This window comes from Salinarchaeum laminariae, from assembly GCF_023204835.1.
Classification (GTDB): domain Archaea; phylum Halobacteriota; class Halobacteria; order Halobacteriales; family Salinarchaeaceae; genus Salinarchaeum; species Salinarchaeum laminariae.
This window is the reverse complement of the sequence record NZ_CP096270.1, coordinates 1,480,233-1,533,532: the sequence shown is the minus strand read 5'-3', so window position 1 is coordinate 1,533,532 and position 53,300 is coordinate 1,480,233. Positions and strand designations below refer to the sequence as shown.

Annotated in this window: 62 protein-coding genes, 2 tRNA genes and 1 other RNA gene (2 of these 65 cut by a window edge); 22 read left to right on the top strand and 43 right to left on the bottom strand. The window is 66.9% G+C overall.

Annotated features, from left to right (window positions below):
• The 5 genes from MXF70_RS07095 to MXF70_RS07075 form a co-directional block, all read right to left on the bottom strand.
• Positions 1–1,305, bottom strand: the 5' portion of a protein-coding gene (locus tag MXF70_RS07095; RefSeq protein ID WP_248518300.1) for an ATP-NAD kinase family protein. 33 nt of this gene lie to the left of the window's left edge; 1,305 of the gene's 1,338 nt are visible here — the first part of the coding sequence; it begins with the start codon at positions 1,303–1,305; the stop codon falls past the left edge of the window.
• A 232-nt stretch (positions 1,306–1,537) separates the two neighbouring features.
• The gene (locus MXF70_RS07090; RefSeq protein ID WP_248518299.1) at positions 1,538–2,416 is read right to left on the bottom strand and encodes an NAD-dependent epimerase/dehydratase family protein; all 879 of its coding nucleotides are present in this window, start codon (positions 2,414–2,416) and stop codon (positions 1,538–1,540) included.
• 93 nt (positions 2,417–2,509) lie between these two features.
• Complete coding sequence (locus MXF70_RS07085; protein ID WP_248518298.1) at positions 2,510–2,959, bottom strand: universal stress protein; 450 nt, start codon at positions 2,957–2,959, stop codon at positions 2,510–2,512.
• 168 nt (positions 2,960–3,127) lie between these two features.
• Positions 3,128–4,780 carry a thermosome subunit beta gene (thsB, locus tag MXF70_RS07080; RefSeq protein ID WP_248518297.1) on the bottom strand — a complete coding sequence of 551 codons (1,653 nt, stop codon included), beginning with the start codon at positions 4,778–4,780 and terminating at the stop codon, positions 3,128–3,130.
• Positions 4,781–5,074: 294 nt separating this feature from the next.
• Positions 5,075–5,806, bottom strand: a complete 732-nt coding sequence (locus tag MXF70_RS07075) for an SOS response-associated peptidase (RefSeq protein ID WP_248518296.1) — start codon at positions 5,804–5,806, stop codon at positions 5,075–5,077.
• A 311-nt stretch (positions 5,807–6,117) separates the two neighbouring features.
• Between MXF70_RS07075 and MXF70_RS07070 the strand changes: the two genes are divergently transcribed.
• The 3 genes from MXF70_RS07070 (at position 6,118) to MXF70_RS07060 (ending at position 10,269) form a co-directional block, all read left to right on the top strand.
• Entirely contained in the window at positions 6,118–6,867 is a 750-nt protein-coding gene (locus MXF70_RS07070; protein WP_248518295.1) for a sugar phosphate isomerase/epimerase family protein, read from the top strand.
• Positions 6,868–7,104: 237 nt separating this feature from the next.
• The gene (locus MXF70_RS07065) at positions 7,105–8,256 is read left to right on the top strand and encodes a DUF373 family protein (protein ID WP_375140833.1); all 1,152 of its coding nucleotides are present in this window, start codon (positions 7,105–7,107) and stop codon (positions 8,254–8,256) included.
• 180 nt (positions 8,257–8,436) lie between these two features.
• On the top strand, positions 8,437–10,269 hold the full coding sequence (locus tag MXF70_RS07060) for an acetyl-CoA carboxylase biotin carboxylase subunit (protein WP_248518293.1): 1,833 nt from the start codon (positions 8,437–8,439) through the stop codon (positions 10,267–10,269).
• 101 nt (positions 10,270–10,370) lie between these two features.
• Here the strand turns inward: MXF70_RS07060 and MXF70_RS07055 are convergent, their stop codons facing one another.
• Together MXF70_RS07055 and MXF70_RS07050 are read right to left on the bottom strand one after the other, a co-directional pair.
• The gene (locus tag MXF70_RS07055) at positions 10,371–10,865 is read right to left on the bottom strand and encodes a JAB/MPN domain protein-containing protein (RefSeq protein ID WP_248518292.1); all 495 of its coding nucleotides are present in this window, start codon (positions 10,863–10,865) and stop codon (positions 10,371–10,373) included.
• A gap of 22 nt (positions 10,866–10,887) precedes the next feature.
• Positions 10,888–11,598, bottom strand: a complete 711-nt coding sequence (locus MXF70_RS07050) for an MBL fold metallo-hydrolase (protein ID WP_248518291.1) — start codon at positions 11,596–11,598, stop codon at positions 10,888–10,890.
• Between the two features lie 374 nt (positions 11,599–11,972).
• On the opposite strand from MXF70_RS07050, the gene MXF70_RS07045 reads away from it, so the two are divergent.
• Positions 11,973–12,680, top strand: a complete 708-nt coding sequence (locus MXF70_RS07045; RefSeq protein WP_248518290.1) for an HD domain-containing protein — start codon at positions 11,973–11,975, stop codon at positions 12,678–12,680.
• Positions 12,681–12,740: 60 nt separating this feature from the next.
• Here the strand turns inward: MXF70_RS07045 and MXF70_RS07040 are convergent, their stop codons facing one another.
• From MXF70_RS07040 to MXF70_RS07025, 4 genes are all read right to left on the bottom strand, one after another.
• Positions 12,741–13,142, bottom strand: a complete 402-nt coding sequence (locus tag MXF70_RS07040; protein ID WP_248518289.1) for a type II toxin-antitoxin system VapC family toxin — start codon at positions 13,140–13,142, stop codon at positions 12,741–12,743.
• Positions 13,139–13,417 carry an AbrB/MazE/SpoVT family DNA-binding domain-containing protein gene (locus MXF70_RS07035; RefSeq protein ID WP_248518288.1) on the bottom strand — a complete coding sequence of 93 codons (279 nt, stop codon included), beginning with the start codon at positions 13,415–13,417 and terminating at the stop codon, positions 13,139–13,141. The genes MXF70_RS07040 and MXF70_RS07035 overlap by 4 nt, the downstream gene beginning before the upstream one ends.
• 64 nt (positions 13,418–13,481) lie before the next feature.
• A complete protein-coding gene (aglM, locus tag MXF70_RS07030) occupies positions 13,482–14,801 on the bottom strand; it encodes a UDP-glucose 6-dehydrogenase AglM (protein WP_248518287.1) in 1,320 nt (439 codons plus the stop codon).
• 296 nt (positions 14,802–15,097) lie between these two features.
• Entirely contained in the window at positions 15,098–15,304 is a 207-nt protein-coding gene (locus MXF70_RS07025) for a cold-shock protein (RefSeq protein WP_248518286.1), read from the bottom strand.
• A gap of 217 nt (positions 15,305–15,521) precedes the next feature.
• On the opposite strand from MXF70_RS07025, the gene MXF70_RS07020 reads away from it, so the two are divergent.
• The gene (locus MXF70_RS07020) at positions 15,522–15,791 is read left to right on the top strand and encodes a DUF7571 family protein (RefSeq protein ID WP_248518285.1); all 270 of its coding nucleotides are present in this window, start codon (positions 15,522–15,524) and stop codon (positions 15,789–15,791) included.
• A gap of 79 nt (positions 15,792–15,870) precedes the next feature.
• Here the strand turns inward: MXF70_RS07020 and MXF70_RS07015 are convergent, their stop codons facing one another.
• Together MXF70_RS07015 and MXF70_RS07010 are read right to left on the bottom strand one after the other, a co-directional pair.
• Positions 15,871–17,433, bottom strand: coding sequence for a class I adenylate-forming enzyme family protein (locus MXF70_RS07015; protein ID WP_248518284.1), 1,563 nt, complete (start codon positions 17,431–17,433; stop codon positions 15,871–15,873).
• 59 nt (positions 17,434–17,492) lie between these two features.
• A complete protein-coding gene (locus MXF70_RS07010) occupies positions 17,493–17,891 on the bottom strand; it encodes a secondary thiamine-phosphate synthase enzyme YjbQ (protein ID WP_248518283.1) in 399 nt (132 codons plus the stop codon).
• Between the two features lie 276 nt (positions 17,892–18,167).
• Here MXF70_RS07010 and sdhC point away from each other — a divergent pair, with 276 nt between their 5' ends.
• From sdhC to MXF70_RS06990, 4 genes are read left to right on the top strand one after another with little or no spacing between them, the layout of a single operon-like run.
• Positions 18,168–18,575 carry a succinate dehydrogenase, cytochrome b556 subunit gene (gene sdhC / locus MXF70_RS07005; protein WP_248518282.1) on the top strand — a complete coding sequence of 136 codons (408 nt, stop codon included), beginning with the start codon at positions 18,168–18,170 and terminating at the stop codon, positions 18,573–18,575.
• Positions 18,576–18,947, top strand: a complete 372-nt coding sequence (locus MXF70_RS07000; protein WP_248518281.1) for a succinate dehydrogenase hydrophobic membrane anchor subunit — start codon at positions 18,576–18,578, stop codon at positions 18,945–18,947.
• On the top strand, positions 18,944–19,822 hold the full coding sequence (locus MXF70_RS06995) for a succinate dehydrogenase/fumarate reductase iron-sulfur subunit (RefSeq protein ID WP_248518280.1): 879 nt from the start codon (positions 18,944–18,946) through the stop codon (positions 19,820–19,822). The genes MXF70_RS07000 and MXF70_RS06995 overlap by 4 nt, the downstream gene beginning before the upstream one ends.
• Before the next feature lie 4 nt (positions 19,823–19,826).
• On the top strand, positions 19,827–21,665 hold the full coding sequence (locus MXF70_RS06990; RefSeq protein ID WP_248518279.1) for an FAD-binding protein: 1,839 nt from the start codon (positions 19,827–19,829) through the stop codon (positions 21,663–21,665).
• 81 nt (positions 21,666–21,746) lie between these two features.
• Here MXF70_RS06990 and MXF70_RS06985 read toward each other — a convergent pair whose 3' ends face one another.
• On the bottom strand, positions 21,747–23,138 hold the full coding sequence (locus tag MXF70_RS06985) for a PAS domain S-box protein (RefSeq protein WP_248518278.1): 1,392 nt from the start codon (positions 23,136–23,138) through the stop codon (positions 21,747–21,749).
• Between the two features lie 332 nt (positions 23,139–23,470).
• Between MXF70_RS06985 and MXF70_RS06980 the strand changes: the two genes are divergently transcribed.
• The gene (locus MXF70_RS06980; RefSeq protein WP_248518277.1) at positions 23,471–24,796 is read left to right on the top strand and encodes a DNA double-strand break repair nuclease NurA; all 1,326 of its coding nucleotides are present in this window, start codon (positions 23,471–23,473) and stop codon (positions 24,794–24,796) included.
• 1 nt (position 24,797) lies between these two features.
• Here MXF70_RS06980 and MXF70_RS06975 read toward each other — a convergent pair whose 3' ends face one another.
• The 5 genes from MXF70_RS06975 to MXF70_RS06955 all read right to left on the bottom strand — a co-directional run bounded on the left by MXF70_RS06975 (position 24,798) and on the right by MXF70_RS06955 (position 28,170).
• The gene (locus MXF70_RS06975) at positions 24,798–25,448 is read right to left on the bottom strand and encodes a riboflavin synthase (RefSeq protein WP_248518276.1); all 651 of its coding nucleotides are present in this window, start codon (positions 25,446–25,448) and stop codon (positions 24,798–24,800) included.
• Between the two features lie 118 nt (positions 25,449–25,566).
• The gene (locus MXF70_RS06970) at positions 25,567–25,923 is read right to left on the bottom strand and encodes a DUF7113 family protein (RefSeq protein WP_248518275.1); all 357 of its coding nucleotides are present in this window, start codon (positions 25,921–25,923) and stop codon (positions 25,567–25,569) included.
• 271 nt (positions 25,924–26,194) lie between these two features.
• Positions 26,195–26,629, bottom strand: a complete 435-nt coding sequence (locus MXF70_RS06965) for a bis(5'-nucleosyl)-tetraphosphatase (RefSeq protein WP_248518274.1) — start codon at positions 26,627–26,629, stop codon at positions 26,195–26,197.
• 122 nt (positions 26,630–26,751) lie between these two features.
• The gene (locus MXF70_RS06960; RefSeq protein WP_248518273.1) at positions 26,752–26,943 is read right to left on the bottom strand and encodes a hypothetical protein; all 192 of its coding nucleotides are present in this window, start codon (positions 26,941–26,943) and stop codon (positions 26,752–26,754) included.
• A 57-nt stretch (positions 26,944–27,000) separates the two neighbouring features.
• Positions 27,001–28,170: an MFS transporter gene (locus MXF70_RS06955; RefSeq protein WP_248518272.1), complete on the bottom strand. Its 1,170-nt coding sequence runs from the start codon at positions 28,168–28,170 to the stop codon at positions 27,001–27,003.
• Positions 28,171–28,497: 327 nt separating this feature from the next.
• Between MXF70_RS06955 and MXF70_RS06950 the strand changes: the two genes are divergently transcribed.
• A complete protein-coding gene (locus tag MXF70_RS06950) occupies positions 28,498–28,800 on the top strand; it encodes a DUF5789 family protein (protein ID WP_248518271.1) in 303 nt (100 codons plus the stop codon).
• Positions 28,801–28,911: 111 nt separating this feature from the next.
• Positions 28,912–29,502, top strand: coding sequence for a CPBP family intramembrane glutamic endopeptidase (locus MXF70_RS06945; protein ID WP_248518368.1), 591 nt, complete (start codon positions 28,912–28,914; stop codon positions 29,500–29,502).
• Positions 29,503–29,695: 193 nt separating this feature from the next.
• Here the strand turns inward: MXF70_RS06945 and rpsB are convergent, their stop codons facing one another.
• The 15 genes from rpsB to MXF70_RS06870 form a co-directional block, all read right to left on the bottom strand.
• Positions 29,696–30,463, bottom strand: a complete 768-nt coding sequence (rpsB, locus tag MXF70_RS06940) for a 30S ribosomal protein S2 (protein ID WP_248518270.1) — start codon at positions 30,461–30,463, stop codon at positions 29,696–29,698.
• Complete coding sequence (gene eno, locus MXF70_RS06935) at positions 30,460–31,662, bottom strand: phosphopyruvate hydratase (protein ID WP_248518269.1); 1,203 nt, start codon at positions 31,660–31,662, stop codon at positions 30,460–30,462. The genes rpsB and eno overlap by 4 nt, the downstream gene beginning before the upstream one ends.
• Positions 31,663–31,842, bottom strand: coding sequence for a DNA-directed RNA polymerase subunit K (locus MXF70_RS06930; protein ID WP_248518268.1), 180 nt, complete (start codon positions 31,840–31,842; stop codon positions 31,663–31,665).
• Positions 31,839–32,039 (bottom strand): DNA-directed RNA polymerase subunit N, encoded by a 201-nt coding sequence (locus MXF70_RS06925; protein WP_248518267.1) that lies wholly within the window; start codon positions 32,037–32,039, stop codon positions 31,839–31,841. Before MXF70_RS06925 ends, MXF70_RS06930 begins: the two co-directional genes overlap by 4 nt.
• Before the next feature lie 7 nt (positions 32,040–32,046).
• Positions 32,047–32,442 (bottom strand): 30S ribosomal protein S9, encoded by a 396-nt coding sequence (locus MXF70_RS06920; protein ID WP_248518266.1) that lies wholly within the window; start codon positions 32,440–32,442, stop codon positions 32,047–32,049.
• Positions 32,436–32,873: a 50S ribosomal protein L13 gene (locus MXF70_RS06915; RefSeq protein WP_248518265.1), complete on the bottom strand. Its 438-nt coding sequence runs from the start codon at positions 32,871–32,873 to the stop codon at positions 32,436–32,438. The genes MXF70_RS06920 and MXF70_RS06915 overlap by 7 nt, the downstream gene beginning before the upstream one ends.
• Entirely contained in the window at positions 32,870–33,220 is a 351-nt protein-coding gene (locus MXF70_RS06910; RefSeq protein ID WP_248518264.1) for a 50S ribosomal protein L18e, read from the bottom strand. Before MXF70_RS06910 ends, MXF70_RS06915 begins: the two co-directional genes overlap by 4 nt.
• A gap of 27 nt (positions 33,221–33,247) precedes the next feature.
• Positions 33,248–33,332, bottom strand: a tRNA-Leu gene (locus MXF70_RS06905).
• Positions 33,333–33,493: 161 nt separating this feature from the next.
• The gene (locus tag MXF70_RS06900; RefSeq protein WP_248518263.1) at positions 33,494–34,276 is read right to left on the bottom strand and encodes a DNA-directed RNA polymerase subunit D; all 783 of its coding nucleotides are present in this window, start codon (positions 34,274–34,276) and stop codon (positions 33,494–33,496) included.
• 3 nt (positions 34,277–34,279) lie between these two features.
• A complete protein-coding gene (locus MXF70_RS06895; RefSeq protein WP_020445891.1) occupies positions 34,280–34,669 on the bottom strand; it encodes a 30S ribosomal protein S11 in 390 nt (129 codons plus the stop codon).
• On the bottom strand, positions 34,669–35,193 hold the full coding sequence (locus tag MXF70_RS06890) for a 30S ribosomal protein S4 (protein WP_248518262.1): 525 nt from the start codon (positions 35,191–35,193) through the stop codon (positions 34,669–34,671). Before MXF70_RS06890 ends, MXF70_RS06895 begins: the two co-directional genes overlap by 1 nt.
• Positions 35,194–35,730, bottom strand: coding sequence for a 30S ribosomal protein S13 (locus MXF70_RS06885; protein ID WP_248518261.1), 537 nt, complete (start codon positions 35,728–35,730; stop codon positions 35,194–35,196).
• 157 nt (positions 35,731–35,887) lie between these two features.
• Positions 35,888–35,971, bottom strand: a tRNA-Ser gene (locus tag MXF70_RS06880).
• A gap of 218 nt (positions 35,972–36,189) precedes the next feature.
• Positions 36,190–37,248 (bottom strand): GTP 3',8-cyclase MoaA, encoded by a 1,059-nt coding sequence (gene moaA / locus MXF70_RS06875; RefSeq protein WP_248518260.1) that lies wholly within the window; start codon positions 37,246–37,248, stop codon positions 36,190–36,192.
• Between the two features lie 101 nt (positions 37,249–37,349).
• A complete protein-coding gene (locus MXF70_RS06870) occupies positions 37,350–37,943 on the bottom strand; it encodes a GNAT family N-acetyltransferase (RefSeq protein WP_248518259.1) in 594 nt (197 codons plus the stop codon).
• A 172-nt stretch (positions 37,944–38,115) separates the two neighbouring features.
• Here MXF70_RS06870 and MXF70_RS06865 point away from each other — a divergent pair, with 172 nt between their 5' ends.
• Both MXF70_RS06865 and MXF70_RS06860 read left to right on the top strand, forming a co-directional pair.
• Positions 38,116–39,156: a zinc-binding dehydrogenase gene (locus MXF70_RS06865; protein ID WP_248518258.1), complete on the top strand. Its 1,041-nt coding sequence runs from the start codon at positions 38,116–38,118 to the stop codon at positions 39,154–39,156.
• A gap of 74 nt (positions 39,157–39,230) precedes the next feature.
• Positions 39,231–39,527, top strand: coding sequence for a DUF7977 family protein (locus MXF70_RS06860; protein ID WP_248518257.1), 297 nt, complete (start codon positions 39,231–39,233; stop codon positions 39,525–39,527).
• 61 nt (positions 39,528–39,588) lie between these two features.
• Here MXF70_RS06860 and MXF70_RS06855 read toward each other — a convergent pair whose 3' ends face one another.
• The 3 genes from MXF70_RS06855 to MXF70_RS06845 all read right to left on the bottom strand — a co-directional run bounded on the left by MXF70_RS06855 (position 39,589) and on the right by MXF70_RS06845 (position 41,834).
• On the bottom strand, positions 39,589–39,951 hold the full coding sequence (locus tag MXF70_RS06855; protein WP_248518256.1) for a DUF7853 family protein: 363 nt from the start codon (positions 39,949–39,951) through the stop codon (positions 39,589–39,591).
• Between the two features lie 251 nt (positions 39,952–40,202).
• Positions 40,203–40,823 (bottom strand): NUDIX hydrolase, encoded by a 621-nt coding sequence (locus MXF70_RS06850; RefSeq protein WP_248518255.1) that lies wholly within the window; start codon positions 40,821–40,823, stop codon positions 40,203–40,205.
• A 66-nt stretch (positions 40,824–40,889) separates the two neighbouring features.
• Complete coding sequence (locus MXF70_RS06845; RefSeq protein ID WP_248518254.1) at positions 40,890–41,834, bottom strand: diacylglycerol/lipid kinase family protein; 945 nt, start codon at positions 41,832–41,834, stop codon at positions 40,890–40,892.
• Between the two features lie 52 nt (positions 41,835–41,886).
• Between MXF70_RS06845 and MXF70_RS06840 the strand changes: the two genes are divergently transcribed.
• Positions 41,887–42,702, top strand: coding sequence for a PHP domain-containing protein (locus MXF70_RS06840; RefSeq protein ID WP_248518253.1), 816 nt, complete (start codon positions 41,887–41,889; stop codon positions 42,700–42,702).
• Positions 42,703–42,839: 137 nt separating this feature from the next.
• Here MXF70_RS06840 and MXF70_RS06835 read toward each other — a convergent pair whose 3' ends face one another.
• Positions 42,840–43,253, bottom strand: coding sequence for an Lrp/AsnC family transcriptional regulator (locus MXF70_RS06835; protein ID WP_248518252.1), 414 nt, complete (start codon positions 43,251–43,253; stop codon positions 42,840–42,842).
• Between the two features lie 105 nt (positions 43,254–43,358).
• On the opposite strand from MXF70_RS06835, the gene carA reads away from it, so the two are divergent.
• The gene (gene carA, locus MXF70_RS06830; RefSeq protein WP_248518251.1) at positions 43,359–44,432 is read left to right on the top strand and encodes a glutamine-hydrolyzing carbamoyl-phosphate synthase small subunit; all 1,074 of its coding nucleotides are present in this window, start codon (positions 43,359–43,361) and stop codon (positions 44,430–44,432) included.
• A gap of 169 nt (positions 44,433–44,601) precedes the next feature.
• Positions 44,602–45,324 (top strand): glutamine amidotransferase, encoded by a 723-nt coding sequence (locus tag MXF70_RS06825; RefSeq protein ID WP_248518250.1) that lies wholly within the window; start codon positions 44,602–44,604, stop codon positions 45,322–45,324.
• 32 nt (positions 45,325–45,356) lie between these two features.
• Here the strand turns inward: MXF70_RS06825 and MXF70_RS06820 are convergent, their stop codons facing one another.
• Positions 45,357–45,749 carry a DUF5798 family protein gene (locus MXF70_RS06820; protein WP_248518249.1) on the bottom strand — a complete coding sequence of 131 codons (393 nt, stop codon included), beginning with the start codon at positions 45,747–45,749 and terminating at the stop codon, positions 45,357–45,359.
• Between the two features lie 143 nt (positions 45,750–45,892).
• On the opposite strand from MXF70_RS06820, the gene MXF70_RS06815 reads away from it, so the two are divergent.
• From MXF70_RS06815 to MXF70_RS06800, 4 genes are all read left to right on the top strand, one after another.
• Entirely contained in the window at positions 45,893–46,309 is a 417-nt protein-coding gene (locus tag MXF70_RS06815; protein WP_248518248.1) for a DUF7548 family protein, read from the top strand.
• Between the two features lie 136 nt (positions 46,310–46,445).
• Positions 46,446–46,757, top strand: an RNA gene (gene ffs / locus MXF70_RS06810) — signal recognition particle sRNA.
• A gap of 601 nt (positions 46,758–47,358) precedes the next feature.
• The gene (gene hisC, locus MXF70_RS06805; protein ID WP_248518247.1) at positions 47,359–48,489 is read left to right on the top strand and encodes a histidinol-phosphate transaminase; all 1,131 of its coding nucleotides are present in this window, start codon (positions 47,359–47,361) and stop codon (positions 48,487–48,489) included.
• Positions 48,486–49,034 carry an adenylate kinase family protein gene (locus MXF70_RS06800; RefSeq protein ID WP_248518246.1) on the top strand — a complete coding sequence of 183 codons (549 nt, stop codon included), beginning with the start codon at positions 48,486–48,488 and terminating at the stop codon, positions 49,032–49,034. Before hisC ends, MXF70_RS06800 begins: the two co-directional genes overlap by 4 nt.
• Before the next feature lie 69 nt (positions 49,035–49,103).
• Here the strand turns inward: MXF70_RS06800 and MXF70_RS06795 are convergent, their stop codons facing one another.
• The 4 genes from MXF70_RS06795 to MXF70_RS06780 form a co-directional block, all read right to left on the bottom strand.
• A complete protein-coding gene (locus MXF70_RS06795; protein WP_248518245.1) occupies positions 49,104–49,733 on the bottom strand; it encodes a fibrillarin-like rRNA/tRNA 2'-O-methyltransferase in 630 nt (209 codons plus the stop codon).
• Entirely contained in the window at positions 49,730–50,647 is a 918-nt protein-coding gene (locus MXF70_RS06790; RefSeq protein ID WP_248518244.1) for an NOP5/NOP56 family protein, read from the bottom strand. Before MXF70_RS06790 ends, MXF70_RS06795 begins: the two co-directional genes overlap by 4 nt.
• A 70-nt stretch (positions 50,648–50,717) precedes the next feature.
• Positions 50,718–51,446, bottom strand: coding sequence for a universal stress protein (locus MXF70_RS06785; protein ID WP_248518243.1), 729 nt, complete (start codon positions 51,444–51,446; stop codon positions 50,718–50,720).
• 3 nt (positions 51,447–51,449) lie between these two features.
• On the bottom strand, positions 51,450–52,892 hold the full coding sequence (locus tag MXF70_RS06780; RefSeq protein ID WP_248518242.1) for an APC family permease: 1,443 nt from the start codon (positions 52,890–52,892) through the stop codon (positions 51,450–51,452).
• 200 nt (positions 52,893–53,092) lie between these two features.
• On the opposite strand from MXF70_RS06780, the gene MXF70_RS06775 reads away from it, so the two are divergent.
• Positions 53,093–53,300 carry the 5' portion of an Lrp/AsnC family transcriptional regulator gene (locus MXF70_RS06775; protein ID WP_248518241.1) on the top strand. Its footprint extends 278 nt past the window's final position, so 208 of the gene's 486 nt are visible here — the first part of the coding sequence; it begins with the start codon at positions 53,093–53,095; its stop codon lies off the right edge, out of view.

The following is a 53,300-nucleotide window of genomic DNA, read 5'->3' as shown; positions in this document are numbered from 1 at the left end:
GCCGACGCGGACCTTGCGCCAGCCCCGAAGGTCCTCGTCGAGCTCCGCGTCGTCCGTGTCGACGCGCAACACGCCGACGCCGTCGAGCTTCCGGCGCGAGCCGACGACCGCCAGCTCCGCGGCGCGGATCACCTCCGGGGCGATCTGCTGGTTCCCCCGCCCGAAGAGGAACCCCTGACCGCCGATCGGCGAGACGACTACGACCACGTCCGTTTCGTCGCCAGGAGTGGGGGTAGGATCGGATCCGACGTCGTCGGAATCGCTCTCGGTCGGGCTGTCGAACGGGCCGTCGATCGGGTCGCCGAACGATCTGTCGTACGAGCCGTCGATCGTCGCCGCTCTGATCTCGCTGGCGCTGCCGTCTCGAACGAGAAGTTCGCCCTGCGGCGGTTTATCAGTGGACGGCGGGCGCTCGAAGGAGTCCGGCGCTCGCCAGACGTCGACGCCGAGGGGCGATCCGTCGATGTCCAGTGCGTCCTCGATCGCCCCAATGGTGCTTCCGGGGCCGAACACGTAGGCCGTCCCGGGCCGGAGATCCGCAAGGACCCCCTCGACGAGACCCTCGACGCTACCGCCGCCGAGCTGTTTGCTCGCCTGGACGCCATCCGCCACTGGCACCGGCCGCACCGCGCGGAGTTCGGTCTCGACGGCACCCTCGCGGTAGGCGTCCTCGTCGATGTCGTTGATCTCCCGGTCCTCGACGCGTTCGAACGTGGCGGCGATCCGACCGGCCTCCCGCGGCGTCACCGCGAAGACGGAGGAGTAGACCTTGACGCCGGCCGGGACGCCGAGCATCGGGATTTCGGTGGTCTCCGTCGCTTCGGCTGCGTCGGCGGGTGCCGTCGTCTCGTCGGCGTCGGCGGGTGCCGTCGTCTCATCGGCGTCGGCGGGTGCTGCTGCGTCGCCGGCGTCGTCGAGTGCCACCGCGACGTCGACGGCCGTTCCGTCACCGCCGACGAACAACACGAGGTCCACGCCGCGATCGGCGAAGGCGCTCACGATCGCCCGCGTGTCCGCAGCAGTGGTCGTCGCGGGTGCTCGCGTGCGCTCGGGATCGACGTCGCCGACGATCTCCGGTTCGAAGCCGGCCGCGGTGGCTGCCTCGGCGCCCATCCGTCCCGGCCCAGCGAGAACGGTCGCATCGGGAAGTCGCTCCGCGAAGGCCGCCATCGCCTCGGCGGCTCGATCCGGCGCTCGGGGCGTTGCGCCGCGGTCGCGGGCTGCCTCGACCTTCCCGTCGGTCCCCTTGAGACCGACGCGTCCGCCCATGCCAGCGACGGGGTTGACGACGAGGCCGAGGCGCATGGGCGTCGTTGGCAGTCACGCCACAAAGCACGTCCGGACCTCGCCCATCCGGAATCCTTAGGCCACGCCCGGCAGAAGCAGGGTGCATGAATCCGACGCTCCCGCTCGCAGCCGACCTGCCGACGACCGAGACGGCACTCGTCGTGCTCGGCCTCTCGATCGTCGTCACAGTCCTCTGGCTGCTCGCGTTCTACCGGTAGAACCGGGCGACAGCGCCGCGTTCGCCAGCCCGTCAGCGTCGCCAGCTCCAGGCGGGCTCCCAGTCCAGCAGCGCCTCGGCTTTCGCCGTCGTCACGAACGCATCGCTCCCGGTGAGCGACTGGCGAAGTTCGACGTCGTCGAAGAATGCCTCGACGAGTCGCTCGCTGTCGGTACGAACGCAGGTGTCGCCGGCGACCGCCCAGAACCGCTCGTGGCCGCCGAGGTCGGCCTCGATCGCCCGGCGCGCGATCGACGCCGCGTCGTCGAGATGGAGGTAGCTGAAGAGGACGTCCCGCGTCGTGCTCGAGCGCTCGCCACGCATCTCGTCGGGATCGCTCGGCCATGCCTCGAACGCCTCGCGCAGCGTCTCGCCGTCGGCGACCCACGGGTAGCGCAGCGACGCGATTGTCGGGCCGTCAGGACGCCGCGCCACGCCGTCGGCCGTGACCTCCATCGCGTGCTTGGCGACGGCGTAGGGATCCCGCGGCGTGAGCGGATGATCCTCGTCGACGGGTAGATACTCGACCTCGATCGGTGCGTCCTGAAACGCCGCCCCCATGGCGTTGATACTCGAGGGCAAGACGACTCTGTCGATGCCGAGAGCGTCCGCAGCCTCGAGGACGTGGTAGGCCGTCTGGACGTTGCTCCGGTAGGTCTCGTGACCGGGATGTCGGCTCGGGCTCGGGATCGTCCCCATGTGAACCACGGCGTCGGCGTCGGTCTGTGCGAGCGAGGCGTAGACCGCACCAGCGTCGAGGAGATCCACCGACTGGTAGCGATCGGAGATGTCCTCGCGGCGGCCCCCACGGGCGAGGTTGACGGTTTCGAAGTCGTGATCGGAGAGCTCGGCGAGGATCGCCTCGCCAATGGTTCCGTTCCCACCGGTGACGGCGACCCGTTCGACTACCATGCCCGAAACTCGGTCAGGCTGGGGTTATAGCTGGTGGGCACCGCAGCGGATTGCCGGCTCTGGGCGGAGGTTCTCCGCGAGCGGGCAGCGATCTCAGTCCTCGCGCACGACCGTCACCGGCACCGGCGAACGCTCGATCAGGCCGCGAGCGACGCTCCCCAGCATCTGCCGGTGCCGGTCGCTGACGGTTCGGTGGCCAACGACGACGCCGTCGACGTTCTCTCGGTCAGCAACGAACTCCGCGATCGCCTCGACCGGATCGCCGTACAGCAACGCCTCCTCGACCGTGACCGACACTGCCTCCCGGGCCTCGGACAGAACCGTCTCGCCGCGATCCTCGGCGTCCTCGATCGCCTCGATCACGAGGGACTGCTCGCCCTCGGAGCGGCTCGAGATCGGCCCCTCGCCGGGGCGCTGATAGACCCCTGGATCGACCGCGTGGACGACGGTCAGCGAACCGCCCGTCGCCGTCACGAGATCGGCAGCGTGGGCGAGCGCTCGGTCGCTCTGTTCGGAGCCGTCGACGCAGACGACGAACTGCATGTGAACAGCTAGCACTCGAACGGAGAAGACGGTTCTGGAGGTATCGGGAGCGCAGAAACGGAATGAGATCCGCAAACGATCGCAGCGGTCGGGTGAGTTTCCTGCGGTGCGGTCAAGCGGCCGCGAGCGCAGTACGGGTCGGCGACGAAAGTCGGTCGTTGACCGATTTCACATCGCGCCGCCCATGCCACCCATACCGCCCATGCCGCCCATGCCGCCGGGGCCACCCTCCTCTTCTTCGCCTTCCGTCGAGAGGTCGCCGGCAGAGATGATGTCGTCGATCTTCAGCACGAGGTTCGCGGACTCGGTCGCAGCGGAGACGGCCTGCTGCTTGGCGTGAGCCGGCTCCGCGACGCCTGCGTCGAACGTGTCGACGACGTCGCCGGAGAAGACGTTCAGGCCGGCACGGACGTCGCCGTCGTCGTGTGCTGCGCGGAGGTCGACCAGCGTGTCGATCGGGTCGAGCCCGGAGTTCTCCGCGAGTACGCGCGGAACGAGTTCGAGACTGTCGGCGAACGCCTCCACGGCGAGTTGCTCACGGCCGGAGACGCTGTCGGCGTAATCTCGGAGTCGGCGTGCAACCTCGACCTCGGTCGCACCGCCGCCCGCGAGGACGCGGCCGTCGGAGACCGTCTGGGCGACGACCTCGAGGGCGTCGGAGACGCCGCGCTCGAGCTCGTCGACGACGTGGTCGGTGGAGCCACGCAGGAGGAGCGTGACGCCGTGGGAGTCGCCGGAGCCCGTGACGTGGAACGCCTCGTCTTGCTCGTCTCGGACGACGTCGCCGTGGCCGAGCGAGTCGGCGGTGGCGTCGTCGAGGTCGGAGACGATGGACGCGCCGAGCACTTCACGCAGGAACTCCATGTCGGACTTCTTGACGCGGCGGACCGCGAGGATGCCCTGCTTCGCGAGGTAGTGCTGAGCGAGGTCGTCGATGCCCTTCTGACAGAGCAGGACGTCCGCACCGGTGTCGGCGATCTGATCGACCATCTCCTTGAGCTGCTCCTCCTCGCGGTCGAGGAACTGCTGGAGCTTGTCGGGGTCGGAGACGTTGACGGAGGTGTCGACGTCGGTCTCCTCGACCTCCAGCGCGGAGTCGAGCAGAAGAACGTCGGCGTCCTCGGCAGCCGTCGGCATGTTGTCGTGGACGGGGTCCTTGTCGACGATTGCGCCCTCGAGAAGCGCTGACTCGTTGGCAGCGGCGCCGGTCTGGGTCTCGGTCTTGAGGAACTCGAGGTCGACGACGTTCTCGCCGTCGTCGGCTTCGATCGTGACGGCCTGGACGGCGCGGACGATGAGGTCCGCGAGATGCTCCTTGTTGAGCTCTGCGCCCTTGCCGGTCATCGACGTCTCGGCGACCTTGCGCAGGAGGTCCTCGTCGTCGGGGTCGACCTCCTGTGCGACGTCGTCGATCTCCTCGCGTGCCTGCTCGCTCGCGAGGTGGAATCCTTTGATGATCGCGGTCGGGTGGATGTCCTGCTCGAGGAGATCCTCGGCGGACTGGAGCAGTTCACCCGCGATCGCGACGGCCGTCGTCGTGCCGTCGCCGGCCTCGTCCTCCTGGGTCTCTGCGACCTCGACGATCATCTCGGCCGTCGGGTTGTCGATGTCCATCTCCTGCAGGATGGTGACGCCGTCGTTGGTGACGGTGACGTCGCCCATCGAGGAGACGAGCATCTTGTCCATTCCTTTCGGACCGAGTGTGGAACGGACGGCCTCCGCGACGCCCTGGGCTGCGGAGATGTTGTAGTTCTGCGCGTCCTCGTCCTTGACGCGCTGGGAATCTTCCGACATGACGATCATCGGCTGTCCCTGTTGCATACGCTGACTCATAGACGGTCGAAAGTGAGGTAGTGCTTCTATATAAATGTGACTATCAGAAGCGTCTCGAGTTGGTGGCGGCCACCAGCGATGAACCGACGTAAATCGCCTGCAGAGAGCCCGTTCGGAAACCGTATACGGGTCTGTTGATCACTCACACGATCGGAGCGAACGACCGCGGCAACACAGATTTAAATACCATCTGGAGCGATCGATCCGGGTGAGACCGACACAATCGAGTCTGCCTGACCTCAGTGCAGCCGATCTACCCCGCCTCGACCAAGTTTCGTCTGCTCAGCTTCCCATCGGCTCGACCAGCGCCGGCTCGTCGTTGCCAGGATCGTTGACGGCGGTCGAGACGCGATAGGCGCGGAAGCCGGGCGCCTCGAACGGACGGAGTAGCTCCGCGCGCCGTTCTTCGTCGTCTGCATCGAGCCACTCGCGCTCGCGATCCGGCGGGAAGATCACGGGCATCCGGTCGTGAATCTCGGCGACCGGGCCGGCTGCCGCCGTCGTCAGGATCGCCACCGTCTCGCGGACCTCCGTCGGGGGCTCGTCCCGCCCGTCAGAGCCGGCAGGCTCCTCCCCCGAGACCCCGAAATCGTCGAGCCCGGTCTGTCGCCGTGGCCCCTCCCATCGCTCCCAGATCCCGGCCATCGCGAACAGCCGGTCGTCGCCGAACGCGACGCGGTAGGGCTGGCGACTGCCGCGGTCCCCGGTCCACTCGTAGAAGCCGTCGGCCGGCACGAGACAGCGTCTGCGACGAACCGCCGAACGGAAGGCTGGTTTCTCCTCGATCGTCTCCGCGCGAGCGTTGATATACCCGTGCTCGGTCGCGTCGTCCGCCCACTCGGGAAGCAGCCCCCACGTGCGGAACTGGATCCGCCCGGGATCGTCGTCGCCGATGAGGGGGACCGGCTGGCTCGGCGAGACGTTGTAGCGAGGGCTGTACTCGGCGGGAACGCTCACCGAGAAGCGCTCGCCGAGGTCGTCCGCGCCGGCGAAGAGCGTGAAACGGCCACACATGACTGGACGTTCGGTTCGGACGGACAAAAATGGCGAGGGAGCACCGCGAAACACTGGAAACGACGTGAGCACCATCTGGAGGCTGCCGACGGGTTTGGTCGTTTGAGGGAGGTCGTTTGAGGGACGCCCACGCGCGCCAGCCACGCCCACGAAACTCAGTCTCGGACACGAGATCAGTTCTCGGACAAGAAATAGGTCACGCGCGTACGCACGCGAATCGGCCCACGCGATCGGCCGGTACCACCTGCCAGTTCACCCCCGGCGCTCGCCCCTGCCAGAACCCTTTTGCGCGCGCTCTGTGATCCGAATTCATGGAAACGCGTACGATCGGGGTCCAGAGCGTGGTGTTCGGGGACCGCTCGCTCTCGGACGTTATGGGGGAGCTCGGCGACGCCGACGTCGACGTACTGGAACTCTGGGGGGAGCATCTCTCGCCGCACGATCACGGAGCGACCGTCGCTGCCAGCGTCGCGGCGCTGAAAGCCGCGATGGTCGACGTTCGGGGGTACGGCGTCGTCGACCTCGAGGAGGCTGAAGAGGCCCGAGACCACTTCGCGTTCGCGGAGCGACTCGACGCCGACTACGTCACGGTGAACTACCCGCCGATGCGCGACGACGTCACGGCGGAGCTCCTCGAACTCGCCGAGGAGTTCGAAATCGACGTCGCGATTCACAACTACTCCTCGGTCCACCACGACGACACGTCGCGCGTCTTCTCCTCGCTCGCGGAGGTCCAGGACACGCTGGAGCGCAACCAGCACCACCGGCTCGGCGCCTGCGTCGACACCGGCCACTTCCTCGTCGAGGACGTGGATCCCGCCGACGTCATCGAGACGCTCGGCGATCGAATCGTCACGGTACACCTGAAGGACACCAGCGCGGCTGCGATCGAAGACGTGCCGGGCGCCGGCGAGCTCGAGCTGGCAACGGTTCTCGGCCTCCTCGACGACCACGCCGATCCCGACGTACCACTGATCGTCGAGTACGAACTGGATCCCGAGGACGCCGTCGCGGATCTACAGAACGCAGTGTCGAACGTTCAGCAGGCGATGTCGCAGTAGCGGTGGAACGGCGACAGTGGGTCGGATCGACTGCTCGACAATGGCGGTGGCGATCCGGATGGGATGCTCGGCGATGCCGGTGTTCCGCACCGACTGCTCGGTGACGGCGGCGGTCCGACTGCCCTGCGCAGTGACGGCGCTCGGCGCGAAAATCACCACGAGAGTTTTAATGCAGCGCGACCGACCTCTGACCGTACCGTGACTACCCTGGTTGTCTGCCTCGATCGGGTGGACGACGTGGGAGCCACTACGGGAATCGAGACCCCCGTCGCGGGCTGGGAGGCCGTCCAGGCGCTCGTGACCGACGTCGGTCTCGCGGATCCCGAGGACGCGAGCGTGAACTCCATTCTGGAGGCCCTCCGGATCACGCGCGACCTGCGAGACGACGGCGAGGACGCGGTCGTCGCGGTCGTCTCCGGGACCGCCGAATCGATGGTCACCGCGGACCGAACGGTCGCCAGACAGCTCGACGGTCTCGTCGCCGACTACGACCCCGACTCGGCGATCGTCGTCACCGACAGCGCCGAGGACGAGCGGCTCGTGCCGCTCGTCGAGAGCCGCGTTCCGGTCGACTCCGTCGATCGCGTGGTCGTTCGACAGGCCAGGGACCTCGAATCGACCTACTACCTGATGAAACAGTTCCTCGCCGACGAGGAGCTGCGCCAGACCACGCTCGTCCCGCTCGGGACGGCCTTGCTGGTGTTCCCGGTGCTGGCGCTGTTCGCCGGGCCGGCCGTCGCCGCAGCGACGATCGCGACGGTGATCGGCCTCTTCTTGCTCTACAAGGGGTTGGGCATCGACGCGTTGCTGGCACGAGCCACCCGCCAGGCGCAGGACGCACTCTACTCCGGCCAGGTCTCCGTCGTCACCTACGTCGTCGCCGGGGGACTGACGCTCGTCGGCCTCTTCGCCGGGGCGCTCGGAGTCTCCGGACAGGCAGACACCGAGGGTGTGCTGGTACCCACGATGGAGTTCTGTTACACCGCCGTCCCGTGGGTCACGATGGCCGCACTGACCGCCTCGACCGGCCGACTGCTCGATGAGGTCCTCCGCGACGAAGGGATTCGGACGTCCTACCTCAACCTCCCGTTCGTCGCGGTCGCCGTCGGGCTCGTCGTCCGCGGGTTCTCGGCCTACTTCCTCGAGGAGGCCGGGACGCTCGCATCGATGGAGATACCGCGGATCGAGCTCGGCGTGTTGACCATCGAGCCGTTCGCACTCGAGTCCGGCCAGCGCCTCGCCGCGTTCGTGGTCGCGGGCGTGCTCGTCAGCCTGATCGGCGTCCGCATCGCGACGTACGTCGGTGGGAGCGACGGCGTCGGCGTGGATCTCGACCCGACGGATGCGGAGGGGGCGACCGAACCCGAGAGCGAGGGCGAGACGAGCTAGGGACTGGAACCAGTTCGCAGCTGCTCGATCAAGGTGGAGCCACAGGAAGCGACGACACCGCTCGAACCGATCAGCGCCGTCGAACGGCCCACAGCTGCTCGAACCGATCGCAGCTACCGATCGTTCACGGTCTTTCGTTCAACCGATAGAATCAGGTGAGTGCCTCCAGAACCGACTGCCATGTTCCGGAAGGTGCTGGTCGCGAACCGTGGCGAAATAGCGGTTCGGGTGATGCGGGCCTGCGAGGAGCTGAACGTCTCTACAGTCGCAATCTACAGCGAGGCGGACAAGGATGCTGGCCACGTGCGGTACGCCGACGAGGCCTACAACGTCGGCCCGGCGACGGCCAGCGAATCGTACCTCGATCACGACGCGGTGATCGAGGCGGCGCGAAAGGCCGACGCCGACGCGATCCACCCCGGCTACGGGTTCCTCGCGGAGAACGCGACGTTCGCCAGAAAAGTCGAAGAGGCCGATGGGCTCACGTGGGTCGGTCCCAACGGTGACGCGATGGAGAGCCTCGGCGAGAAGACGAAAGCCCGGACGATCATGAACGACGCCGACGTCCCGATCGTTCCGGGGACGAAAGAGCCCGTCACCGAGGTCGACGAAGTGCTCGAGTTCGGCGAGGAGCACGGCTATCCGATCGCGATCAAGGCCGAGGGCGGTGGCGGCGGGATGGGCATGCAGATCGTCGAGAACGAAGAGGAAGCCGAAGAGCAACTCAAGACGGCCAAGCGCGAGGGCGAGGCGTACTTCGACAACGACTCGGTCTATCTCGAGCGCTACCTCGAGACGCCGCGCCACGTCGAGATCCAGATCCTCGCCGACGAGCACGGCAACGTTCGCCACCTCGGCGAACGTGACTGCTCGCTCCAGCGCCGCCATCAGAAGGTCATCGAGGAGGGGCCCTCCCCGGCGCTCTCCGACGAACTCCGCGAGCAGATCGGTGAGTCCGCCCGACGGGGCGTCGACGCCGCCGACTACACGAACGCGGGTACGGTCGAGTTCCTCGTCGAGGAGGATCCCGACCGCGATCCCGACGACCTCCTGGGGCCGGACACGAACTTCTACTTCCTCGAAGTCAACACGCGAATCCAGGTCGAACACACCGTCACGGAGGAGCTGACCGGCATCGACATCGTGAAATGGCAGCTCCGGGTCGCCGACGGCCAGGAGATCGGATTCGAGCAGGAGAGCGTCGAGCTGTCGGGCCACGCGATGGAGTTCAGGATCAACGCCGAGAACGCGGCAATGGAGTTCCAGCCGGTCGGTGGCGGTCACCTCTCGACGTACGACCCACCCGGCGGCATCGGCGTCCGGATGGACGACGCGCTCCGGCAGGGCGACGACCTCGCCGGCGACTACGACTCGATGATCGCGAAGCTGATCGTCCACGGATCCGACCGCGAGGAGTGCATCTCGCGATCGCTCCGCGCCCTCCGCGAGTACGAGATCGAGGGCATCACCACGATCATTCCCTTCCACCGTCTGATGATGGCCGACGAGGCGTTCATCGACGGCACGCACACGACGAAATATCTCGACGAGGAGCTGGACCACGCCCGCATCGAGGAGGCCCAGCGTCAGTGGGGTCCCGAAGAGGACGCCGGCGACGCCGCCACCGACGAAGAGACCGTCACCCGAGAGTTCACGGTCGAGGTCAACGGCAAACGGTTCGAAGTCAACCTCGAAGAGGAGGGCGCACCGCCGATCGCTGCCGGTGCGGTCGACGCCAGTGGCGGCGAGCGACCCGATCACGTCGGCCAGGACGACGGTGGAAGCAGCGGCGTCGGCGACGGAGAGAGCATCTCCGCCGAGATGCAGGGCACGATTCTGGAGGTCAGCGTCGACGAGGGCGACGAGGTCGCCTCCGGTGACGTCGTCTGCGTCCTCGAGGCCATGAAGATGGAAAACGACGTCGTGGCGGACACCGGCGGCACCGTCAGCGAGGTCCGGATCGCGGAGGGCGACAGCGTCGACATGGGCGACGTGCTCATCGTGTTGGAGTGAGCGATCGACGACGGCCCGGACGTGTGCTGTAGTTGCCTCTCGAAGTTGGCAGTACGTATCTCTCGAAGCTTGCAGTAGTTATCCCAGGAAGTTTGCAGTAGTTACCCCTCGAACGGTCGCTCCGGCGGTGCTGCCGCGACGATTTGGCAGTCGAGTCGATGGCCGCTCCGATCGAAGGCGGCGACGTCGTCGCGCGTCCACGGCGGAACCGCCACCACCACGACTTCGTGGAGGTCGTCAGCCTTCGAGACGGAGAGCTCTCCTAGCGGATGCGAGACGAACCGGCCCTGGGCCTGTCCGTGCGGGACGGAGACGTCGACGCCGAACACCGCGTCGACCGACCGGCTCGTGGAGGGGAAGTAGAGGTCAGTGAACACCGGCGTCTCGGGATCGAGATCGTCGACGGCCGTAGCGCCCGCCGGCAGTGTGTCGTCGGTCGCGTCGAGATCGGCGATCGCGCTATCCTCGATGCTGTCCTCGAGAATGCCGGCCTCTGAGACCAGCAAGAGCGTAGAGACGTCGTCCGGCTCGCGATCCTCGGCGATCGACAACAACGCGTCGAGCAGCCCCGCGGTCACGTAGCAGGTTTCGACCATGAGAGAGGAGTGTGACTGCGCCTCAGAACGGGAGCGCCGAGCGGAGTGATTGAGCGTAGAGGCGCGGGGCACCACGACGAGAAGCGGCCAGAGCCTCCCGGAGTGCAGCGGTACCGTCTTCGAGCACTGGCGCACCGTGGCCCACGAGCACTCGCTCTGGATCGAGATTGCCGAGCGCCGAGCGCGGCGGGAACAGCCTGAGAGCCGGATGGACGCCGAGTCGCTCGCCCCCGACGCAAAAGTACTCGGCAGTGCCGACGGCCTCGGGGACGATCAGCGTCCCGTCGCGCTCGCGATAGAGGGCGACCTCGTGCCAGAAGGATCGGTTTACGACTGGAACTGGCCGGTAGCCAGTGTCTCCGAGTTCGTCCCCCAGGAGCGTCGTCGGCGCGGAGAGCTCCTCGCGGACGTCGGCGAACTGCTCGGGGACGTGGACGGGGACGTCGTGCCGTGCCGCGATCCTGGCCGCGTCGCGCTTGTGACGATCGAGCAAAATGACGACGCCGGCGACGGTGCCCCGCTCGGCGAGCCACTCGTCGAGATCGTCGGTGTCGACGGGATCGACGAGCCAGAGGTCGTCCGTGGCGCTCTCCGCGCCCTCATCCGCACCATCGCCAGGGTCGAAGAGCACGTGGCTCGCGCGAGCCATTACCTCGTCGGGATACGCCAGCCAGGTGGCGCCGCCGTCGAACGAGCCGACCGCCTCGAGCGTCGTCGCGCCGTCGCCTTTCATGACAGCCGGTACGCGCCCGCACGGGATAAATTGCGGCAGACGACGGTCCGTGGGACTGGCGGCGATGCTGGCGGGAGGCACCTGTCCAAAGACCGGCAGCGATTCGGGCAGCAGGCGACGGTTCCTGTGGCAGCGACGACATAGACGCTGGCGACGATGCAGGCCGACAGGCGACCCCAAAACAGGAGATCGGACGGGCAACGTGATACCGCGTACGGGGTGCCGACAAAACCGGGCATTCGTCCGGCAGTTGGCCGTATACCGTCGATCCACCGATCGCTCGACGGCCGCTGGTGACCGGTACGTAAGCCTAAAGAGTCGAACGGTCGTGTATTCGGCTAACATGACTACGTTTGCGACCTCGAGGTGGTTCGGTGGGGGTTGAAATCAAGGAGCGCCGCGTCTCCGAAGAGGAGTTCGCGGCCATGGAGGAGTTCGTCTTCGAGTATCTCGCCGCGAGCGTCGAGCGGGAAGAGGAGGGCGGCCGGATGCGCTGGTACCCCTGGCACTCCGCGGAGTACCGGTACAACCACATCCGGAACGTCGTCGATCTCGCTGCCGAGATCGCGAAAAAGGAGGGTGCAGACGTCGACGTAACGCGCGTCGCGTCGGTCTTCCACGACGTCGCGAAGCTCGACGCCGAGCAGGACGTCCACGCGGAGGAGGGCGCCCGCGTCGCCCGGCAGTATCTCGAAACACACTGTGAGTACCCCGATTCGTTCCTCGACGAGGTCTGCCGCTCGGTCGAGGACCACTCCTACCAGGGGCCACTGGAGGACCTCTCCCTCGAGACCCAGTGTCTCATCGAAGCCGATCTGCTCGACAAGGTCGGCGCGAACGGAACGGTCCTCATGATGCTCCGGATGGGGTACGAAGCCCGGACACACATGGACGCGCCCGAGATGGTCGAGCGCGTGCTCGAACGGGGCCACGAGGCCGAGGATCGCATCCGCAGTGACGCCGCCGAGACCATCGCGCACCGGCGTCTGAAGCGCGTCCGCTGGCTTCGGGAGTGGCTCACGGAGGAGCTATCGAACGTCGAACCGCGAGCAGTCGAAGAGCCCGACGAGTTCGAGCCGTAGCGCTCGGGCCGGGGTTCGCCGCGCAGAGCAAAAAACGCAAGTCACCTAGCGTGCCAGGGCTCACTCCCAGACCGTTGTCTCGTTCCCAAACTGCTCGTCGTTCGTGACGATCGCCTCGGTCCCTTGCACGCGATGACTCGCTATGAGTAGTGCGTCGTGGAGGGTGTGATGACCGAGCAAACTGCCGGCCACTGCCAGCTCCTGCTCGTCGGTTTCAGCGACCACGACCGGACCGTCGTGGACGAGCCCGCGAAGCACTGCGTTCGGCGTCGTTTCGACAGATTTGCCGCCAATTTCGTTCTTGTTGACCGTCGCCCAGATCGCCTCGCCGATGGTAACCGTCGGCGCCTCGAGCACGTCAACGCCCTGTTCCGCGCGACGAAACGCGTCGTCAGCGTCACTCGGCAACGCATCGACCAGATACCGGGCGAGCGCCACACCGTCTACAGTGTACCTCGTCACGGTGTCCACTCCGCCCGGCGCTTTGCTCGGATCTCCGCTTCCATTGCGTCGGCCATTTCGTCGCGGCTCTCTCGGCTCGTCCCATCCTCGACGAGGAGCCCTCGTCCGGCGGATTGCGTCGCTTTCCGGACTTCGATCCCGTCCTCGGTCTCGATCCAGACCAGTTCGTCGCCCTCCTCGAGCGCGTAGGCGTCTCTGAGTTCCTTCGGGATCGTCACCTGTCCCTTGCGCGTGATGCGAGTCGTCTGCTTGTCAGTTGCCTCGTCCGTGCTCATATTCGGTAGTACTCTCTGTACTACCTAAGAAGTTGTGCCCAGGAGCGCCAGCTCGCCAGCGTGTTCACCAGGTCAGGCCGTCGTAGACCAGCCCGTCGACGTCGAGGTCGTCGGTATCGATCACACGCCGCCCGTCGACGACGATCGGCGTCGCCATCGCCGCAAACGCGTCCGAATCGAGCGCGCTGAACTCGTCCCAGCCAGTCACGACGACGGTAGCGTCGGCGCCGGCGAGAGCGGCCTCGGCGCTGTCGGCCGTCGTGAGATCCGGGAACTGCTCTCGCATGTTCGCTTCCGCGACGGGATCGTACGCGATCACGTTCGCGCCCCGTGACTCGAGCCCCTCGATCACCGGGATCGCGCGAGAGTTTCGGACGTCGTCGGTGCCGGGTTTGAAGGAGAGGCCGAGCACCGCGACGGTCGCATCCTCGACGTCGGCGTGGCGATCGAGCAGTTCGAGCAGCCGCTCGGGCTGGCGATCGTTCAGGTCGACGGCGGCCTGGAGCACGGCCGGCTCGTACCCCTCGGCCTGGGCAGCGGCGATGATCGCTTTCACGTCCTTGGGGAAGCAGCTGCCGCCCCAGCCGACGCCAGAACGGAGGAACCGCTCGCCGATGCGATCGTCGAGCCCGATCGCATCGGCGATCTCGTAGGCGTCGACGTCGAACTCCTTCGCGATGTTTCCGAGGTCGTTGATCAGGCTGACCTTCGCCGCGAGGAAGGCGTTGTTCGCGTACTTGATGAACTCGGCCTCGGTGAGTCCGGTCTCGACGATCGGCGGGTCTTCGGCCTCGATCAGCGGCGCGAACACCTCGTGGAGCGCCGCGAGCGCGCGGTCCTCTTCGCTCGGGACGCCGGCGTCGTGGCCCTCCGTGCCGAACACCAGCTTGTCCGGGTCGAGGAAGTCCGCGACGGCTGTCCCCTCTCGCTGGAACTCGGGGTTCATTCCGACGCTGACCCGATCGCCGGCCTCGGCCCGGATCAGCGGCGCGAGGACGTCCCGCGTCGTGCCCGGAACGACCGTGCTCTTGACGATCGCGACGTGCTCGTCGACGTCGGCGAGGGCCTCGCCCAGCGCCTCCGCCGCGGCCTCGATGATGCTGGTGTCGATCGAGCCGTCCGCCCTCGACGGCGTCGGGAGCGCGAGGAAGGTGACGTCGGTCTCGGGGATCTCGTCGTAGTTGGTCGTCGCGTGCAGACGGCCGCCACCGTGCTCGGCGACCCGCTCGTCCAGTCCCGGCTCGTGGATCGGTGCCTCTCCCGAATTGATCGCGTCCACGATCTCCTGGTCGACGTCGACCGCCGTGACCTCGTGCCCCCACTCGGCGAAGACGGCGGCGATCGTCGAGCCGACGTAGCCGCTGCCGACGACGCTAACGTGCATTACCCCAGGAGAGAGTGGGCCGGCCAATGAGCGTTTGGGAACCGCCTGGGGCGATCCCACGCCGTCTGGCGAGGAGACGGTCGTGATCGGATCCAGTGGACGGATCGCTCGGATCGACGGTTCAGATCGACGGCTCGGGGCGGAACCGAATCACCGACCGTCTTGGAAGCGACTCCACTGGGTAGCAAGCCAGGAGCGATCCAACGCTAGCTGTGGCCAGATCTACCCGGGTGCGTGAAAATTGGGAAAATTCGAGTCACGTCCGTCGCTCGGAGCGAGGGACGAAAACCGGGTCGTTAGTAGCGCTCGAGATTCGACGCGCGCGGGCCCTTGGGGGAGGACTCGATATCGAACTCGACCTCCTGCCCCTCTTCGAGGTCGGGACCGCCGACGTCCTCCATGTGGAAGAACACGTCCTCGTCGTCGTCGACAGCGTCGTCGTCAGTCGAAATGAAACCGTAGCCGCCAGTGTCGTTGAAGAAGTCAACTTTTCCGTTTGCCATTGCAAACAATTGTAGCCTCGGTCAGGGGATAACCCTTCTGAGAGTCGCGGTACCACGACCCTCGTCGGAGAATGCGGGGAAAGCGTCCGTCGCTCGTTCCGCAGGTACCGGCCCAACGGCTCGTACCGCCCGCCTCGATCGACGCGATCGTGGACAGCGACCCCTCGGTGGGGAACAGATATTTCAGGTGTGGTCACAAGTGCCACACTGCATCGCCATGCAACCGTGCACCAACTGCCAGACGGCCATCGACGAGTATCTCCTCGACAAACGGCTCGAACCCCTACGCGAGCTCACGGTCGACGACTTCAACGTCTGTGCGGACTGTGTGACGATCGTCACGGACGCGTGCGTAGAGTGTGACGGTGCGGTGTACGTCCCCCGAAGCAAATCGGTCACCCCAGAGTTCTGCCCGGCGTGTCGGTCGGATCTCATCGACCGGACCGGCCAGGATCCCGGCTGGACGCGTGGCCAGGCGTCCACCTGACGGTCGCTGTCGGTGCCGTAGCGTAGTCAGACCGGTGCAACGACTGGGCAGTGAACGAAGCTGTCCAGACGGCACTGCATTAGAACTCGACGCCGTCCTCCCGTAGCCGCTTCCGGACGGCCTCCCGATCGACGGTGCCGGAGGCAGTCCGGGGAAGCTCGCTCACGAACGCGATCGTCTTCGGTCGCTTGTAGTCAGCCAGTTCCACAGTGGAGTGAGAACGCAGTGCGCCGATCCCGAGGTCGTCGTCGGTCGGCACGAGCACGGCAGCGACGCGCTCGCCCCACTCGGGATCCTCGAGACCGACGACGGCCGCCGCGTCGATCGCCGGGTGGGATTCGAGGGTCTCGACGACGTCCGCTGGGTGGACGAGCTCGCCGCCGGTCGAGATAGCATCGTCCGCGCGGCCGAGCACCCAGAGCCGGCCGTTGTCGTCGTGGCGGCCGAGGTCGCCGGTGTGGTAGCCCAGCGGCGAGCGGCTGGCAGTCGTGGCGGCGTCGTTGCCGTAGTACCCGGGCGAGACGGTGGGCCCGTCGACCACGATCTCGCCGGACTCGCCAGCGGGCAGGATCTCGTAGTCGGTCTCGGCGTCGGGATCCGGCCGCTCCTCGACGATCCGGACTGTCGTCGGGAGCAACGGTCGGCCGACGGTTCCCTCGTGTTCGCGGGCTTCCGCGGGCAGCGCCGTCGCGACCTGCGAGGCAGTCTCGGTGAGCCCGTAGGTCGGGCACAGCGGAACGTCGAGGGGCGCACAGCGGTCGACGAGATCGGGGGGCGTCGCAGCACCGCCGGTGAGTACGAATCTGAGATCCGAAAGCGCGCGGGGCGCCCCGTCGGTATCGAGCAGCCGGGTGAGCATGGTCGGAACGACGGAGAGGCAGGTCACGTTCTGGGTCTCGATGGCTGTCAGCGTGCGCTCGGCGTCGAACTCGCGCTGGAGAACCGCGGTCGTACCATAGAGGATCGACCGATAGACCGGCGCGAACCCGCCCATGTGGTAGATCGACAGCGGGACGAACCAGCGATCGTCGGGGTCGGTGCCCAGCCGGAACGCCGATGCGATCGCGCTCGATCGGAGGTTGCCCGCCGTCAGCTCGACGGCCTTCGGCTCGCCCGTGGTGCCGGAGGTAAAGAGGAGGAGTCGCGTGTCGTCGGCGTCGGGGGTCGGGGCCTCGAAGCTCGAGGACGCCTGCTCGGCGAGCCGGAGGGGCACCTCGGCGGTCGCGTCGGCGCCATCGAGGGTCGCGATCGTCGTCGGTGGATCCCGCGGTGCGTCCTTCGCAGCGGCGATCCCGAGTCCCTCGGTTGCACCCTCACAGATCAGCACCTCGACGTCCGCGGTGTCGAGCTGCGGGCCGAGTTCGCCCGCGGTGAGCCTCGTGTTCAACGGCACCGGCACGGCACCGAGCCGGAGCGCTCCGAAGATCGTCCGGACCGCCGGAACGTCGGTCTCGGCGAGTAACCCGACGTGATCGCCCGCCTCGACGCCGAGCGCGGCGAGCTTGCCAGCAGTCCTGTCGACGGCGTCGTCGAGCCGGCCGTAGGTCCAGGTCGCACCGTCGGCTGCACGGACGAGCGCAGTCTGGTCGGCGCTGACAGTGGCCCGCTCGGCGACGGGATCGCTCCCCTGCGGGATTCGCATTGCCGGATGCGTGGACCGGACTGCACAAGAGCGGTCCGGTCTGCGGGGAGAGCTCTGGCTCACTCCGCGCTCGACACCGTCACCACCAGCTCGCGCTCGCGTGGGCCATCGCACTCCACCAGGAAGATCGACTGCCAGTTGCCGAGCGCCAGATCGCCGTCGCTGATCGGGATCGTCGCCGACGGGCCGAGAAGTGCAGCTCGCAGGTGGCTGTCGGCATTCCCGTCGAGGTCGTCGTGGCGGTGCCCCGAATCGGGGACGAGATCGGCGAGGAACTTCTCGATGTCCTCGCGAAGTCGTGGCTCGTCCTCGTTGACGAGGACGCCAGTGGTCGTGTGTCGCGAGAAGACCTGACAGCTGCCCGCGTCGACGTCCTCGGGGACGCAGTCGGCGATCCGATCGGTGATGGCGACGATCTCGAGCCGCTCGGTCGTCGAGACGCGGATCGTGCGTTGCACGCGTCATGAATGCGGGGGAGCGCACTTGAGCGGGTGGGTCGGGAGACAGCCGGTCGTCCCCGTACGTTCGGACCGGCTCCGGCGAACCCGACGCGGGCCCCGGCGCAGCTCAGTACGACCGCTGAATCACGCACGCCCTGAGCGGCCGTTCCGGCGGACGGTCGATCGACGACGGCGGCACGGCGTGAAACCGGCCGAACGTATTCCCCTCGGGATGTCCTCCCACGCCAGTGTAGTAACTACTATACGGCCGCCAACAAAGACCAGCATGGGAAAATGAGCCAGTCGTACGATCGGGGGCTGATCGAGGATTTCGGCCGCTGGCGGGAGTTCTCCGCCGGCATGTGGGCCTGGATCCTCCACAAGTTCACCGGCTGGGTCCTCATTGGCTATCTGTTCATGCACATCGCCGTCCTCAGCACGGCGATCGACGCAGCCAGTGGAGATCCGGCGACCTACACCGACACGATCCAGGGGCTGGAGAGCCTGCTGGTGGTCCGCGTCCTCGAGATCGGTCTGCTGGCGACCGCCGTGTTCCACATTCTCAACGGCGTTCGTCTGCTGATGGTCGATCTCGGCGTCGGACTCGAGGCACAGGACAAGAGCTTCTACGCATCGCTGGTCGTCACGGGCGGAATCGTCGTGGCCAGCGTGCCGACATTCCTCGGCGGGGGTGTGGTGTAGATGGCTGAACGCTACTCGTCGTTCGAACCGAACGGCGCGACGTGGCTGCTCCAGCGAATCACCGCCGCGTTGCTGGTCGTGCTGCTGGCCTTTCACTTCTTCCAGCTGCACTTCCTCAACCACGCCTACGAGGTCACCTTCGCGGACACGCAGGCGCGGATGGAGGATCCGGCGTACTTCGCGACGATGGTCCTGTTCCTCGTGGCCGCGGCGTTCCATGGACTCAACGGGATCTACAACGCGCTGGTCAACCAGGGAATCGAGGGGACGCGCAAGACGATCGCCAAGTACGGCCTGACGCTGGCGGGGATCGTCCTCGTCGCCCAGGGAATTCGGGTCGCGATGGCGATGGCGGGGGTGACGATCTCATGAGTACAGAACAGGACGAACCGACGGCCGAGACGACGACCGACGCCGACGAGGCGCCGGCACAGACGCCCGGCGACCGCCGGCGCGAGGAGAAACAGGCTCGGATGCAGGTGACCGAGCGCGAGCGCGCCGAAGCGGCCGCCGCGGCCGACGAGACGGTCCAGCTCAAGGTCTTCCGGTTCGATCCGGAGGTTCCCGAGAAGGAAGAGCCGCGCTTCGACGACTTCCACGTCCCCTACGTCCAGGGGATGACCGTCCTCGACGCGCTGATCTACGCCCGCGACGAGTTCGACTCGTCGCTCACCTTCCGGCACTCCTGTCGACAGGCGGTCTGTGGCTCCGACGCGCTCTTCATCAACGGGAGCCAGCGACTGGCCTGCAAGACGCAGCTCTCCGCGCTCGACGCACCCGTTCGCGTCGAGCCGCTCCCCCATCAAGACGTCGTGAAAGACCTCGTGGTGGACATGGAGCACTTCTACGACCAGATGGAGGCCGTCGAGCCGTACATGCAGAGCGAGGAGTTCCCGGAGGGCGAGCTCGAGGAGCAGCGCCAGTCCCCCGAGAACCGCGAGAAGATCAAGATGTCCACGCGCTGTATCTGGTGTGGCGCCTGTATGTCCTCCTGTAACATCGCTGCCGGGGACAACGAGTATCTCGGCCCCGCGGCGATCAACAAGGCCTACCGCTTCGCGATGGACGAGCGAGAGGAAGACGACATCAAGGAACACCGGATGCGGATCATGGAGCAAGAACACGGCGTCTGGCGCTGCCAGACCCAGTTCTCCTGTACGGAGGTCTGCCCGAAAGATATCCCGCTGACCGAGCACATTCAGGAGCTCAAGCGGGAGGCAGTCAAGTCGAATCTCAAGTTCTGGTGATATAATGACAGTTCACGAACACGACGTGATCGTGGTCGGAGCCGGTGGGGCCGGCCTCCGCGCTGCGATCGCAGCACACGAGGAGGGCGCCGACGTGGCGATGGTCTCGAAGCTCCACCCGGTTCGCAGTCACACCGGCGCTGCGGAGGGCGGGATCAACGCCGCTCTGCGCGAGGGCGACGACTGGGAGCTCCACGCGTACGACACGATGAAGGGGTCGGACTATCTCGGCGACGCCGCCGCCGTCGAGACTCTCGCCCAGGACGCCCCACAGGAAGTCATCGATCTCGAACACTGGGGGATGCCGTTCTCTCGCGAGGAGGACGGCACCGTCTCCCAGCGCCCCTTCGGGGGACTCTCCTTCGCCCGGACGACCTACGCCGGCGCGGAGACCGGCCACCACATGCTCCACACGATGTACGAGCAGGTGGTCAAACGGGGCATCCAGGTCTACGACGAGTGGTACGTTACGCGGCTCGCGACGACCGACCACGACGAGCCCGCAGATCGCGAGTGTACGGGCGTCGTTGGCTACGAACTCCGGACCGGCGAGGTTGCCGGATTCAAGGCACGCAACGGCGTGGTGCTGGCGACCGGCGGTCCCGGGCAGGCGTTCGATCACACCACCAACGCGGTCTCCTGTACTGGCGACGGACAGGCGATGGCCTACCGCGCCGGCGTTCCCCTCGAGGACATGGAGTTCGTGCAGTTCCACCCGACGACGCTCCCCTCGACGGGCGTGCTGATCTCCGAGGGCGTTCGCGGGGAGGGCGGGATCCTCTACAATTCCGAGGGAGAGCGGTTCATGTTCGAGCACGGCTACGCCAACAACGAGGGCGAGCTGGCCTCCCGTGACGTCGTCTCCCGTGCCGAACTCACAGAGGTCAACGCTGGCCGCGGCGTCGAGGACGAGTACGTCTACCTCGACATGCGCCACCTCGGCGAGGAGCGCATCTCCGATCGGCTCGAGAACATCGTCCACCTCGCGGAGGACTTCGAGGGCGTCAACGCCTACGAGGAGCCGATGCCGGTCAAACCCGGTCAGCATTACGAGATGGGCGGCATCGAGACCAACGAGAACGGCGCGACCCTGATCGACGGGCTCTACGCCGCGGGCGAGTGCGCCTGCGCCTCCGTCCACGGCGCCAACCGACTCGGAGGCAATGCGCTGCCCGAGCTGCTCGTCTTCGGTGCCCGTGCCGGCCGCCACGCCGCTGCGTCCGACCGGGCCGACGCGAAACTCGAGACGGGCCGGACCGACGAGTCCGAACCCGAAGAGAACCTCGACGCGCCCGTCGAGCCCGGCGCAGTCGACGCTGCGGGTGGCGATACCGCCGCCGATGGCGGAGCAGTCGCGTCTGGCGACGTGCTCGAAGGCGCGGTCGCACAGGAACGACAGCGCATCGAGGGCATGCTGGAGCGCGACGACGGCGTCAACCACGCCGACATCCGCGCGGAGGTCCAGCAGACGATGACCGAGAACGTCAACGTGTTCCGGGAGAAGGAGGGCATCAAGAAGGCCCTGCGAGACATCCGGGAAGCCCGCAAGCGCTACCAGGAGGTCGCGGTGTCCGACCCGAGCCGGACCTACAACACCGACCTCATCCACACGATCGAGACGCGGAACATCATCGACGTCGCCGAGACGATCGCGCTCGGCGCCCTCGCCCGCACGGAGTTCCGCGGCGCGCACTGGCGTGCAGAGCACCAGGAGCGCAAGGACGACGAGTGGCTCAAACACACGCTCGTCAGCTGGGAGGAGGGCCGACCGGACCTCTGGTACAAGCCCGTTGACCTGCAGGGCGAGAACAAGGTCTACGAGCCAAAAGAGCGGAGTTACTGAGCACGCGCTTTCCTGCTTCTCGTCTTCCCCAACGAGAGAGGTGGCGGAGCCGTGGGGCGCCCGCGACATCACTACCGGCCGTTACTCGATCGTTAGTCCGGTGATCTCGAAGCGGGCACCGCCGCCCTCTGCGTCCACGACCTGAACCGTCCAGCCGTGCGCTTCCACGATCCGTTCGACGATCGTGAGGCCGATACCGGAGCCATCAGCCGACGAGGAGTGGCCCCACTCGAACACGGACTCCGCACGTTCCTCGGGGATTCCCGCGCCGTCGTCCGCTACGTAGAAGCCCTCCGTACCGATCAACCCGACGCGAATCGTACAATCGTCGCCACCGTGTTCGATAGCGTTGCGGAACAGATTCTCGAAGACGTGCTGGAGCCGGCTCCGATCGCCGTGGATGACACCGCCCCCGGCGATTTCGATGCTCGCCTCAGCCGCGGAGACGTTCTGCCAGCTCGCGCCGACGAGGTCGACGAGCTCGATCGGTTCCGGATCGGCGACGACCTGTCCCTGTTTGGCCAGGGTCAGCGTGTCCTCGATGAGCGCCTCCATCCGCTCGAGTGCTGCGAGTAACGGCCCAACGTGCTCGCTATCACACTCCTCGCCTACCAGCGCCGCCCGACCCTGCGCGACGTTCAGTGGGTTGCGCAGGTCGTGCGCCACGATACTCGCGAACTCGTCCAGCTGTTCGGTCTTGCTCTCCAGCTGTCGCTCACGCTGGACGCGCTCGGTTACGTTCCGAGTGATGCCGACGATCCGGGTCACCTCCCCCTCACTCATCACTGGGGCGAGATTGGTTTGCCAGATCCGGGCACCCTCCTCCACGACGAGCTCCTCCTGATAGGAGATCGGTTCGCGAGCGTCGACGCAACGTCGGTAGTTCGCCGTGAGCTCGGCCCCATCGGTCTCGCCGAACACCTCGATCGGTGTCTTGCCTCGAACGTCGGCGGTCTCGAGCCCAGTTTCCGCTTCGTAGGACGGACTCAGACGTTCGAACCGGAACGTCGGATCGCTGCCATCGTTATCGACGCCGACGAAGAAGATTGGGTCCTCGGCGTTGTTGAGTAACGTCCTGTACTCCTCGGCGAGTTCGCGCTGCTCGGCCTCCCGACGCTTTCGTCGAGAGATCTCTCTGGTGTGGATGAGTATGCCGTCCACGAGATCGTCGTCGAGCCGGTTCTGAATCGTCGACTCGATCCAGCACCAGGAGCCGTCGGCGTGTCGCCACCGCGTGTCGATGGTTTCGATCGTATCCGGATCTTGCATGATCCGCTCGAACGCAGCAGCGGTGTGGTCGCGGTCGTCGGGATGTTGGTACTCGTATCCGAGCTCGCCCACGAGTTCCGTGGGTTCGTAACCAAGCGCCCGTTCGACGGATGGACTGACGTACGTGATCCGTCCATCCGCATCGGTGATCGTCGGAACGTCCGGCGATTCCTCGACGAGGACCTGGTAGAGTTCTGCGTCCATACGGAAGATACGCGCAAACGCAAAAAAGGGGAGTGGCCGACCGCAACCAGCGCCACTCCGCAACCGACTGCTTCAGCGGATTCGACCGCCGCTGGGCGGGCCGTCGGAGTAGAGAATCAGACGCCACGAGGTGGGGTGGGCGGCCATCGAGACACGCTGTAGCAGCCACAGGACAGAGCTATCTGTGGCCGCTGCGGACCGCGACGCCGAACGTCGATCCGTTCGTACGGTCGAACCTCGAAGGGAGAGAGTACGCTCGACTACGCCGTATTCCGCACTCGTCCTGCACGGTTCCCCACGGACTTTTCACCGTGCCCGGCTACCCCCACCCAATGACGCTGGATAGGGTTCACTTCGAGGGGATCACGGGCCATGCGCGCCGGATCGAGCGATCGATCGACGAGCGCGAGCACCAGCGCTTTGCCGAGCAGGTCTGGCAGGAGTTCCTCGACCCGCTCAGGGACGATTCTGGGACCGAGCTACTGGCGCCGGTGGCGGAACAACAGCTCCACGAGATCGCGTTCGATACGGCTGCGCTCGCCGAACCGACCTTCGAAACCACCCACGGGCTCGACTCCGGAACGATCAATCCGACGTCCTACAAGAACGGGCTCGTACTCGACGTCGCGCACGCCGCGATGGCGGCCGAGCCGTCCGATCTCGGCCTCCATCGCAAGCGCTCGCTCATCACGACGGTTCACTCCGGCGACCTCGCAAGCGTCCAGGAGATCGACGAACGCCTCGACGAAGGACACACGCACAACCGGCTCCTCCGGGCGCCACAGGTCCCGCGCTTCGAAGAGAGCGTCGTGCACGAACTCGCCCTCTACCTCGCGGAGAGCAGCCACGCGCTCGACCAGTTCGACGCCGTCGAAGAGCTGCTCGTCCTCGACGGGCCCATCTACCCGAAAGGAATGTTGAACTGGGCCGATCGTGCCCCGGAGCTCCGGGATCTACTCTACGACGAGCCGGAGCCACGGGACGTGATCGAGAACTACATTCGCCTCGTCGAACGAGCCGTCGAGCGCGATGTACCGATCGTGGGATTCGTCAAAAACCCCGCGTCGAAGGCGATCACCCGCACGCTCAGAGATCGCGGCCAGCAGGCTCCCTGGGCCGGGGATACCGCACTGTTCACGCGCCTACTCGAACGCGGCGAGTTCGTCGAGACCGTCGACGAGCGTGGGGAGACCCGTCGCGAGTGGGAACGGGACGCCGACGCGCTGACCTACACCTCGTGGTTCCGCTCGCGCGGGGGCGCGGATCGGCTGCTCGTCGGCGACGGCGCCAGCGGGGGCAACGCCAGCACCGGCGGGACCTCGTCCGGACCGTTTGGCATCGAACGATCACTCGATCCCGAGGCATACGAGGTGACCTTCTTCGTGTTGTACGACCCGCGCGACGATCTCCTCTACCGGGTAGAGGCGCCACTCGCACTGACGGAGGACGAGTCCTGCCGCCAGGCACTCACTGATTTCGTCGTCCGCGAGGTCGCGACCGAACGCGGGCCGCCCCGAGCAGTCGCCAAGGCGGACGCACTGGCTCGGATCGGCCAGCGGAGCACGAACGACCTCCGCGACGCGCTCGCCGAAGCGTTCGGTACCGACCGCATGCGCGACTACGACGATCGGCGATGGGGCGGCGAGAGCGGAGGATAGATCACGGCGCAGTCCAGGGAGCCTCGCTACCACTGCCGCCACCGCCGTCAGTTCGGCCCATCGGATCCACGGACCGCCCCCGAGCGTACTTCGCGAGGACGTCGGCCTCGAAGTGGAGTGGATCCCCCGGCGATTTGCCGTCGAGCGTGGTGACGGAACGAGTCTGGGGCACGATCGCGACGTCGAATCTTCCGGTCCGACGATCGACGGCCGCGACGGTCAGACTGGCGCCGTCGATGGCGACGGCACCTTTCTCGACGATACACTGGGCGTACTCGGGTGGGGTCGCCATGGTGTAGCGCCACCCCTCGCCGTCCCGTTCGACCCGGAGCAGCTCCGTGACGTCGTCGACCGTCCCCTTCACGACGTGTCCGTGAAACCGACCGTCGGCAGGGAGCGGTCGTTCGAGATTGACGGCATCGCCTGGCTCTCGATCTGCGAGATAGGTTCGTGAGACGGTCTCCGCACTCAAGTCTGCCTCGAACCCGTCCGCATCGACGTCGGTTGCCGTGAGACAGACGCCGTCGACGGCGACGCTATCATCCGGTTCGATTCCGTCCAGATCAGTGTTCACGCGAACGCTCGCGCCGCCCGCATCGTATCGCTCGACGGCAGCGAGTCGTCCGGTCGTCTCGACGATCCCCGTGTACATGCGTACCGACGACCGGTAGGCGCGTACAAATCTGTTATGAGTTCCAGAAACGAGACAGTGGTGAAAGTGGTCGAGATCCTGAGAGCCCACAGCGGCCAGCGAGCGGTCAGGGGCCTGACTACGGCGCCCCTTCGTCGGTCGCAATCTCCGCGTTCTCGACGACCTCCAGTTCGACGTCGTCCGCGTCGACGCCGATCCGAGAGAACTGCGTTCGGACGTGTTCACGGGCGGCCGCGAGCGCCTGATCGCGAGTGTCGAACCCGCGCGGCATCGGAGACTCGAAGGCCACGTGTATCTCCCGGCCGTCGATTTCCTGGATCGAACCACCGCTCTCGACCTCGTAGAACTCGTCGCAAACCCAGACGTACGCGGCGTCGTCCTCCGGCGCACCCGTGAAGCTCGGGGCACGCTCGCCGCGCTCGAAGACCGTACCGGTCAGCTCCGTTCCACCGGCTTTCCCCCGCACCAGCAACATACGATCAGTTGCCCGCCGCCGTGGAAAAGACCGTCGTGTTAGCCACCCTGATTGTTTCCCGAATCCGGTGTGCGCGTTCCCGCGTGAAAGCGCCTCGCGGTTCGTCCACTGAAAGAGAAGCGGAGGATACAGTGGTGTCTTGGAACGCGTCGAGAAGGGAAGGAAAATGGGAGAGCGAGAGATCCGCAGTGCGGACCCCCACGGCATCGGCGTAGCAGCTGCTCACTGCGGGCGGCGACAGCGGCGATCCACAGTCAGACAACTGGAGAGTCTACTCCTCGTCCTCTTCGCGCTCGTCGATGAACTCGTGGGCGTCCTCCAGGATCTCTCGTGGCCCATCCTGGGTGATCGTGTTGATCGCCTGGTCGTAGTCGCGCCACTGGTGGTCTCGGTGTTCGTGGGACAGTTCGGCGGAAGCCTCGAAGGACTTCGCAACGAACAGGTGCACGGTCTTGTGGATCGTGTTGCCGTTGGCCTCGAACACGTAGTCGTACTCGTCGCGAAAGCCATCGAGGAGACGGAAATCTGCAATTCCGGCCTCCTCCTCGACCTCGCGGATCGCGGTCTGCTGGAGTTCCTCCTCGCCCTCGACGCCGCCCTTGGGGAACTCCCAGTCCCCAGGGCGCGATTTGAGGAGCAGGTACTCCCGCCGGCCCCGAGTATCCCGATAGAGGATGGCGCCGGCGCTCGTCGCTTCGACTGGCATTTGACTGGTGTTGGCAGTCGTGTGGTAAAGGAATATCGGAGGGCATCGGTGGTTCTCCCCGGAGTGAGCGGGGTGTGATACCCGTGCTCGTGGTCACGAGGACCACTCCGAGAGCCTCTGCTTCAGAACTCCCCTTCGGCCACCCAGAGGCTGACGCCAGCCGCGAGCGCACAGACGAGTGCCGACAGTGCGACCGTCACGACCCGCACGAGGCCCGTCGTGTCGGTCGTGAACCATGCCAGCACCGTCACAATCGCGACGATGGCGCCGATCGCGGCGAGTTCGACCTCCGAAAAGTGATCACGCGGGTCCATGCCGGGGTCCTCGGCTCGCGTCCCCCTTGAAGCTGTGCGATCGCGCTCGGGTACGAGTCAGCTCCCGGCAGCGGCTTGTTCCTCGGCGTCCGCCGCCGCTGTCTTCGAGATCGCCAGCGAGAAGGCGACGACGAGCACTCCCAGCACGGCGACGTAGCCGTACATCGCTTGCACGCCGACGAAATCGACCAGCACCCCCGTGACCAGTTCCCCCACTGCGCGACCGGCGCTCACCCCACCGACCATCAGCAGACTCTGCGCCGTCGACTTCAGCGCCGACGGCGAGAGCGAGTGCGCGAGGTTCACGGACGCGAGGTTGAACAGCGCGTAGCCCAGTCCGAGGAGCACCTGCGATGCGATTACCACGGCGATCGCGCCGGTCGTCGCCAGCAGGACGTACGTGCCGAGATAGAAGACGCCAGCGACGGCCATCAGCCAGCGGTAGGAACCGCCACCGCGCCGCGCGACGTACACGAACGCGACCGCTTCGGCGAGCGTCTTGATCAGCCAGGCGAAGCCGGTGATGCTCGTCGGCTGGTCGATCGCCTCGACGTACAGCGAGAAGAACGCAGCGCTGGCCGGCGTCATCACGCCCAGGAAGAAGGCGGCGCCGAGCAAGAGCAGGAACTGGCGGTGGAGCAGCCGACGGACGGAGTCCAGATCCAGATCGTCGCCGAGTGCCTCCGTCTCGTCCATCGGGAGCTGCGTGAGCAGCAGGACGAGCAGGATCATCCCGACGCTGTAGGCGTAGAACACCGCCTCGGTAGCAGTGACGCCGATCAGGAATCCAAAGCCCAGCCCCGCGATCCCGAACGCGATCGAGCCGTACGCCCGTACGCCTTCGTAGGACATCCCCGAGGAGAGCACCAGTGCGTTCGAGATCGGGACCGCCGGTGCGCGAAAGAGCGCGAAGATCACGGTCGCGACGACGATCGCGAGGAAGGACGCGCCGACCATGGGAGCCAGCGGGTAGAGCAACGCCGCGGCCCCGGCCACGATCGCGGAGACGTAGAGGATCGGCTTGCTCGCCCCTTTCCAGTCGGCGACCAGGCCCCAGATCGGCTGGGCGATCATGCCACACAGCGGGAACAGGAAGCCGATCATCCCCATCTGCGTTCCGGAGAGGCCGATCTCCTCCAGGAATACGTTGCGGAACATGACGTAGCCGCTGAAGGAAGCGAAGATGATGAAGTAGAACAGCTTGAACCCGCGTTCCTGACTCAGCATCGCCATACCACCTCGCCGAGGGCAAAGGCTGGCACCACGAAGGGTGTCGACGCTGGCGACCGGGAGGGAGTTGCCGACGATCGCGTTTCCATCGAGATCGCCGATGCTCCTCGTGCCACCGCACCACGAATCGGCGCCCCGCCGTCACTCCGTCGCACCCTCGTCGTCATCGACTCTGTAGACAGTCGGACCCCAGCGTCGCTTCAGTATTCCGACCGCGGCGGGCCTGCCCGCTTTCATCGCAGCCGACCGATTCCTGGTACAGTGGCGCCGAAACCGACCCGCCGAAGCGAAAGGCACAATTGCGGCCATGGGGAAGTCCCGATCATGAGCGAAGACGACGCCGAGAACGGAGACGAGGAAGCGGAGGCCGAGCCCGCCGTCGAACTCGGCGAGGGGACGCCCGTCGAGGGCGCACCGCTCGCGCGCGTCACCGCCCGGCTCCACTTCCCGCTCCAGAAGAGCGAGATCCAGCGACGCGAGGGCGGCTCGACGATCCGGACGCCGTCGGGACCCCGGACGATCACCGACGTGCTCGCGGACATCGAGACGACCTACTTCGCGACCGACGACGACTTCCGGAGCGACGTCGAGGACGTGATCGGTACCGGACCCATTTCCACGGAGTAGCCCGTGTCCACGGCAGCCGGCGACGCGATCGCCACCCTTTCGCGCCGGCTGGCCGCGACGAGCTGGTTTCAGCGGTCCGTGGTGCTGGGCGGGCTGTTGACGATCGTCTGGATGAATCTGTCCTTGCATGGCCTCGACCAGCGGCTGCTCCGTGACGGCCTCCTCTTTTTCGCCATCCCAATGGCGTTCGCACTCGCCCACGATCGGACTCTCGGCTGGCAGGTCGATCGCCGTGCGGTCAGGGACGCACTCCTCCTCTCGGCCTTTGTCACACCGTTCTACGTCGTCGGCTCGACGCTCCCCGGCGTTCGCGAGTTCTACCCGATGTGGGGGCTCGAGAGCGCCGCACCCGCCGCGTTCGTCCCCCACGCGATCAAGCAGTTCCTGCTCGTCGTCGCCGGCGAGACGTTCTTTCGCGGACTGTTCTGCGTCGGGCTCCGGGAGAAAGGGCCCTGGGTGGCCTTCATCTCACCCGTGATATACGCGCTGTTACATGCGAACAAGCCGCCGATCGAACTGCTGCTCTCCGGGCCGACAGACGTCCTGTTCGGGCTCTCGGACTACCACGCGAACTCGCTGTTGCCCTCAATCTGCGCCCACGGGCTGGGGCTGATCCTGCTCGACTGGCTGGTCTTGCACGATCCACTCATCGATCCGGAGACGGCGGCGGGCTGGTTCGAGTGGCTACCGATCGTGCTGTAGAAGGATAGGTGAGGGAGAGGTGCGAGTGTTGAGATGGAGAGAGGGAGAGTAATCGGGGAGAGACAGTGATCTCCAACTGCCGATGGGGAGTCGTGCCACCACAAATGGTGTGCGCACTGCTCGTCGTCAGTTACACCGTCGAAGAATCCGCCAAAACGATCGCGTACCGCACCGAATTGGGAAAAACGCGACTCTAGATGCCGCCCTCGAAATCGTCGAGGGCGTAGGTCGGCTCCGCGCCGCGGCGGTCGAGCGTCTCGTTGGCGAGCAGCCAGTAGACCACTGACAGCGCCTTGCGACCCTTGTTGTTCGTGGGGATCACGAGGTCGACGTTGCTCGTGGCGTTGTTGGAGTCACACATCGCGATGACGGGAATGCCGACCGTGATGGCCTCCTTGACGGCCTGCGCGTCACCGATCGGGTCAGTGACGACGACAACGTCCGGCTCGATGTAGCCGTCGTACTTCGGGTTCGTCAGCGTGCCCGGGATGAAGCGGCCGGTTCGTGCCCGCGCGCCGATCGCTTCGGCGAACTTCTCGGCGGGGAACTGGCCGTACTGGCGGGAGGACGCCACGAGGACCTGCTCGGGATCGTAGCCCGAGAGGAAGTCCGCGGCGGTCCGAATGCGCCCGTCGGTCTGGGCGACGTCGAGGACGTAGAGACCGTCGGTGCGGACGCGGTGGATGAACCGCTCCATGTCCGAGGTCTTCTGCTGGGTACCGATGTGGACACCGGCGCCCAGATACTCCTCGACGGGGATCAGCAGATCTGCCTCCTCGTCGCCGAGTACGTCGTCGTCGAGCTGTGGTTCGTCGTCGGTCGCGTCGGCCTCTTCGGAGACGGCCTCGGCGTCCTCCGCGTCCGGTTCTGCCGCGGGCTCGTCGGCTGTCTCGTCGGCCGCCGCGTCGGCGTCGGCCTCCTCAGCGTCGAGCCCCTCCATTTCGTTGTCGTTGTCACTCATGTTGCGTCGTCCTCGATGCGGATGAGTTCGTTGAGCTTCGCGGTCCGCTCGCCGCCGACGGCGCCGGTCTTGATGAACGGCACGTCGGTGGCGACCGCGAGGTGTGCGATCGTCGTGTCCTCGGTCTCGCCCGAGCGGTGAGAGACCACCGAGTCGAGGCCGTTCCGGCCCGCGAGTTCGATGGCGTCGACCGCGTCGGTCAGCGTCCCGATCTGGTTGGGCTTGATGAGGATCGAGTTCGCGGCGCCGGTCTCGATGCCGGTCTGGAGGCGATCGACGTTCGTCACGAAGAGGTCGTCGCCACAGATCAGCGTCCGGTCGCCGTCGACTCGCTCCGTCAGCTCCGCGAAGCCCTCGTAGTCGTCCTCGTCGAGGGGATCCTCGACGTAGACGAGATCGTACTCGTCGACGAGGTCGGCGATGTAGTCGATCTGCTCCTCGGTGGAGCGGGTCGTCTCGCCGTACTGGTAGGCGCCGTCCTCGTAGAGCTCGGCGCCGGCGACGTCGAGGCCGAAGCGGATCTCGAACCCGACCTCGTCTTCGACGTCGTCGACGGCCTGCTCGACAAGGTCGAACGCCTCGGCGTCGTCGATCGACGGCGCCCAGGCACCCTCGTCGCCCTTGCCAGCGGCGATGCCGTCCTCGTGGAGCAGCTCCGCGACGCGGGCGTGTACGGCCGCGTTCGCGAAGACTGCCTCCTGGACGTTCGGCGCACCGACGGGGGCGGAGAGGAACTCCTGGATGTGCGTCGCGTCGGCGGCGTGCTCGCCACCGCCCACGACGTTGCCCAGCGGGGTCGGGAAGGAGTCGCCGCGGAAGGCCCCTCCGAGATGCTGGTAGAGGGGCGCACCGAGCGTGTCGGCGGCGGCCTTCGCGGCGGCCATCGAGATGGCGACCGCGGAGTTCGCGCCGATTTCGGAGAAGTCGTCGGTGCCGTCGGCGGCTCGCAGCGTCCCGTCGACGGATCGCTGATCGCCGACGTGAACCTCGCCCACGAGACGCGGAATCGCGTGCTCGCGAGCGGCGGCGATCGCCTCCGCCGCCGGCAGCTCGATTGCCTCGTACTCGCCGGTCGAAGCGCCGGAGGGCGCCGCCGCCCGTCCGAAGCCGCCGGTCTCGGTGAGCACGTCTGCCTCGACCGTCGAGTTGCCGCGGGAGTCGAGGATTCGTCGCAGACGGACGTCCGTGATCAGCACCATCTAGTCGTCACCTCGATCGACGGTAAAGGGTAGGACGCCAGCGTCGTACTCCTGGGCAGCGACGAGAATCGGCTCCGTCTGGTCGGTGTCGATCAGCACCGGCGCGCCGTAGGACACCTGCAGCGCACGCGACCCGAGCACTCGTGCTCGCTCGTAGCGAGTGAACTGTTGCCCGCTCATTGGTAGGGAGCGACGATGTCCACCAGGTCCTTGTGCGAGACGAGCATCCGTCGGCAGCAGTGCCGATCGACGCCGAGATCGTCGAGGACCTTCTCGGGGTCCTCGGGATCGTCGGCTTCGCGCGTCCGAGCCTTGAACTCCTCCCAGTGCTCGCCGACGACGTTACCGCACGTGAAACAGCGAACTGGGACCATCATGGGTGAATCACCGGTAGGACTTCTGGTAGCGGGCCCGTGCACCGGGGCCGCCCCACTTCTTGGGCTCGGAGCGACGGACGTCGTTGACGAGCAGTGTCCGGTCGAACTCCATGTAGGCGTCGCGGAGTTCGGCGTCGCCGCTGTGCTCGACGATACCTCGTGCGATCGCGGTGCGGGCCGCGTCGGCCTGACCGATCACGCCACCGCCCTCGACGTCGACCTCGATGTCGACGTCGTCGCGGATGTCCTCGACGACGCGGAACGGCTCGAGAACTTTGAGTCGGGCCGTCTCCGGCTCGAGTAGCTCGACGGGCTCCGAGTTGATGCGAACGCGACCCTCGCCCTCGCGAACGGTCGCGCGAGCGATCGCGGTCTTCTTCTTGCCACTGGTGTTCGTTACCATGTTACGTTGGCTCCGAGTTCGTCGCTAACCTCGCCCAGGTGGACGAAGCGGATGTTCGAGAGTCGATCCAGCGAGGTGTCGGGGAGATGCTCGGCCTCCTGGTCGTTCGGGTTGCCGACGTAGGCGCGGACCCGGGAGAGCGCGTCGCGACCTCGCTGCTTCTTGTGGGGAAGCATGCCGCGAACGGTGCGCTTGAAGATCGTGTCCGGCCGCTTCGGGTAGGCCGGGCCACGGTCGCTGCCGATCTCGCGGCGCTTGCGGTACTTGGCGAGGATGTCGTCACGGTCGCCCGTGATGACGGCGTCCTCGGCGTTGACGATCGCAACCGTCTGGCCGTCCAGGGCAGCTTCGGCGACCTGGCTGGCAACGCGACCGAGGATGGCGTCGCGGGCGTCGACGACGAGGTCCGCCTCGAACTCGGCGGCGCTCATCGGATCACCCGCACGTTAGATCCCTCTGGGTTGTTCTGGATTGCCTGTTCGAGTGTCGTGGTCTCGCCGACCTGTTCGATCTTGGTCTCAGCGGACGAACTGAAATCGACCGCTGCGACCGTGACCGCCTTGCGCAGCGAGCCGCTGCCGAGCACCTTGCCCGGCACGACGACTGTCTCCTCCTCGGTTGCGTACCGCTCGATGCGGCCGAGGTTGACCTCGGCGTGCGTACGCCGTGGCTTCTGGAGACGGTCGGCGACGTCGCTCCACACGTCGGCGTCGGTCTCGCGAGCCGCCGACTTGAGGTCGGCGACGAGACTGGTGAGACGTGGATTCGTCTTGCTCATGGATGAATTCGGTGAGAAGCGGACGGATGCAGGGAGCAGGATTTGAACCTGCGAACCCCTACGGGACAGCGCCCTGAACGCTGCGCCGTTGACCTGACTTGGCTATCCCTGCGCGCATCCGTCCGTTGATCGCAGGCCTTCAAACCCCTTTCGGTGCGGCGATCTGTCGGAACAACTCCGAGCAGCGCCGCGGCTTCAGGCGAGCCGCGTGCGAGCCGTGTGCGTGAGGTTCGAAGGGTCATCTGTACTGTGTGTTGTCTGCGTGCGGTGGCCTCAGAGCTGGACGGCTTCCTCGAGCTCGTCGGCACGATCGCCGAGCGAGTCGATGGCTTCCGTGACCAGCGTTTCGACGTCCAGCGACCCGTCGGTCTCGACGTGGAACACGAACGCCTCGGGGACGTCGTGCACCTCGAGCTCCTTGTCGGGGTAGCGCTGGGTGAGGTCGTTGTCGAACTCGCCGGTTGCGACGAGGTCGCCCTCCGCCGCGCCATCGTCGGCTGCGTGCTCCGGCGCACGCTCCTCGATGACGCCGCGCAGGACGTGTGGCTCGTCGTCCTCGTACTCGCCGCGGTCGCCGACGACCTCGACGTACTGGAGGTGTCGGTAGCCGACGGAGACGCCACCCTGATGTTTCGCGTGCTCGCTGCCGCGATTCAGGACGGCGTCGGCCTCGAGTTCGATCCGCTGGTCCTCCTTGAGGTCGATGATGGGCACGTTGTCCTCGGCGGGCTGGACCAGCTCGTCGCTGGAGACGATGTCGCCGGAGTAGGCCGTGTCGGGCCCCTCGACGTCCAGGGAGAGCGTGACGCCCTCGCCGATCTCGAAGTCGTCGACCGGCGTCGTCAGCGGCACGAGCCCGAGTCGGTGACCGATCTGCTCGTCGAACATGACCGACTCGTTCTCGACGATCCGCACGGTTTCGATGGCCATCGTCGGCACGTCGGCGACCATCGCCCGGCGGATTCCGTTGGCGAAGGCAGGGCTGATGCCCCGGACGAGGACGCGCGCGGCGCGTTCCTCGCGTTCGATGTACTCGACCTCGTAGTCCTGTGTCATGGATTAGAAGCCGCTCTTGCCCTTGGGGGGTCGCGATCCGTCGTGGGGGATCGGGGTGACGTCCTCGATCCGGCCGATCTCGAGACCGGCTCGAGCGAGTGCGCGAATCGTCGCCTGCGCGCCCGGACCGGGGCTCTTCTGGAGGTTTCCGCCGGGCCCGCGGACGCGAACGTGGACGCCCTCGAAGCCGGCCTCCTGGACCTCCTCGCCGATCTCCTCTGCCATCTGCATCGCGGCGTAAGGAGACGCCTCGTCGCGGTTCTGCTTGACGACCGCGCCGCCGGACGATTTCGCGATCGTCTCGGCGCCGGTGAGGTCAGTCACCGTCAGGATCGTGTTGTTGAACGATGCGTGCACGTGGGCGATACCCCACTTGTCGTCGTTGTCTGCCATTATTGATCCTCCGCTCGTTCGGGGTGGAGCTCGTCCGACAGCGGACTCGACTCGTCGAAGTCGACGTCTGCCTGCTCGTCGACCTCCACCTTGTAGGACGGTCGCTGGACGCGCTGGCCGTCGATCGTCACGTGTCCGTGGACGATGAACTGTCGGGCCTGCTGGGGCGTGTTCGCGATGCCCTTGCGGTAGGCGACCGTCTGGAGACGACGCTCGAGCACGTCGGTGATCTCCAGGGACAGGACGTCGTCCAGCGCCTCGGACTCGTCGAGGACGCCGTAGCGCTTGAGGCGGGCGAGGAACTCTCGACCCTCCTGGGTCGCGGCCTCGGCGTCGCCGCCGGCGCGACCGAGCAGCTTCCGTGCCTCTCGGCGGTAGTCACGCAGCTCGGACTGAGCGCGCCAGAGCTCTTCCTTGTTGGAGAGTCCGTAGCGCTCGACGAGATTGTGTTCGTCGGCGATGCGCTCGCCCTGCCATGGGTGGTTCGGCGTCTCGTATCGCTTGGTGGAGCTTCCGAGGGGCATCTACAGTCCCCCCTCGTCGTCTTCTTCCTCGGCCTCTTCGGCGGCCTCGGCTGCCATGTCCTCCTTGATCTCCTCGACGTTGACGCCGATCGTCCCCTCGGTACGGCCGGTGGACTTGGTGCGCTGTCCCCGAACCTTGTGGCCGCCGCGGTGGCGGACGCCCTTGTAGGAGTCAATCTTCTTCATGCGGTTGATGTCGTGCTGTCGAGACATGCTGAGGTCGTTCCCGGTCTCGTGGGTGGCCTCGCCCGTGTAGTAGTCGCTGGGGCGGTTGACCATCCACTCGGGAATCTCGTCCTCGATGGACTCGACGAGCTCGACGACGCCTTCGATGACGTCGTCGTCGAGTGCGCCGAAGGTGGCGCGGCGGTCGACGCCGGCCTCCTCGGCGATGATGCGGGCCGTTCGACGGCCGATGCCGTTCATCTCCGTGAGTGACCGTTCGACTGACTTCGTCCCATCGAGGTCCGTCTGCCCGATACGGACGAAGTATCGAAGGTCCTCGTCTTCGTCGTCTGGTGTGTCTTCTGCGCTCATGTGTTGGGTGAAGCCTCGGACGCATCGAGTGCGTCCCGCTTCGGTGTTGGGTGGCCGTCCATGTGGTGGCCATGCTGCCACGACGCTCGCACGTCGCGGCGGGGCCTGCCGACCGCGCTCGGCCGATCCGAGGGTACGGGCGGCGAGTCGTATAGAGCGTCGTGGCGGGGATTTGAACCCCGGAGGCTTGCGCCACAGAGTTAGCAACCCTGCGCCTTGGGCCAGGCTAGGCTACCACGACCTGCCTCTCTATCACTCGCGCCCTCGCGGACTCGGGGGCTCGTCCCCCTGCAGGTGTGTCGCGGTGGGAAGTTTCATTCTGGGCTACTTAAGCGCACCGAAGCGTCGTGGGCTAACTACGGCGGAATGCTGTATCGGTTCCTGCTGAGAACCGCTAGACCTCGACCGTCTCCGGTTCGCGGTGTCGTCGCCCCCTCACAAGCAGTCCACTCCAATCGATCAGTCCAGATACGCGTCGTTGACGACCCACCCGTCGTCCGCCTCAACCATGTACTCGCCGTAGTACGGAACGCGGTTCGCCACGGTCTCGCGAAACGTGGCCCGGATCTCCGCCTTCGTATCGCCCATCGGTCGGAGGTCGTCGTGGCGGTTTAGACACCCTTTCAGCTTGCCGTCGTGGGTGAGCCGGACGCGGTGGCAGTTCGCACAGAACTCCTCGTTTTCGACTGGATCGACGATCTCGACCATTCCCTCGCCGAGACCGGCACCGTCGTCGCTGGCTCCGGCCGCGACGGCCGCCCCGCCGCCGTCGGCAGCGACGGCCTCGGCGCCCGCCGTCACATTGTCTGCTGTCGCACCCTCTCGCAGGAAATACCGCCGGCGGCCGTGCATCTCGCGGTGTTCGATGCGGTGGGCCGTCTCGGCGAGCCAGTCGTGGACGCGCTCGATGTCGATCGCCCACTCGGGGTGGCCGGCGATCTCGGGCATGTACTCGATGAGCTGGAGCTGGAGGCCGTCGTTGGCGGCGACGTGTTCGACCATCTCGGGGACGTAGCCCGCGGTCGCCTCGAAGACGACCATGTTGAGCTTGACGGGGGCGAGACCGGCCTCGAGTGCCGCTTCGACGCCATCGATCACGCGGTCGTAGGCGCCGGAGTTCGTGACCTCGGCGAACGCGTCGGGATCGATCGCGTCCTGAGAGACGTTGACCCGCTCGACGCCGGCGCCGGCGAGGTCGGCGGCGCGATCGGGCAGCATCGTCCCGTTCGTCGTCAGCGAAACCGCCATCGACTCCGGCGTCCGGCGGACGATCTCCTCGAGATCCGCGCGGAGGAGCGGCTCGCCGCCGGTAAACTTCACCGCCTCGACGTCGAACTCCGAGGCGACCTCCAGAAAGCGCACGACCTCGTCGGCGGTCAGCTCGTCGTCCGTGGGCTCCATCGGACCACGGACGTCACCGAGCCCCTCGTTGTGGCAGTAGACGCAGTCGAAGTTACACCGGTCGGTGAGGGAGACGCGCACGCCGGAGACCTCGCGACCGAACCCGTCTTCGAGCATCAGTTGGTCGTACAATCAGCGAGGTGGCGGTTAAGATTGTGGTTAGCACGCGTCGAATAGTAACCAAAAATAGTTTCGTCCACGGCTGACGCCGCGAGATGTTAGACGTCGTATTTGTAGGTCGCCTCGTCGGGATCGATCCCGAAGTCCTCCGGCCGTTCGGTCGGTTCGGTGCCGGCGTGGTCGCCCTCTTCCTCCCTCGGCGCAGCGTCTTTGAACCGATCGCGCAGCCGGTCTGGAACCGCGAACTCGTCGACGGACACGACGAGCGAGACGGCGTCGCCCTCGCCCTCCGTCGCACGGACCGTCTCCAGTCGGTCCGCCATCGGTCCCGGAAGATCGCTGGACTCGATCGGGTCGAACCCGAACTGCGTGGCGTAGTCGGCTGCGTCAGTGAAGAGGAACACCCGCTCGAATCCCTCGTCACGAGCGTGTTCGAGCAGCCGCTCGAGGACGTGCGCGCCGACGCCCTGGCCGCGCCACGCGGGCAACACGCCGACGCTCGTCAGCTCACAGAACTCACCGTCGTCGGTCGTGTGGACCCGAATGCGGCCGAACCCGGCCTTCTCGCCGCTCGTCTCCTCGATTGCGACCACGTAGTCCCGGGACCGGAACGCCGCGTCGTCCAGATCGAACGCCTCGATCGAATCGAGCAGCCATACCTCTTCCCGTTTTTTCGCGTCCCGGACGTACATGTGACAGCGTAACACGCCGGCGCGTATCAATATTTGGTGGCAACCAGGCGTGGGTAGAGGAGGAGTTGCTCTGAGCCGGTCGAGTGGAGGAAGGAGCGACGATACCGTGCGTACGGAGAGAAGTGGTCGATCGCCCCGAGCGTTATTCCCCGGGAGGCCCAACCACAGCGCGATGAAGTCGGTCCAGTTCACCGGACACGGCGACAGAGACGTGATCGAGTACGCCGACGTGGATCGGCCGACACCGGGCCCCGAGGAGGCCGTCGTCGACGTGAAAGCCGGGGCGCTGAACCACGTCGACGTCTGGACGCGGCGCGGGCTGGCGGGGACCGATCTCGCGATGCCACACACGCCCGGCTGTGACGCGGCAGGAGTCGTCGACGCCGTCGGCGAGCGCGTCGAGCGGGTCGAGCCCGGCGATCGCGTCGCCGTCTGGGCCGGGAGCAGCTGTGGCGACTGTGAGTTCTGCCGCGACGGCGAGCCGACGATGTGCGTGGAGTACTCGCTGCTGGGCGAACACCGACCGGGCGTTCACGCCGAGTACGCCGCAGTCCCGGCAGCGAACCTCGTCGGCGTTCCCGAGCACGTCGACTGGGAGACCGCAGCGAGCGCACCGCTGGCGTTCGGCACTGCCTGGCGGATGCTGATCGAGCGCGGCGACGTGACCGCCGGCGAGGACGTGCTCGTACTCGGCGCCAGTGGCGGCGTGGGTCACGCTGCGGTCCAGATCGCCGACCACGCAGGGGCGACGGTCTACGCGACCGGATCGAGCGAGACGAAGCTCGACGCTGCACGGGAGCTCGGCGCCACCCACGCCATCGACTACGAACGCGAGGCGTTCGCCGACCGGATTCGGTCGCTGACCGACCGACGGGGCGTCGACGTCGTCGTGGATCACGTCGGTGCAGCGACCTGGCAGGACTCGCTGGCGAGCCTCGCGAAGGGCGGCCGGGTGCTCACGTGTGGGGCGACGACCGGCCCGAACCCGGAGACGTCGATCAACCGCATCTTCTGGAATCAGCTGCAGGTGATCGGCTCGACGATGGCCACCCCCGCCGAGCTGGATCGCGTGCTGGAGCTGGTCTGGGACGGGACCTTCGAGGTTCGCACGCGAGCCACGCTGCCCATGAGCGAAACCGCACGCGGGCACGAACTTCTAGAGAATCGCGGCGGCGTTGGCAAGGTGGCGCTCGTCCCCGATAGCGAGCTGTAACCCCAGCTTGCGTCGGCTCCGCGGCCTCGTCGCGCTCCGAAGTCACTATGGGTCGTGACCGCCGAGACGTAGGTGTGTCAGCTACGAGCGAGGGCGAGTCGAGCGACGATGCCACCGACGGCGGCGAGCCCACGCGAACGACCACCCACCGGCCCGGCGACGACGTCGTCCATCCGGACGGCGCCAACCGCAGCTTCGGCTGGCGCGGCGACGTCCTGCTCGTCGTGCTCTTCCTGTCGCTGATCGTCGCGCCGGTGCTGGTCTACCTTCGCCCGCCAGCGATCGAGTGGCGCGTGCGGCTGCTCATTCTGCCGATGCTGCCCGGGCTGTTGCTCGCCCTCGTTGCCGTCTGGGCGACGACGCGACCCTGAGCGGTAGCTCGCAGGGAGTCGGTCAGCAGACCGGTCTGAAGACAGGGGTAGGTGGGACGGGTTACCGGATCGCTCGTGGCGCAGCCTCGAAGCTCCCGTCGAGCCGCTCGACGATGCGCCAGGCGAGATCGGCGTCCCCCTCGGGCACGTCGGTGCGATCTGCGTACGTGACGAGCGCCTGGCGGATTCGCCAGGCCTCGAACGTGGTCACGCGATCGCCGAACTGGACGCCGGTCCCCGGGGAGGGACCAGCGTCACCACCCGTCTCGAGTTTCCCCGCGATCGACACCGCCCACCAGGGCGGCGAGTCGTTCGTCTCGTAGGCCCGGTCGACGTGCTCGACCATTACGTGGTGGAGCACCCACTGTTCGGCTCGGGAGAGATTCAGTCCGTCGGGCGCGGATTGGGTGGTAGTCGTGCTCATCTGTGCATCGAGGGGTTCGTCGTCCCTCACGCCGGTCTTCGATCGTTCCGGTAAAAGCCCTTGTGGCTCGTTAACATAGGACCAGATATTGCCAGAGGCGGGCTGCCACAGCCGCAGTGGTTGCCGATCGTCGGCCGAGCGAGCCGATCGCAGGCAAGAAACAGGCATACTCCAGTACAGTGGAGAAAATAAAACGGACGGCAGCTACCCCAGCAGACACGACAGAAACGACAGAAACGGATCGGTCAGCCTCAGTCGACGTCGCGGCGCATCGCGATCTCGAACCACGGACAGAGATGCAGCTGACGGTACCAGCGGGGGTTCTCGTGGAGGCGCTCGTAGGGCGCCCAGAGGACGCCGGCGACCTCCTCCTCGTCGGGATCGAGGTCGGTGTCAGTCAGCGTCGCCTGGAGGACGGCACAGACCTCGTGCTCGACCCCCTGGTCCTCGAAGTACCGTTTGTACTCGAACCGATCCGTGACCCGGAGATCCGAGTACTGATCGGGGGTGATTCCGAGCTCCTCCTCGAGGCGTTCCCGCGTCGCCTCCTCCTGCGTCTGGCCCTGGACGGGGTGGGAGGCGACGGTGCCGTCCCAGTGGGTGTCCCAGAGGCGCTTGTCTGGACTCCGCTGTGCGAGCAACACGTTCCCCTCCTCGTCGAAGAGGAGGCAGGTGAACGCCCGATGGCGGATGCCCTCGCCGGTGTGAGCGTCGAGTCGGTTGACGGGTCCCTCCGGCTCGTCGTTCTCGTCGACGGCGATTACGTCCTGCCCAGCGTTCGGGTGCGTGAGCGCGTCTTCGCCCGACGCGTCGGCTCCCGTCTCCGCATCGGTCTCCTCAGAGGTGCCCGCTTCGGTGTCCGTGGTACCCATGCATTCACGGACGGCAACGTCATTGATAGCGGCTTCGACTCGGTACGACAGCGGGACCTGATCGGCCTACGCCGACTGGCCTCCGTCGGGCTCGGCCTGGTACCCGTCGCCGACTGCGAGCCAGAGCGTTTTCGGACGAACGGCGGCCGCCACCGACTCCGCAGATTCGATCTCACCGTCGACGCTGATCCGGCTGTGCGGTCCGTCGATCTCGATCGAGACCGCCGGGGTGGTGAACTCCTCGACCCGATCGGCCTCGTTCCCGATCGCCTGCCGAAGCGAGTCGCCGGCGAGCTCGAGAGCGGAGGCGTCCTCCAGAAAACTCACGTCGAGGAGCCCGTCCTCCAGATTCGCCTGGCTCCCGCCGGGGCGCGGGAACCGTCGGCCGTTGCCGATCAACACGATCTGTGCCTCACACTCCAGAGCCGCTTGTTCCGGTCGCTCTATCGTCACCCGGAGCGCGTCGAAGTTCGAGGCCGTCTGTACCGTCGTCATCGCGTACGCGAGCACGCCCCATCGTTCCTTGGACGCCGAGTCCGTATCGGCGCTGGATTCGGCGGTGAGCCCCGCGACGACCGAGTTGAGAAACGGCGCCTGCTCACCGTCGCCGACGCCGACGGTCCCGAGGTCGACCCGGCGACGGTCGCCGTGCTCCATGACCTCGAAGGCCTGCTCCAGGCCCGTGACGCCCACGTTGCCGGCGAAACTGTTGCCGGTCCCGGCGGGGACGACCCCGAACGTCGTGTCGTCGAAGGCGTCCGCCCGGTCGATCCCTCGGACGACTCGCGTGAGCGTGCCGTCGCCGCCGGCAGCAGCGAGAATCGAGGCGTCGGGGGCAACGGCCGCTGCGGTCTCGACGATGTCCTTTGCCGAGTCGGTCTCGTGGACAGTAAAGTCGTACTGGCCAGCGAGATCGTAGATCTGAGCGGTGTGCTGGCCGTCGCCAGCGGCGGGGTTCAACACGAGCGATCGGTCGCCGTCACTGGCTGGAGGAGCCGCGTCCGGGGACATATGTCGTCTTCACGGCGACAATAAAAAGTAGTTGTGCGGCCTCACACTGCACGTGTACGCCGTCGATCTGCACAACCACACCCGGTTCTTCCACGGGTTCGAGGGACGATCGACCGCATTCGACCCGATCGGCGCGCGGTTGCTGACCGCCGTCGCCGGACGCAGGGGGATGGACGCCGTTGCGCTCACGAACCACGACTACCGATTTCTGCCGTCCAGCAGAGGACCGGCATCGCCAGCCCGCGACGTACAGTCGACGTCTGCGGAGTCCACCGACGGCAGGGAGCCAGTTGCAGCGTCGCCAGCGGACGACGGGGAGAGTGCTCGGCGATCGGGCCCCGTCGAGCCCGGCGCGGGAGCCGACCCGCTCGCGATCCCGGGGGTCGAGATCACGACGACGCGGGGGCACCTCCTCGCCGTCGGCCCGGATCCGCCCGCACGGACGGAGCCGGGAGCGCTCACCCCCGACGAAGCGATAGACCTCGCGCACGACCGGGACTGCGCGGCGATCATCCCCCATCCGTTCCGGGCGAGCACGGCCCGCGAGACCGACGCGACCGTCGACGCCGTCGAGGTCAACGGCAAACACACCCACCACCGCGAGCGCGTCGCATTGCTCGCCGAGGAGCGTGGCTGTCCGATCGTCGGCGGCAGCGACGCGCACTACCCATTCGAGGCCGGTCGCGCGTACACGCGAATCGATGCAAATGAGCTGACGCCGGAGAGCGTGGTCGCGGCGATCCGGGACGGTCGCGTCGAGCCGGCAGTCGCGGAGTACCCCCTCGATCGGGTGCTGACGCCGGCCTACCGGGCGATCCATCGGCTGAAAGGCCAGCTACCCGGCGACGAGGCGGCTGCGGGGAACTGATGGCGCAGCCACGTCGATCGAGCAATACGACTGACGGCCAGGCACCGATCGAGACGATGGGACAGATTGCGTCGGCGGCACAGATCGCGTCGACGGCATCGACTGTGTGGACTGGCCGCTCGCGTCGACGATCGACGTTACCCGAGCTGCTCGTCGAGAATCAGCCGCGTTTTCGTGTTGACGACCTCGGAGAGCTCCCTGGCCTTCGTGATCAGATCGTTGACGCCCTGGGTGTCGGGCGCGTCGACGACGAGAACGATGTCCTCCTCACCGCTGACCATCCAGACGAAGTCGACCTGCGACCAGTCGGCCATAGACTCGGAGACGGCGTGGGTGTCGACGTCGACGTCGACTTCGATCTCGACCATGGCCTTTAGGTTACCCGTGTGGGTAGAGACGGTGAACCGCTCGATCAAGCCGTCGTCGAGCATCCGCTCGACGCGGTTGCGAACGGTACCCTCCGAGGTGTCGACCTCGTCGGCGATCTCGGTGTAGGGCGTTCGCGAGTCCCGGCGGAGGATCGTCAGAATCTCCCGGTCGAGGTCGTCCATCGAGATTGGACCATTGCCAGCGGGGGCACTTGGTGATTACGAAAATCGTAACGATCCTTCGAACGCAAGGGTTAATGCCGGCGCAATCATTCGCATCTCGTAACGATGGACGCCTACGTAGCGGTGGAAGGTGGCCAGGTAATCGAAGCGCGTGGCCGCGTTCCGGGTACGACCAACGGAGAACTGGTGTTCACAACCGCATATACGGGCTACGAGGAGAGTCTCACGGATCCCTCCTACGCGGAGCAGATCCTGACCTTCTCCTACCCGCTGATCGGGAACTACGGCGTCCGAGAGGAACGGTTCGAGTCCGACCGCGTCCAGCCCAAGGCCGTCGTCTCCCGCGAGCTGACCGACGACGTCGTCGACTGGCTCGACGAGGAGGGCGTGCCGGCCGTCGACCACATCGACACGCGTGACCTCGTCGTCGACATTCGCGAAGAGGGCGCAATGGAGTGCGGGATCGCGGTCGGCGACGACGTCACGCCCCAGGACGCGCTCGACGAACTCGAGGAGTGCGTCCCGATGAGCGACCACACCGACATCGGCGCGCAGGTCACCGTCGACGAACCGACGGTTTACAACGCCGACGGCGACGGTGCCGACGTCGCGCTCGTCGACTGCGGCGCGAAGGGCTCGATCCAGACATCCCTCGTCGAGCGCGGCGCCACCGTCCACGTCCTCCCCTACGACGCGACGATCGAGGACGTCGACGCCATCGATCCGGATCTCCTATTCGTCTCGAACGGCCCCGGTGACCCCGCGAACTTCGACGACGCCATCGAGCTGGTCGACGCGGCCGTCGACGAGTATCCCCTCGCGGGCATCTGCCTCGGCCAGCAGATTGTCGCCGAGGCCCTCGGCGGCGAGACCGAGAAGATGGCCTTCGGCCACCGCGGCGTGAACCAGCCCGTCATGGACCTCCGGACCGATCAGGTCGTCATGACGACGCAGAACCACGGCTACAGCGTGGCAGAACCCGGCGACGTGCTCGAAGTCACCCAGATCAACGTCAACGACGACACGCCCGAAGGGCTCGAATCCGACGAGCACGACATCATCACCCGCCAGTACCACCCCGAGGCCCACCCCGGCCCCCACGACTCGCTCGGCTTCTTCGACGACGTGCTCGGGATGACCGACGCTGCGGTCGACTCCGCCGCGGTCGCTGACGACTGAACCCGCCGTCTCCCCGTTTTCTCGCACTCCCCCTGCGAGCTGCCGGCTCGGGCAGGTAGCGTCGCTGCTGGAAGCTCACACGTCCCGGAGTAAATTCCCCGGAAACACCGGCAGGGAACGCCAGCTGTCGGGAGACTCAAGGCCCCGTCGAGGAACGTTCGAGTGAACGATGACGGAGATTCTGCTCGCGGGCGAGTCGTGGTCGACGACCTCGATGGTCGTCAAGGGACGGGATGTCGCGGCGGCGACGGAGTACACCGAAGCCGCCGACCGGCTGATCCAGACGCTCGAGTCGGTCGGCGCTTCGGTCACACACCAGCCGGCCGACGTCGCGCTCAGGGAGTTCCCGCGGAGCACGGAGGCACTCGACGAGTACGACCTCGTTCTTCTGTCGGACATCGGCGCGCAGTCCCTACTCTTGACGCCACAGGTCGCCGCCGGCGAGACCGACGTGAACCGCTGTCGCCTGCTCTCGGAGTGGGTCGCCGACGGCGGGGCGCTCGGCATGCTCGGTGGGTACACGAGCTTCGCTGGCGAGCACGGCGCGGCGGGCTACGCCCGCACCGAACTCGCGAACGTCCTGCCCGTCGAGATCGCTCATCACGACGACCGAGTCGAGACCCCCGAGGGCGCGACCCCCATTAACGACGGCTTCGAGACGCTCCCCGAGGAGTGGCCACACGTGCTCGGCTACAACGCCCTGAGCGCGGATCCCGACGCCGACGTGCTCGCGACCGTTCGTGACGATCCACTCGTGGTCGTCGGCGACCACGGCGAGGGGCGGACGCTCGCGTACGCGACAGACTGTGCGCCACACTGGGCGCCAGAGGCGTTCCTCGAGTGGGAGCACCTGCCGGAGCTGTGGGACGCGCTGCTCGACCGGCTGGTCTGAGTGAAAACGCCGCCAACCGACGTCGGCGACAGTTACTCGACGGTGTTGCCGCTGTCGTCGACCACGGTGGGACTGTCGGCCTCTGCCGGCTGGTCGCCTGCGGTCGCGTCGCCACCCGCAGACTGCTGATCTGAATCGGTCTGGGAATCGAGGGACTCGGCCTCGCCGTCGACAGGCTCTGCCTCCTCGATCGCCGCTTCGGCGAGGACCTGCTCGACGTCGATTCCGTGTTGCTCGGCGACGGCCTCCAGCAGGACCCGCTGCTTCTCGCTCTCGACCTCCAACCGGTCGAGGCGCTGGGTGGACGCATCCACCGACTCCTCGACGTTGATCATCCGCTGCTGGAGGTCCTTAATCTGTTCGTAGAGCTTCTCCGCCGTGTCCGCGAGCTTCTGGATCTTCTTCGCGGTGCCGCCCAGTGCCATGAGCGCCAATCGGGCGTCGAGCGACGAGGGTCTTCCGGTCGCAGACGGACCCGGAGCCGAGTGCGGCGCTGGTCGTTCGGCGACCACCGCGTCCAGGAGTCGGCGAACGTCGCGCTTAAGCGGCCGTCGGACCGAGTCGGGGTATGGACTGGCAGCGGCTCCCCGCGACGGTCGGGACCGTAGTCTCCCTCCTCGCTGCGATCGTACTTCTCGTGCCCTACGCCCTCGCGGACGCCGGCGCGAGCTCGATCGCGACCTACTACGATTTCGGGCTCGTGGGCGGGCTGACCGTCATGATCATTGCGCTCGTGGCGGCTGTCGTCTTCGCATCGGGCCAGCGGGGGCGCTCCGATCCGGCGACCGCTGCCGGCGCCGGGCTCGGGCTCGGGTTCGTCGCGACCATGCTCGCGCTCAGCTGGGCGCTGGCGGTGCCCACCGACGTCGTCCTCAGGATTACTGCCGAGGAGTGGTTCGAGTTCCACCGCTGGGCCGTCGTCGGAAGCACGGCCGCGATGGTGCTCTGTGGCGTCTGGTACGCGTACGCGCTACGACTGTTCTGAGCGGCGGAAACGGGCCCGCCTCCGGGCACCACGCTGGATGCCCCGTTCCCAAGCCTAACTGAATCGTCCCCCGTTACGTGTGTCGATTTTCAGCCAGCTTCTCCGAAAGGTACTTCCCCTGCAGGGGGAAAGAACGGACTGGACTAGGCCGGGCAGCTAGGCCCTGCTCCTACGCCCGCGAAATGGTCTTCAGCGGGGGCCGAACGCCCGGGGCGTCTGGTCACCCCCGACCGGGCCCCGGAAGCCGACGTCGAAGCCTCGTCCGTCGGGGACGATGGTCCGCGGCGATCGCCTGCAGGGGCGAGCCGTCGCGGTTAACCGGTGGCAGCCGTCAGGCGCGGAAGCGAGCAGCGGACCACCGGACAGTCGTCGCTCGCCGGGTCGCGGGGTGGAGGAGGCGACCGGGCTGACCCATCGGGAACGATCGGGCAACCCGGGCCGTCCACCCATTCATCTCGGTAGTACGTTAGACAGCGACGGGTGAGCCAAGCGGTACGACCTTCTCGGGCTTCGATCGGGATACGGAACAGTCGCAGCACCAGCGGCCCGAAAGCCCTCGGCCGGCTCCGCTCGCGCGACCCACACTGCGGTCCTCGCCTCCCTTCCGGTCGGCTGCGGTCCTTGCGGGGTAGTGCTTCCCGGACCCGGCTTCGCCCTTTCAGTTTGCCAGAAGACTGCGTCTTCTGGCCGCCCGAAAATCTACGATTTTCGCAGGCCACCAGGTTGGGTACCAGCGAAAGCCCACTGAGCAGCCGGTATCCTGGCGGAATGAAAGGGCGAGGTGGGCTCGCGCTTGTCCTGGTCGTTCGGCGGCCCCTATCGTGCCGCGGGTAGTGCGGAGAGCGGCACGATAAGCCGCCGAAAGGCTGCGAGCGCGCCGAGGGCTTTCGACGTCCCAATTCCTGCTGAAGCAGTCCGTATGCGGCTGAATCCAGCTATCTGATCAAGACCTGCACTGCATCCACGCACCCGATTTCCACTGTGAGAGCCCTGCCCACCTGCCCCACGGAACGAACGGCGTTAAGTGCCGACACCGCCACGATTCGCGCATGGAACCACGGGACCTGTCCTCGCACGCGGAGTACGTCCCCGGCGAGGGCATCGAGGAGGTGGCCCGCGAACTCGGCGTCGACCCCGACTCGCTCATCAAGCTCGCCTCGAACGAGAACCCACTTGGCCCACCGGATGCGGCCGTCGACGCACTCCGGGAGCACGCCGACGGCATCAGCGCCTACCCGACGTCGGCGCACGCCGATCTCACGAGCTCGATCGCCGACCGATGGGCGATCGACGACGAGCAGGTCTGGCTGTCCGCGGGCGCCGACGGCGCGATCGACCTGCTCCACCGCGCGACGATCGACCCCGGCCAGTCGATCCTCGCTCCCGAGCCGGGCTTCGCCTACTACCCGATGAGCGCGCGCTACCACCACGGTGAGGTAACGCACTACAACGTGCCGAAGGACCGGGATTTCGCCGTGACGCCCGACGCGCTCCTCGAGGCCTACGACGGCGAGCGCGTCGTCTACCTGACGAGCCCGCACAACCCCACCGGCGCGACCGTCGCCCTCGACGACGTCGAGGAGATCGCCGACCGGACCGGCGAGGAGACGCTGATCGTCGTCGACGAGGCCTACGGCGAGTTCGCCGACGTCGAGAGCGCCCGAACTCTGCTCGAGGAGCGGACCGACGTGGCCGTCCTCCGGACGTTCTCGAAAGCCTACGGGCTCGCCGGCCTCCGTCTCGGCTACGCGCTCGTTCCAGAGAAGTGGGCCGACGCCTACGCCCGGATCAACACCCCGTTCGCGGTCAGCGAGCTGGCCTGCCGGGCCGGACTCGCGGCGATGGAGACCGACGACCACGTCGAACGCTCCGTCGAGGTCGTCGAGTGGGCGCGTGAGTACATGACCGCCGAGATCGACGCCCCGACCTGGGAGAGCGGCGGGAACTTCCTGCTCGTCGAGGTCGGCGACGCCACCGCGGTCGCGGAGGCGCTGAAACGCGAGGGCGTGATCGTCCGGGACTGCACGAGCTTCGGGCTCCCCGAGTGCATTCGGATCACCTGCGGCACGGAGGACCAGACGGCGGAGGCCGTGGAAGCCGTCAACGACGTGCTCGCAGATCTGAACCGTGGCGACGCGGAGAGTGCCGACGAAGAAGCCGAGGCCGTCACCGACCAATGAGAGTCGCCGTCACTGGAACGCCTGGCACCGGCAAGACGAGCGCGGTCGAGGCACTCGAAACGAGCGACGCTGGCGTCCCAAACGACCTCGAGGTCGTCCACCTCAACGAGGCCATCGAGCCGGAGGGGCTCTACGAGGAGCACGACGAGGAGCGGGACAGCTACGTCGTCGACTTCGAGGCCATCTCGGCGTTCCTCGACGGCCGAGAGGAGGTACTGATCGAGTCCCACCTTGCTCACCACCTCGACGTGGATCGGGTGATCGTCCTCCGCTGCGCCCCCGAGGAGCTCGAACGCCGGCTGGAGGCCCGCGGCGAGGCGAACCCGGAAAAGGCGGAGTCTGCCGCCAGCATCGCGGAGAACGCCGAGAGCGAGGCGCTCGACGTGATCCTCGCCGAAGCAGTCGACCGCCACGGTCACGACGCAGTCTACGAGATCGAGACGACCGATCGCTCACCCGCGGCGGTCGCAGACGCGATCCGCGCTGCCGTCGAGGGCGAGCGGGAACCCAGCGCCGGCACGGTCGACTACACTGACTACATCTAAAGCGAACATCGACGCCTCCCCATTTTCCGCCAGCACAGGCGCTGCTCATCCCTCCGCCATCGGCGACCGCTACTTCGGCCGCGCGACGAGTGCGAGATGGTCGTCGTGGAACGGCTCCAGCCGCTCGGTGTCGAGGATCTCGTAGCCGGCCTCGAGTTCGTCGAGCACCTCCGCGAACACGTCGGCGGGCTCGGCGGTCACGTCCTCGCTGCGAGCCTTGATCGCGGCGACGAGTCGGCCGTCGCCGGCCAAGAACTGGCGATTTTCGAGCGCCACGCGGGCCTGCCCGCGCGTCGCGACGTCCTGAACGATCGCGTCGAGGTCGCTCTCCACGACGTGAGCGTAGGTGTCGGGTTTCCGAGCGTCCTTGAGCAGCGGGAAGAGGCGGCTCCGGTCCTCCGCGACGCCGACGAGATCCCGCGCCGGCCGCGCGGCGAACTCCACGGCGTAGGTCGGGCCAGCGAAGTCGGCGACGTGGCTGACCGTCGTCCCACTGGCTGCGCCGAGGTAGAGTACCGAATCGTCGCCCTCGAGTCCCGTGTCGAGTCCCTTCTCGAACGTCGCCCCCAGCTTCGAGCGCCGGGCGTCCCACGCGCGCCACTCGCCGTCGGTCGGCTCGCCGTAGACCGTCGGCCCACGGGTCGCGAGGCGTTCCTCACTATCGAAATGTCGACGCTCGACGCCATCGGGGAGCGTCATTCCCCGTCACCTCCGTTCCCGCTATCGTCGCTGCCGCTGTCATCGGGTCCGTCGTCGCTGCCGGCATCGCCGTCACCGGTCCGCGCACGGATCCGCTCCATGCGGGCCTCGAGCTGGTCGTCGAGCTCGGTCTTGCGCTCGCCGGAGTAGTGGTCGACTCTGGCCGCGAGCGTCAGCTTCCCGGCGAGGGCGCGGGCGGCGGACCCACGGTGCTCGCGGGCGGTCCCGCGAACGTACTCGTGCGTGAAGATCACGCCGTGTTTCGGAGAGGGGCCTTGCCCGCGGAGATGTGCGAAGAGGGCGTCCTCGGCGCCGAGCACCTGGACGGTGCTGGAGGGCGACTTCGCGAGATCGCCGAGCCCGCCGGCCAGCGCGATCAGTCGTGCGGCGAGCACCGGCCCCGCCAGCGCGGCGAGGTTCGGGGCGATCTCGGGTGCAGCCCGCTCGATCTCTGCGCGGAGCGCCTCCGACTCGTCGTCGAGATCGGCGACGCGCTGGGCGAGACCGAGCAGGCGCTCCTCGCCGGCGTCCTCGGGCTCGATCGCCGCGACGCGCCGGGCGAAGCCGACGCCGCTACCCTCCTCGTCGAGGCGACTGCCGGCCCACTCCGCGACGCGTTCGGCGAGCTCGTTCGCCGTGCGGGTACAGTCGTCCATCGCCCGGACGAGGTGGGCGAGCTGCTGGTCGTCTGCGCCCTCTGCTTCCTCGACCGCAGCCCGCGTTGCGGTGATCGTCGCCTCGCGGAGTACATCGTAGTAGGCGTCCTCGTCTGCGGCGAATTCGGCATCGACGGCGGCGGCCGGCCAGTTCGCTGGTGCCTCGGCCGACCCGTCCCGGACGTGCTCGGCGGCCGCCGCGGCGTCGCCGGGCTCCAGGCCCTCGAACCACGCTGCGCCTGCCGTCTCGTCGCTCATACACGGGCCTTGCACCGGGGGTCGCTTATGCGTTCGCGATCGTGGTCGGTGGCTCGCTACCCGTTGGCACTCACTCCGGGGAGTCGTCGTCCGCAGGTCCGACCTCCGAGTCCGGATCTGGCGCCTGCACGACGAGAACCGGCCCGACGGTCGCGGCGGCGACGCGCTCGGAGAAGTCCCCGAGCAGGATCGAAGAGAGCGACGGTGCACGCTCGCCCATCACAATCGCGTCGTGACCGGGGACGGCATCGACGAGCGCGTTCAGCGGAGAATCGTCGACGGCCGTCACCGCGACGACATCGACGTCAGCGGCGGCGAGCGCCTCCGCAGCTGCATCGATCCGGCCCGGATCGGCGGCCTCCTCGGCCGTCGCAGCGAGGAGCGTCACCTCGATGGGGCGGTTGGCGGCGATGGACTCGACGAAGGCGGTGATCCGGCCGACGGCGACGTCGCCCGTCAGCGAGACGAGCAGTCGCTCGACGGTCCCGGTAGTACCGGTGGTCGTGACGGCGTCGGCAGCAAGTTCGTCGACGATTCGCTCGACCGACTGATCGCGGTCGTGCGTGAACACGAGACGATAGTCGGCCGTAGCGCCAGCAGATCGGAACTCCTCGGTGAGGTCCTCGAGCGCTTCCGTCGCCCGCTCGCCGAACTGCGCTTGCATCTGCTCGGGCGTTGTTTGCTCGGGAACGACGTGGTAGCCCAGGACCGTGACATCGGCGGGCGCGAGCAGCCCGACCAGTCCCGCGGACACCGTTTCGCCTTCGAGTACTTCCACGGGGACGACGACGCGGGCCACGGGCTAGAGCACCCCCTTGAGCTCCACGTCTCGTGCGTAGTAGCCGTACCAGCCGGCGGTCGCGAGCATGATTCCCAGTCCGATCAGTTGGGAGGCCAGTTGCATGAATGCGATCATCCCGAAGCTCCCGATCGCGCCGAGCACCGGGACGGCGGGATAGCCAGGCACCCTGAACGACGGATCGTACCAGTCGGGCTCGTTCCGGCGGAGCGCGAGCAACGCTACGCAGAGCAGCCCGTACATCACAAGATGGAGGAAGGAGGCGACCTCCGCGAGCACGGTTACCTGACCGGTCGCAGTCAGGAGGAGGATCGGGCCACCGGCCAGGCCGAGCGCGACGTGGGGCGTACCAAATCGGAGGTTGATCCGGCTCGCCCACTCCGGAATCACCCCATCTCTGGAAACGGCGTAGACCGCCCGCGAGGTGCTCAGGATCGATGCGTTCGCGCTGGACACCGTCGCGAGCAAGCCGCCGAACAGGATGGCGATCGCACCGGCGGCGCCGAGGTAGTGCCGTCCGACCTCGACCATCGCCGTTTCGCCCAGCGTGGCGAGCCGGTTGCTCCCGAAGGCGCTCGTCGCCACGAACACCGTTACGACGTAGAGTACGCCGACGATCACGACGGATCCGACCATCGCGAGCGGGAGGTTCCGACCGGGCGCTTTCATCTCGCCGGCGACCGTCGCGACCTGCGCGAACCCGAGGTAGGACGTGAACACGAGCGCGGCGGTCGTGACGATCGGGAGGGTCCCGAAGGGCGCGAACGTCTCGGGCGGGCTCGACTGGCCGGTGAGCCCGACGGCATCGGCGATTCCCGCGCCCAGGAAGACCACGAGCAGAGAGAGCAACAGGGCGACGACGCCGTTCTGGAGCTTCGCGGCGTTCTCGGTACCGGTGACGTTCAAGACGGTCAATCCGGCACCGAACAGGAGCGCGATCGGCACGACGAACGCTGCGTCGACGACGATACCGACCTCGGCGAGCGAGTCGATCGCGTAGTACCCGAAGCCAACGAGGTAGAACGCGGAGGCGAAGACCAGCCCAAGCCACAGGGAGAGCCCGACGACCGACCCTGCCAGTGTGCCGAGCCCGCGGGAGATGAAGTAGTAGCCGCCACCGCTCCGGGGCATTGCGGTCCCCAGCTCCGAGGCTGGGAGCGCGACGAGCAGCGCCACGACCGCGCCGATGGCGAACGAGGCGGCAGCAGCGGGGCCGGCCTCGCCTGCGGCGATGCCGGGGAACACGAAGATTCCCGCCCCGATCATCGTCCCGATACCGATAGAGAGGCCACCAGTGAGCCCGATCGTCCGCTCGAGTTCGCCCTCCTTGGTGTAGGTCGCCTCGTCGGTCTCTGCCACGTCGTCGGGATCGGTTTCTCCGTGGGGTGCACTCTCCTCGGTGGATTCCGGCGATCCGCCAGTCGCGTCACGGCCGGGCTCCGTCATGCTCCGACAGTTGACGTGGGAGACTGAAGTGCGTTCTCACGGCACGTGGCCCGTATCGGGGGCTGGCTACGGACGCAGTACAGACCCGGGACCGACACGCAGGAACCGGACAGGCACTGGAATGGCCCGGTGCCACGTGGCGCGCTACCGTACCGACGGCCGTGGAAACCCTTATGCCCGCCCTGGCACCCACAATCTGTATGAACGAGCGGGAGCTGCTCGACCTGCTGCTGGCGGACGCGCGTCGATCGACGGAGGACCTTGCGCGGATGCTCGACGCCGACGAGGCAGCAGTCGACGACGCCATCGAGCGCCTCGAAGAGGATGGCGTCGTCGGCGGCTACCAGGCGGTCGTCGACTGGGGCGAGGTCGACGAGGAGCGCGTCGTCGCACTCGTCGAACTCAACG

Coding starts and splice junctions, on each gene's coding strand:
- MXF70_RS07090 (WP_248518299.1), bottom strand. CDS start 2,416: ATGGTAGTCGAACGGGTCGCCGTCACCGGTGGGAACGGAACCATTGGC.
- MXF70_RS07085 (WP_248518298.1), bottom strand. CDS start 2,959: ATGCAGTTCGTCGTCTGCGTCGACGGCTCCGAACAGAGCGACCGAGCG.
- thsB (WP_248518297.1), bottom strand. CDS start 4,780: ATGCAACAGGGACAGCCGATGATCGTCATGTCGGAAGATTCCCAGCGC.
- MXF70_RS07075 (WP_248518296.1), bottom strand. CDS start 5,806: ATGTGTGGCCGTTTCACGCTCTTCGCCGGCGCGGACGACCTCGGCGAG.
- MXF70_RS07070 (WP_248518295.1), top strand. CDS start 6,118: ATGGAAACGCGTACGATCGGGGTCCAGAGCGTGGTGTTCGGGGACCGC.
- MXF70_RS07060 (WP_248518293.1), top strand. CDS start 8,437: ATGTTCCGGAAGGTGCTGGTCGCGAACCGTGGCGAAATAGCGGTTCGG.
- MXF70_RS07055 (WP_248518292.1), bottom strand. CDS start 10,865: ATGGTCGAAACCTGCTACGTGACCGCGGGGCTGCTCGACGCGTTGTTG.
- MXF70_RS07050 (WP_248518291.1), bottom strand. CDS start 11,598: ATGAAAGGCGACGGCGCGACGACGCTCGAGGCGGTCGGCTCGTTCGAC.
- MXF70_RS07035 (WP_248518288.1), bottom strand. CDS start 13,417: ATGAGCACGGACGAGGCAACTGACAAGCAGACGACTCGCATCACGCGC.
- aglM (WP_248518287.1), bottom strand. CDS start 14,801: ATGCACGTTAGCGTCGTCGGCAGCGGCTACGTCGGCTCGACGATCGCC.
- MXF70_RS07025 (WP_248518286.1), bottom strand. CDS start 15,304: ATGGCAAACGGAAAAGTTGACTTCTTCAACGACACTGGCGGCTACGGT.
- MXF70_RS07020 (WP_248518285.1), top strand. CDS start 15,522: ATGCAACCGTGCACCAACTGCCAGACGGCCATCGACGAGTATCTCCTC.
- MXF70_RS07015 (WP_248518284.1), bottom strand. CDS start 17,433: ATGCGAATCCCGCAGGGGAGCGATCCCGTCGCCGAGCGGGCCACTGTC.
- sdhC (WP_248518282.1), top strand. CDS start 18,168: ATGAGCCAGTCGTACGATCGGGGGCTGATCGAGGATTTCGGCCGCTGG.
- MXF70_RS07000 (WP_248518281.1), top strand. CDS start 18,576: ATGGCTGAACGCTACTCGTCGTTCGAACCGAACGGCGCGACGTGGCTG.
- MXF70_RS06995 (WP_248518280.1), top strand. CDS start 18,944: ATGAGTACAGAACAGGACGAACCGACGGCCGAGACGACGACCGACGCC.
- MXF70_RS06990 (WP_248518279.1), top strand. CDS start 19,827: ATGACAGTTCACGAACACGACGTGATCGTGGTCGGAGCCGGTGGGGCC.
- MXF70_RS06985 (WP_248518278.1), bottom strand. CDS start 23,138: ATGGACGCAGAACTCTACCAGGTCCTCGTCGAGGAATCGCCGGACGTT.
- MXF70_RS06980 (WP_248518277.1), top strand. CDS start 23,471: ATGACGCTGGATAGGGTTCACTTCGAGGGGATCACGGGCCATGCGCGC.
- MXF70_RS06975 (WP_248518276.1), bottom strand. CDS start 25,448: ATGTACACGGGGATCGTCGAGACGACCGGACGACTCGCTGCCGTCGAG.
- MXF70_RS06970 (WP_248518275.1), bottom strand. CDS start 25,923: ATGTTGCTGGTGCGGGGGAAAGCCGGTGGAACGGAGCTGACCGGTACG.
- MXF70_RS06965 (WP_248518274.1), bottom strand. CDS start 26,629: ATGCCAGTCGAAGCGACGAGCGCCGGCGCCATCCTCTATCGGGATACT.
- MXF70_RS06960 (WP_248518273.1), bottom strand. CDS start 26,943: ATGGACCCGCGTGATCACTTTTCGGAGGTCGAACTCGCCGCGATCGGC.
- MXF70_RS06955 (WP_248518272.1), bottom strand. CDS start 28,170: ATGCTGAGTCAGGAACGCGGGTTCAAGCTGTTCTACTTCATCATCTTC.
- MXF70_RS06950 (WP_248518271.1), top strand. CDS start 28,498: ATGAGCGAAGACGACGCCGAGAACGGAGACGAGGAAGCGGAGGCCGAG.
- MXF70_RS06945 (WP_248518368.1), top strand. CDS start 28,912: ATGAATCTGTCCTTGCATGGCCTCGACCAGCGGCTGCTCCGTGACGGC.
- rpsB (WP_248518270.1), bottom strand. CDS start 30,463: ATGAGTGACAACGACAACGAAATGGAGGGGCTCGACGCTGAGGAGGCC.
- eno (WP_248518269.1), bottom strand. CDS start 31,662: ATGGTGCTGATCACGGACGTCCGTCTGCGACGAATCCTCGACTCCCGC.
- MXF70_RS06930 (WP_248518268.1), bottom strand. CDS start 31,842: ATGAGCGGGCAACAGTTCACTCGCTACGAGCGAGCACGAGTGCTCGGG.
- MXF70_RS06925 (WP_248518267.1), bottom strand. CDS start 32,039: ATGATGGTCCCAGTTCGCTGTTTCACGTGCGGTAACGTCGTCGGCGAG.
- MXF70_RS06920 (WP_248518266.1), bottom strand. CDS start 32,442: ATGGTAACGAACACCAGTGGCAAGAAGAAGACCGCGATCGCTCGCGCG.
- MXF70_RS06915 (WP_248518265.1), bottom strand. CDS start 32,873: ATGAGCGCCGCCGAGTTCGAGGCGGACCTCGTCGTCGACGCCCGCGAC.
- MXF70_RS06910 (WP_248518264.1), bottom strand. CDS start 33,220: ATGAGCAAGACGAATCCACGTCTCACCAGTCTCGTCGCCGACCTCAAG.
- MXF70_RS06900 (WP_248518263.1), bottom strand. CDS start 34,276: ATGACACAGGACTACGAGGTCGAGTACATCGAACGCGAGGAACGCGCC.
- MXF70_RS06895 (WP_020445891.1), bottom strand. CDS start 34,669: ATGGCAGACAACGACGACAAGTGGGGTATCGCCCACGTGCACGCATCG.
- MXF70_RS06890 (WP_248518262.1), bottom strand. CDS start 35,193: ATGCCCCTCGGAAGCTCCACCAAGCGATACGAGACGCCGAACCACCCA.
- MXF70_RS06885 (WP_248518261.1), bottom strand. CDS start 35,730: ATGAGCGCAGAAGACACACCAGACGACGAAGACGAGGACCTTCGATAC.
- moaA (WP_248518260.1), bottom strand. CDS start 37,248: ATGCTCGAAGACGGGTTCGGTCGCGAGGTCTCCGGCGTGCGCGTCTCC.
- MXF70_RS06870 (WP_248518259.1), bottom strand. CDS start 37,943: ATGTACGTCCGGGACGCGAAAAAACGGGAAGAGGTATGGCTGCTCGAT.
- MXF70_RS06865 (WP_248518258.1), top strand. CDS start 38,116: ATGAAGTCGGTCCAGTTCACCGGACACGGCGACAGAGACGTGATCGAG.
- MXF70_RS06855 (WP_248518256.1), bottom strand. CDS start 39,951: ATGAGCACGACTACCACCCAATCCGCGCCCGACGGACTGAATCTCTCC.
- MXF70_RS06850 (WP_248518255.1), bottom strand. CDS start 40,823: ATGGGTACCACGGACACCGAAGCGGGCACCTCTGAGGAGACCGATGCG.
- MXF70_RS06845 (WP_248518254.1), bottom strand. CDS start 41,834: ATGTCCCCGGACGCGGCTCCTCCAGCCAGTGACGGCGACCGATCGCTC.
- MXF70_RS06835 (WP_248518252.1), bottom strand. CDS start 43,253: ATGGACGACCTCGACCGGGAGATTCTGACGATCCTCCGCCGGGACTCG.
- carA (WP_248518251.1), top strand. CDS start 43,359: ATGGACGCCTACGTAGCGGTGGAAGGTGGCCAGGTAATCGAAGCGCGT.
- MXF70_RS06825 (WP_248518250.1), top strand. CDS start 44,602: ATGACGGAGATTCTGCTCGCGGGCGAGTCGTGGTCGACGACCTCGATG.
- MXF70_RS06820 (WP_248518249.1), bottom strand. CDS start 45,749: ATGGCACTGGGCGGCACCGCGAAGAAGATCCAGAAGCTCGCGGACACG.
- MXF70_RS06815 (WP_248518248.1), top strand. CDS start 45,893: ATGGACTGGCAGCGGCTCCCCGCGACGGTCGGGACCGTAGTCTCCCTC.
- hisC (WP_248518247.1), top strand. CDS start 47,359: ATGGAACCACGGGACCTGTCCTCGCACGCGGAGTACGTCCCCGGCGAG.
- MXF70_RS06800 (WP_248518246.1), top strand. CDS start 48,486: ATGAGAGTCGCCGTCACTGGAACGCCTGGCACCGGCAAGACGAGCGCG.
- MXF70_RS06795 (WP_248518245.1), bottom strand. CDS start 49,733: ATGACGCTCCCCGATGGCGTCGAGCGTCGACATTTCGATAGTGAGGAA.
- MXF70_RS06790 (WP_248518244.1), bottom strand. CDS start 50,647: ATGAGCGACGAGACGGCAGGCGCAGCGTGGTTCGAGGGCCTGGAGCCC.
- MXF70_RS06780 (WP_248518242.1), bottom strand. CDS start 52,892: ATGACGGAGCCCGGCCGTGACGCGACTGGCGGATCGCCGGAATCCACC.